This is a genomic window from Betaproteobacteria bacterium, assembly GCA_016720925.1.
Taxonomy (GTDB): domain Bacteria; phylum Pseudomonadota; class Gammaproteobacteria; order Burkholderiales; family Usitatibacteraceae; genus UKL13-2.
In genome coordinates this window covers 1-54,996 of the sequence record JADKJR010000011.1, presented here as the reverse complement: position 1 = coordinate 54,996, position 54,996 = coordinate 1, and the positions used below count along the sequence as shown (strand labels likewise).

Sequence of the window (54,996 nt, the reverse complement as noted above, 5' to 3'; positions counted from 1 at the left end):
ACGATTATCGCACCCGCGACATGCCATCACAAACCAAATCAGTCCCTCGTCATCCCTCAACGGGCCAGCAATTTGATACAAAAATGACCTGATTTGCCTGAAAATAGCGAGAGCTACCCACCCCTGCGCTCTGTGATCACGCAGACGCGACCTGACTTGACCACAAGGGGAGAGGCGTTTCGCGAGTTACTACTGTACCGTTCCGAAGAAAACCATTTGTACCTGATTCTGTCGCTGCTCGCTTCCGGGCGCGATTTTCGTTGCGGGCGCGCAGACACCGCCTGCGCCGAACGGCGTCCCCGGTCCTGCTGGTCCGGCTGGCCCGGCGTGACCAGCCGCCGCCTCGATGCGGCCGCCGCCCGAAACCTTTCGCCGAGATCATCAAGGACACCAAACAGATTCCGGGCTATTTCACGCTATACCGCAAGGATGACCGGGTCCGGATCGAGACTCGCCGGAACAGTTGGTCTGGCCATTCTTCTTCCAGATCAATTCGACGCGCGGCCTCGGTGAGGGCGGTTTTATCCGAACTGATGTTGCGCGGCCATATCGCCGGAGTTCAAGAAGCTGGGCAACAACATGCAGTTGATTGCCAAGAACCATCGGTTTGTGGCCAAGGCCGGAACCGCCATTGCGCGCCCGGTCAAAGAGAGCTTTACCGACAGTCTGATCAGCGTCACCACGGTGGCGAGCGCACCGCACCCGGAACGAAAATCGGTCCTGATTGATGCGAATGCACTGTTCCTCGCCGATATACCCGGCACCGCGACACAACTCGAAACCACCTTTCGGCTGCCGTACGCTTACGATGCGCGCAGTTCCGGCTTCGTTGATGTGCGTTCGACGGACGACCTGACTGCTTTCAATGTCACGGCCCACTACAACATCCCCAAGTTGCCTGCACCGCCGCTGACGCCTCCACCGACGCCGACACCGAAGCCGCCTTCCAATCTGGAAGACAACCGCAGCATGTTCTCGGTTATTACTACACACCGTCGAAAGCTGCCGGAAAAAAACCGATGGTCGCACGCGTCGTGGACAGCCGCGTCGGGCATTTCGTGGGCCAGCAATGGGACCACGGACGATCTCGCGCCGTTCCCGCGCCACTACATCATCAATCGCTGGAGACTGGAAAAGAAGGATCCGAACGCGGCGATGTCGGAGCCGGTACAGCCAATTACTTACTGGCTCGACAAGAATATTCCCACAAATATCGCGCCAAGGTGGCGGAGGGTGTCCTTTGAATGGAACAAGGCGTTCGAAAAGATCGGTTTCAAGAACGCCATCCAGACCAAAACAGCAGGAAGACAACGCCGAGTTCGACAACAACGATACGCGCCATGCGTCAGTACGCTGGTACGTTGATACAAGTGAAGGCGCGCTGGCCATCGGCCCGAGCCGCACCGATCGGCGTACGGGTGAAATTCTCGACGCCGACATTTCATTTTCCGACGGCTGGACGCGCCTGCCGCGCCGCCGTGCCGTAGAGCAATTGGCCAGCGTGGCCCAGGGCAATAACTACGATCACGTCAAGGCGCATCAACATTCCGACGCGGAGATCATGCAGTCGCTCGCCCGTGGCGAAATGCCGCAATTGTGTGAATACGAAAGTGCGGCGATGGAAGAGGCGAGTTTCGCCATCGATTTGCTGGCCGCGCGCGGTGACATCGATCCCGATAGCCCGGAAGCCGAAGCGATCGTGCTCGAACAACTGAAAGATGTGGTTACGCACGAAGTCGGCCACACGCTGGGGCTCACCCACAATTTCCGCGCGTCCACCATCTATACGCTGGACCAGATGGAAAATGCCGAGTTCACCAAGCTGAACGGCCTCTCGGGTTCGGTGATGGAATACAACGCGCTGAACATCGCCCCCAAGGGCAGGAAACAGGGCCAGTACGCCATGACCACGATTGGTCCGTATGACCATTGGGCGATCGAGTACGCGTACAAGCCGCTTAATCCGGCGACGGAAAAGGAAGAGCTGTTAAAGATCGCGTCGCGCTCGAAGGAGCCGCTGCTGGCGTTTGCCAACGATATCGATGCCGGTCTTGGCACGGTCGAAGGCATGGACCCGGAAGTCACGCGCCGCGATCTCGGCGCCGACCCGCTGGCATTCGCTGAACGTCGCATGCTGCTTTCGCGCGAACTGTGGGATCGTCTGCAGGAACGCAAGATCAAGCCGGGCGAACAGTTCGATGTCCTGCGCCGCAACTTCCTCAGTGCGAACACCCAGGTCGCGCTGGCGTCTAGCGTTGCCGCCAAGTATGTCGGTGGGGTCGTGCATCTGCGTGATCACGCCGACAGTGGCCGTGCTCCGCTAAGTCCGGTGTCGGCGGCGAAACAGCGCCTGGCCTTGAAGCTCATCACCGACGGCCTGTTCCGTGCCGAGAGTTTCAAATTCAAGCCGGAATTCGTGTCGCGCCTGGTGCCCGATCAGTTCGATCGCTGGTTTGGCGGCTTCGGCGGATCGAGCCTTGCGTCGGTCGTCAACCCGGATGTCAGCATCAGCGGCGCCGTGTTGGCATTGCAGCGCACGACGCTCGATCAGTTGATGGCCGATGGCGTGGCCGCGCGCATCATCGATGCGCCCAGCAAGATGGCCGATGCCAAACAGGCCTTCGCGCTCTCGGAACTCTATGACACGCTGCAAGGCGCCATCTGGAGCGAGCTGAAAACCGGCGGCGACATCAATCCGCTGCGTCGCAACCCGCAGCGCGAGCACCTGCGCCGCGTGGTGAACACGCTGATCAAGCCCGCCGCAACGACCCCGGCCGATGCGCGCAGCTTGCAGCGAGCCAATGCGCAGCAATTGCAGCAGCAGATTCGCGTGGCGATGGCCAAATCGGGCAACAAGGAAAGCAAGGCGCATTTGTCGGAGAGCCTGGATGTCCTGACCGAGGCGCTGAAGGCACCATTGCAGCGGGCGGTTTAATTTCGTTATCCGGAACGCGGGCGTCAGAGCCGCCCGCGTAGGTCCGCTCACACCCGCTGCACTTCCGGCGTGGCGCTTGAACCAAATGGTTTCGAGGGTCGCGCCGGTATCTTTTTGTGCGGTTCCACCAACTACTTGATGGATTGAATTGATTAACCTCCAGCACTGTGGCGGATTCCAAGCCACAAATGTCTCAAGAGCCGCGTCCGTGCTAGTGTTTCACCTCGTTGTGCTAGCGAAACAATTATTTGCTAGGTGTTTTGGCCGCTCTCGCGTATAGTTCGAATTGTGCGATGCAGCAACTGAAGTTGGCATCGCAAATGTTCATCGTCTCCTGCCCCCGCTTTTCTCCCCGGTCCTTGGCGTAACGCCTCCGAACCCACGAATCGCAAATAGGTTGGCGCCGATGTTGGTGCGTCACCGTTTGATCTGATTCGTTCCTTGTAGAACCTTCCGGTCTAAATTGCCGTCTCGATTCCGTTTTCGAGACGACGCCCCGTTTTTTGTCTTGTTGCTCTCGTTGCGCAGGCACCGGAATGTCCGCGCTTGGAAAACTGAAAAATGAATTTTGATACTCTGGGCTTAGCCGCCCCGATCCGCGAAGCGATTGCCCTCGCGGGTTACACCGACCCAACCCCCGTACAGGCGCGCGCCGTGCCCGAAGCCCTTGCCGGACGCGACCTGATGGTTTCGTCACAAACCGGTAGCGGCAAGACGGCGGCATTCATGCTGCCCGCATTGCAACTGTTGATGGAAGCGCATCCGGTCGCCGGTCGCGGCCCGCGCGTGCTGGTATTGACGCCGACGCGTGAACTGTCAATGCAGGTCACCAAGGCCGCCGAAACCTACGGTCGCAAGATGAAGAAAGTGAAAATGCTTTCGCTCGTCGGTGGCATGCCGTACCCGGTGCAGAATCGTTTGCTGAAGGCCGGTGTGGATATTCTGGTGGCGACACCGGGACGCCTGCTCGACCAGATGCAATCGGGCCGCGTCGATCTGACGCGCCTGCAATTGCTGGTGCTCGACGAAGCCGACCGCATGCTCGACATGGGTTTCAAGGATGACCTGGAAGCAATCGTCGCGCAGACGCCCGCGACCCGCCAGACCTTGTTGTTCTCGGCCACGCTCGAACAGAATATCGTGCGCCTCGCGACGTCCATGCTGAAAGATCCGGTGCGCATCTCCATCGACAGCCAGCAATCGCGTCACGAAAATATCGAACAGCGCCTGCATTTCGCCGACGACATGGGCCACAAGAATCGCCTGCTCGATCACCTGTTGCGCGATGAAGGCATGAACCAGGCCATCGTGTTCACGGCCACCAAGCGCGCGGCCGATGATCTGGCCAGCAACCTGAATGAAAAAGGTTTCTCGGTCGCCGCGCTGCATGGCGACATGAAGCAGGGCGCGCGCACGCGTACGCTGCAGAATTTGCGTCGCGGCAGTTTGCAAGTGCTGGTCGCCACCGACGTCGCGGCGCGCGGCATCGACGTGCAGGGGATTTCGCACGTCATCAATTACGACCTGCCGCGAGCGGCCGAAGACTATGTGCATCGCATCGGCCGTACTGGTCGCGCCGGCAAGAACGGCATCGCCATCAGCCTCGCCAATGTGCGTGAACATTTTCAGGTAAAGCTGATTGAACGTTTCACGTCGCAGGCGATTCCCGTCACCACCATCCCCGGTCTGGAGCCGAAGGCACGCGTATTTTCCAAGCCTTCACATCCGGGCTCGCGTCCCGGTGGACGTCCGGCGGGTAACTTCGGCGACAGCAAGAAATTCGGTGCGCGTTCGCCCAGTGCTGGCAAGCCGGCGGGATTCAGCGGCTTCGGCAAGAGCGGTTCGGGCAAGCCGGCGGGAAAAACGTTTAGCAAGCCTGCGGGCAAATCGCCTTGGCAGGGGAAGTAAACGATTTACGCTTTAGCTACATAAAAAAAGCCCGCGTTTAGCGGGCTTTTTTTGTCTCATCGGCCTGCACCTTACTTGCCAATTGAAAATCGAGAGCCGCAGGAGAATTTAGAAACCAAAAAGGTCGTGCGCAATTTTCATGGTTTTGAGGGGCTGCTTTCGACCGAGGCTGTGTGAAAACGACTCCGGAATATCGGAACAATTCAGGCGTGCCAAGGTCATAGCTACTCATTGATTTAGCGTAGCGAGGTCGCCCTGATGAAGCGCTTCATTCCTGCGGAAAGTCGAACGCAAACCACGTTGCTTCCTGAGTGTCTTGATGACTATATCAGCGACGACAACCCGGTTCGCGTCGTTGATGTATTCGTCGAAGAACTGAACTTGGTCAAGCTCGGTTTTGAAAGCGCCACGGCAAGTGCCACGGGCCGTCCCGCCTACCACCCCGCCACGCTGCTCAAGATTTACATCTACGGCTACCTCAATCGCCTGCAATCGAGCCGACGCCTGGAACGCGAGACGGAACGCAATCTTGAACTGATCTGGCTCACGGGCCGATTGAGACCTGACTTCAAGACCATCGCCGATTTTCGCAAGGACAACGGACCCGCTATACGCCGCATCTGTAGTCAGTTCATTGTGTTGTGCCGAACCTGAAGCTGTTCCCTGAAGCGATCGTGGCAATCGATGGCAGCAAGTTTAAAGCCGTCAACAACCGCGACAAGAACTTCACCGAACACAAGTTGAAGGCGCGCATGGCGCAAATTGAAGAAAGCGTCGGACGCTACCTAAGCGAACCTCGATCGTGCCGATCGTAACCCCGCGGCGGTAAGTGAAGGCCGCGTTTCTCGCCTGAAAGAGAAGGTCAGCCGACTCAAGGAGCAGATGCGGCGCTTGCAAGACATTGGTGAGCAACTTCAAGCCGCGCCTGACCATCAGGTGTCGCTAACCGACCCCGACGCACGCTCCATGGCTACCAGTGGACGCGGCACCGGCATGGTGGGCTACAACGTGCAAACCGTCGTTGATGCCCGGCATCATCTGATCGTCGCCCATCAGGTCACCAATGTGGGTCACGACCGGCAACAACTCTCGACAATGGCGCAGCAAGCCGTGCAGGCAACGGGCAATCAAGCGCTCACGGTGCTGGCTGACCGAGGCTATTTCAATGGCGAGCAGATCCGAGAATGCGAGCAACAGGGTATCAACACGCTTGTGCCCAAGCCGCTCACGTCCAACAACAAGGCCGCCGGGCGCTTTGACAAGCGTGATTTCACTTACCTCGCCGAGCGCAATGAATACCGATGCCCTGCGGGGCAAAGCGCGATTGGCGTCAGACGACAGTCGAAAAGGGCACGACCTTCATCGATACTGGTCCTCGGCATGCCCAAAGTGTCCGATGAAAGCGCAATGCACGACCGGCACGAATCGACGCGTGACGCGCTGGGAGCACGAGGACATTCTTGAGCGCATGCAAGACCGGCTTGAGCAGAACCCGGACGCCCCCGCCAGCGGCGCTCGACGGTTGAGCATCCTTATGGAACGCTCAAGGCATGGATGGGTGCCACGCATTTCTGACCAAGACACTGCCGCGCGTCAGTACCGAAATGAGCTTGCATGTGTTGGCGTATAACCTGAAGCGAATGATGAAAATTCAAGGCATCAAGGCGCTAATAGCGATGCTGAAAGGACAACAAGCGGTGGCTTGAACGCCAATTTGCTCAAGAAAAGAACGACCTACTCAAAAACGTTCCCGCGTAGACCGGGACGCGTCATTCTCAGCGACACAATATTTATGTTTTCACACAGCCTCGACCCACTCCAGCCGTTCAGTTTTCTCGGAAGCGGACCTTTAACGCCGACGTTAAGGGGCGCTGCGCTTGGTTTTACCGAAGCCATGCGATATATCCGGCGTCCCCTTGAATGATGGGGTTAGGCGTGACTGGGTGTGCGCGTATGAGTAGGCAGTAGGCACCGCACTACTCAGCTCAGTACTCTTCAAGTTGCGGCGTGCCGTCAGTGATTTCGTAGTAGGTCCCCTTGTCTTTAACGAAGGTGTGCTTGGCAATTTTGAGTTCGTTCCGTGTGTCGAGGCACCCCAAGGCAACGCCGGTCCACTGGTAGCCGTCAATGGTCGGATTCCAGAAAAGAACTGAGCCGCAAACCGAGCAGAAGCCGCGCTGTACTTTCTCTGAAGACTGGTACCACTTGACGCTCGCGGCCCCCAAGATCTTCAGTGCGGTTCGTCGCACGTTGATCGCCACCAAGAAGTTGCCAGTTTGCTTCCTGCACTGCGTACAGTGGCACGCCTCCGGCGCCTTCTCAAAAGGCTCTTCGATCTCAACGCGAACACTACCGCACAAGCAGCTACCGTTGATCATGGTGACCCTCCTGTACGGGGCATGGTACCTCCCGGATGCCGGTTGTGACGCCTAACGAGGCGGTAGAAAAAGTATGTTCAAGAGCGCATCGTGCAGGGTTTCAACTGGAAGCTCAAGCTGAAGGTCCGTTGTTGGCCGAAACGAGTCTATCAATTGTAGGCTCTACTTCGGCAAAGCATTTGAACCTACGATTCATTGTGTCTGCCACATACGCCAATTGATCATTCTCCTTTTTTGGGGAACGGAGCCCATATCGACGTGTTAGGCGGCGCTTGGCGCATGATGTACAACTTTACGAATGAAGTCCTCGGCGAAGGGCAACTGTTGTTCTGTGAAATAGGATACCCAGCACGACATAGTGGTGTTTTCTGCAGCAAGACTTCCTGCAAGGCGGAAAACTTCTCGCCCGCTGTCAATTTCCTTTAGCACCTCGGTCACGCCAACCCCTCCAGCGCCAACCGCATTAATTTTCCGATCAATACCAAGAAGTTTTTCCGGCGAAACAGGCGCCCCGGTTTCATCACCTGCAATTTCGATGATATGAACGTCAACTGCCCAATCCGAACCCCAACAAGACCACGATCCATCACTATTTCGTTGATGGTACGACGACGGAAGGCCAATGGTCCAACCCGCCCAAAGTTCAACGTCGCCTCCGTGTTCGAGCAATGTGGGCATTGGAGCTTTCAGACGCCAAACGATTAAGTTAAAGAGCGCCGCGCTTTCGCGCCGTCCCAGCGACCGAAGGGAGCGTTTCTGACCGCAACGTTAGGCCCCATATTTAGATGCGAGCAACGGATGAAGCGCGGGAAGATCTTCTTCAGACCACTCTTGCCCCGTCGGCATGGCAAGCTCGATAGAGAAATCGCGTTCCAGTTCGCCTCCGCCCTTGGCTTTGAATAACTTGAGTGCAACGTAGGCAAACGATTCAAGTTCAAAGTATTCTTGGCGTGGGAGGTCCGCCAGGCTATCTGGATTGGCGACCGCACGTTCAAACGTTTCTGGCCCTCCGAAATAAGCCAGTGGCAAAAGTAGCGAAACCCATCGTCTGAGCAGCCGCCATTCATGAGATACGCAGCACCCCAGAGTTCCCACCGATTAGCCTTGTGGATCATCTGATCATACTGAATTTGAAATCCTTGAATAGCTCCGAGGTCCAGCGGCGACAATTGTGTTTCCAAGGCATCCACTCGCGCTTCAACATCGTCTCCAGCGGTTTGACGCGCGTTTCCTATGATGGACCAGAACTCCTGTTCATCCATGAGGATGCTCCTTTGAGGGACTAACGACGGTGTAGGAAAAGTCGGGGCATGGCCACATCGTGCCGAGTTTCAAGTGGAGTCGCAAGCTGAAAGACTGGTTGTGGCCGAATCCTGCCTGTCGATCGTAAGCCCGCTCGAACGCGTGGTCAGAGTGCAGATAGTTCATATTTCGCCTGTGTCGCTCGCACAAGTACATTGCGCCCAACGAACTGCGGCCTATCCGGACAGGCTGCCACTACCGCGTGGCAATATTCAAGGTCGCGAAGGCCCAACTCCCAGTAGTCGAAGAAGGCCCTGAACCGCAGATCGAGCTGTGCATCGCTGGCTACTGAAATGGACAAGTCATACGAACGAAAGCTGTTTCCCTCCGACTCTGCAACCAACAAGTCCGCGTGCTCGTGCGGAATGACCTTCAACTCGGAGAGGACCGCACCATCTGCACGATATGACGGGGCGATTCTTAATTTTCCGGCGCCAACCGGAAAGAGCACCAAGTTTGAGAAGATCTCTACGCAGAGATCCTCGAACTCGTCTCGGATATCCCATTCACTGCGCGGGTCGTCAGGAAGATCAGCTTTCACCATGGGCAGGAATGCGTTATTCCACAGACCGCGGGCTACATCTCGATACTTCGACACCGACGCCGATACGTCCACAGCAGTCATCTGTAATCTAACGAGGCCGTAGAAAAAGTCTGGTCATGGATGCATCGTGCCGCGATTTATTTGGAAGGGCAAGTCGAGAGACCGGTTGTGGCCGAAACACGCCTGTGGATTGTAAGCTCCAATTTGGCAAAGCAATTGAAGCTGCGATTCATTGTGACTGAGACACCAATTGATCATTCTCTTGTTTTGGGAACGGAGTCCATATATGACGAGTTAGCGATGTAATCGGCCCGCAGCCGCAAATCGCGCCGAAGAAACACGGCGTGCCGTCGTTGTGGCAAGGTGACATGCGGCGCGGCGGAAGACCGATATGGCATTGGTGCAGTTTGCCCGAGTGTTAGCGTGGTCATGGGTCACGTCATCGACATTGGTGAATGGGTTTGGCGGTGTAATGCCATCGAACCGATATCCCGTTTAAGAGAGTGAGCAAGACGACGTACCCGATGCGGCGCCACATTTCATAACGAATGATGGAGCAATCGATGGCGCAACGCAAACGCAGCATCAACCTCAAGACAGTCAAATCGCGGGTCGCCCTGACGATCACGCACCCCAACACCGCCGGCATCGACATCGGCAGCGCGTCCCACTTTGTGGCCGTGCCGCCTGACCGGGACGATGAACCGGTGCGTGAGTTTCCCAGCTTCACGGTTGACCTCAACGCGCTGGCCGACTGGCTCGATGCCTGCCGGGTCGACACCGTCGCCATGGAATCCACCGGCGTGTATTGGATCCCACTGTTCGAGTTGCTGGAGTCGCGTGGTTTCAAGGTGCTGCTGGTCAATGCGCGTCACGTCAAGAACGTCTCGGGCCGCAAATCCGACGTGCTGGACTGCCAATGGCTGCAGCAATTGATGACCTACGGTCTGCTCAGTGGTGCGTTTCGTCCGGCCGAGCAAGTTTGTGTGCTGCGCGCGCTGTGGCGTCAGCGCGGAGCGCTGCTCAAGAGCCAGTCCCGTGATGTGCAGCATATGCAAAAGGCGCTCACGCAAATGAACGTCCAACTGGCCAATGTCATCTCCGACGTGGTGGGCGAGACGGGGCTGAAGATACTGCGCGCCATCGTGGCGGGCGAGCGTGATGGCCGGGTGCTGGGTGCCATGAAGAACGCACGCATCCACGCCAGCGTCGATGAGATCGCCAAGAGTCTGGAAGGCAACTGGCGGGCCGAACACTTGTTCGCACTCAAGCAGGCGCTGGACGCGTTCGACTTCATCGGCACGCAATTGGCCGAATGCGACCGAGCAATCGAAGCGCAGTTGCGACTTCTACAGACGCATGACGGCGAGCCAGCCAAAGGCAAGAAGCGCGGTCGGGCGCGCAATGCGCCAAAGTTCGATCTGCGCACACAGCTATTCAAGATGTGCGGCGTGGACTTGACGCGCATTGATGGCATCGATGTGACCACCGCGCTCGCGGTCATCAGCGAGACCGGCACGGACATGTCGCGTTTTCCCGCCGTCGGGAATTTCACCAGCTGGATGGGCTTGTGCCCGGGCACCAAGATCACCGGCGGAAAAGTGATGAGTGGCAAGACCAAGCGGTGCGCCAACCGCGCGGCCCAGGCCCTGCGCATGGCCGCCGCGTCGCTGCGAACCAGCCAGTCGGCACTGGGCGCGTACTTCCGACGCATGTGCGCGCGCATGGACAAACCCAAGGCCATCGCCGCGGCCGCCCACAAACTCGCGCGGTTGATCTACACGATGCTCACCAAAGGCGAGGAGTACACCGACAAAGGCCAGGCCTATTACGAGGAGCGCTACCGCGATCGCGTACTGCACCATCTGGCAAAGCGCGCCGAAAAAATGGGTATGCAACTCATCGCCGCCGAACAACCCACATGAAACCCGAATTACAAATCAATCACTTGGGAGGTGTTTCTTAAGAGGGGGCATGGAACTACCGCGACTTTGCTGACTGCGGCGCTTTAGCCAGCCAACACCTGCGACGAACAAGGCGATAAGCGCGAACGCAAGAATGATCAGTTCCCTGAGCCAAAACAGAATGAAACCCTTGAAGTCCAAGGATTGCCCACTTGGGCCCGTGAAATGAACAGACCAAACCATGAGCAGAACCAATGCAAATAGCATGAGCACCACCTTGCCAAGGTGGTGCTCGGAATCACTTTGGATCTTTTTCTCGCCTTCAAGAGGTTCGGTTTCCACAGCTTTGCACCCTAACGTTTGAGTTCAGCCGCCGGCGTAGCGGTCGGCTGGAACGATCGGTTAAGCGTCAGTAGAGGCATTGGGAAATAGCTCTTCGTATGTTGGATCCGCATGCTCCCATTCTAGCCCGCGATCAATTAGATGTTTTCGTATGAGAGTGAGATCAATATTCGGGGGAATATTGATGGACATGAGGCGGCTATAGGCACCTTCGAACGAACAGCCCAATTCGACAAGATCTTGCATTTCCCTGGCTGATTCGTTGCCTTCTTCGAACGGTGGATCGAGCCAGACGCGAACCGTTCGATGGCCAGACTTGCGAACGACCTTCTGATACGTGGGCAATCCATCGCTGCTTGGAAGTGCAAGCACTTCGTCTCGCCAAGAAACCGAGAAGGCGTAGAACGGCGAGTTGTCTAGGCGATACAAATCATTAGCAATTGGTTCGGCCCTTAGCGTTTCGACTTCGAGAGAGCCGTCCTCGTTCGGTACCTCAAAAGCGACCTTGACGTGTGCCATAGATTGAATTCTGACGTCTAGAGAGACAGTAGAAGAAATATATTCATCGACGCATCGTGCCGAAACTAAATTGGAAGCTCAGGTTGAAGGACCGGTTCTGGCCGAAACGAGCCGTTCACACACATGTATCTCCCAATTGGTTACCAGAGTATCGAAATGTGCGCGCCAAGCATGACATCAATTGGACGCCTCGAACACCCACGCCGCAATCGATTCAATCAATGCATCCACTTCCCCGATCGCCGGCAACACGCGAAACTCAATACCGGTGCGCTCGTGCGCCTCGCCGATCAGCCTCGGCAAATCCTTGCGCATATGCCCGCCGATGGCGAGAAGGATGGGTGCAACGGTAATTTGCCGGATGCCTCTTGCATGCAGTGAGGCGACTGCAGCCTCAAACAGGGGATTCGAGCGTTCCAGATACGCAAGTTCGACAACCTGTCCGGGGTCACGCTCGCGGATAACCGCTTGGAGCTTGACGAATGGTGCCGCCCATCCTGGATCGGAGGAGCCGTGGGCAATCAGGAGCAGGGCTTGCGTTTGGATGGGTTCGGTCATGTTGAAAAGCCGTTTACAGGGTCATCGCATGATAACAAGGTTGGCCGGCATGGTATGGCGATTGCTTAGGTAGTGCAGTGATGAATGCAGTCAAAGCCCCCAAACTGAAAGTGATGCTGGTAGACGAAGACCACGACATGGCGCTGCGATACGAAGACGCGAGGCGGGCCAGCTCGCGACGCATGCTCATTGACGCCGACATCCTGCGCGCGGTCCGATTGTGCGGCGAGCCCGGCGCCATCGAAAGCGGTGAATGGTTGCGCGAATGGCTGGTCGCGGAAAAGCCGGTGGCTGAGATTCGTCGGCTGTTGCTGTCGCCCGCCACCCATGCGCCGAGCGGATTTGTGTTGTCGGGCAAGGTCGTGTGCCAGTGCTTCAATGTCACCGAAGACACCATCACCTCGGCGCTGGGCGATATCGCCGGCGAGCCGAGAGCGCGCCACGCCGCACTGCAGGCGCAGCTCAATTGCGGGACTAACTGCGGGTCGTGCATGCCGGATTTGCGGCAACTGGTCGCACAGTTTCCGCCACGTGAAAAGCGTGAGGCGGCATGATCGTCGAAGGGTGGACACGCTGTGATTTGCTCACCCAACAGCAAATTAACAAAGTCAAGAACCGGTGCGGCGTTTAGAGCACAAATGCCTGTAAAGCCGCGCCAGTGCTAGAGGTTGAGCGGGGGTTTGATCCGCATGCGGATCACCCGCGAGACGGCTGTCCGGTTTATGGGACAGCGCGACCTGCAAAGTTAGGCAGCGCACGCCCGATCAGCGCATCAAACGTCGCCGATGGATGCAACGTCCCAAAATTGCGAGACAGATGTTCGCCCAGCCGCGCCGCGCAGAATTCTTCGCCGACATTTGATTCGGCCATCCGCAACAATTGCACCGCCTGCAATCCCACCGCCATCGCTTCCACCAGCGCGCGTGACCGCAGTTCGATGTTGTCTTTGATGTCGAGATCCGCGGCCAGGCGCGCCACATGCTGATCAAGCAGGCGGTTCGCGCCCTTCACCAATGCAAATTCGGCGAACAGCGCGTCACGCGTTTCCGGTTCGCGATTGAGGGCGCGCAGCACATCGAGGCATTGAATGTTGCCGCTGCCTTCCCAAATGGAATTGAGTGGCGCCTGGCGCAACAGCCGCGCCAAGATGGATTCCTCGACATACCCCGCGCCGCCGAGGCATTCCTGCGCTTCATTGACAAAGGGCGTGCAGCGTTTGCATACCCAGTATTTGCCGATGGCCGTGGCGATGCGCGCGAACGCGGCCTCACGTGCATCCCGCCCCGACGCGTCAACCGCGCGCGCGACTCGCATGGTCAGTGCCAGCGCGGCCTCCGACTCCAGCGCCAGATCGGCCAACACGTTCTTCATCAGCGGCTGGTCGATCAGCAATTTACCGAACGCCGCGCGATAGTGCGCGTGGTGGATCGCCTGCACTAGCGCCTGGCGCATGATCGCCGCCGAGCCGATCATGCAGTCCTGGCGCGTCAGGGCGACCATTTCGAGAATGGTGGCGACGCCGCGGCCTTCCTCGCCGACCAGCCAGCCAGTGGCGCCGTGGAATTCAACTTCCGAGCTCGCATTGCTCCAGTCGCCCAGCTTGTTCTTCAGCCGTTGGACGCGAATGCCGTTGCGCTTTCCATTGCCATCGTTGCCGCCATCCGGGGCAAAGCGCGGCAACAGGAAACACGACAGCCCGCGCTCGGCCTGCGCGAGCACCAGGAAGGCATCGCACATCGGGGCCGACAGGAAGAATTTATGCCCGACCAGTTCGTAAAGCGCGTTTGTGCCACCAGCCGAAAGGGGAAAGGCACGCGTGGTATTCAAACGCACGTCCGAGCCGCCCTGTTTCTCGGTCATGCCCATGCCGATGACGTTGCCGCGCTTTTTCCACGCCGGGAGCGAGCGGTTGTCGTAATCGATGGCGTTGATGCGCGGCAACCATTCCTTGGCGAGTACGGGTGCGTGGGCAAATACCGGCACCGAAGCATAGGTCATCGTCAGCGGGCAGCAGGTGCCCTGCTCGGCCTGGCCGTGCAAATACATCAAGCCCGCGCGCGCGACGTGGGCGCCGGCGGTGTCTGCGTGACGCCACGCGAAATTGGGCACGCCGTGGGCAATCCCCAGTTCCATCAGGCGGTGATACGCCGGGTGAAATTCGACATCATCGAGGCGGTTTCCATAACGATCAAACGGCTTGAATACCGGTTTGTTCTCGTTGGCGGCGAAGCCAAGTTCCATCAATTCGCCACCGGCAATCGGGCCGTAGGCCTGAACCGCCGGCAATGCCCACGCGGCGCCTTCGCGCACCAGCGCCTGTTGCAGCGGTACATCTGTCGCGTACGCATCGTACGGCGTCAGCGGCGGCGCCTGGTTGGTGACCTCGTGGGTGATGAAGCGATCGCGAGAAGACATTCTGGTTTCCCTGTTTCCCATCGTCGAATCTCTCGTGTGAAATAGAAGTTGTCCGGATAGTTTAACGCCCTCGCCCGCCGTTTCGTGGCGGCGCGCGAACCCGCGGGTAAAATGAGTCGGCATGACCACGACAAGGCCAACAGGATCGCTCGCAAAATTACAGGAAAATATTGCCATGAAATCCAGAATCGCTTTTATCGGTCTCGGCAACATGGGCGGCGCAATGGCGCGGCATCTGATTCGTGCCGGGTACCAGATCTCAGTGCATGCGCGCCGCGCGGAAACCATGCAGCCGTTCGTTGATCTCGGCGCACAAGCCTGCACGTCACCAGCCGACGCCGCGCGCGAAGCCGATTTCATTTGCACCAATGTAACGGCCACCGCCGATGTCGGGCAGGTGCTGCTCGGCGAACAGGGAGTCATCCACGGCGCGAAGGTCGGCGCGATCGTCTGCGATTTTTCCACCATCGACGTCCGCGAGACGCGGCGCTTCGCGCGCGAGCTCGAGGGCAAGGGCATCGAGTACCTCGATTGCCCCGTGTCCGGTGGTACAAAAGCGGCCGATGCGGCGACACTGACCATCATGGTCGGTGGGCGTGCGGACGTGCTGGCACGGGCAAAACCGCTGCTGGAAAAACTCGGCACGAATATTTTTCACATGGGTGACGTGGGTTGCGGCCAGGTAACCAAGGCCTGCAACCAGACGGTGCAGGTCATCAACATTCAGGGCATCGCCGAAGCCATGCTGTTCGCAAAGGAGAACGGTGTGGATTGCAACAAAGTCGTCGAAGCATTGATGTCCGGATTCGCCGGCTCAAAGATGCTGGGATTGATGGGGCCGAAGATGGCCAATCGCGATTTCGCGGCGGGCATTGAGGCGCGATTGCATCACAAGGACTTCGGCCTGATCACCGACATGGCCGATCAGCAGGATCTTCCGATGCCGGCCACCCATCTGGTCTATGAGCAGTTGAACAAACTGATGCAGCACGGTTGGGGGACGATGGATACCTGCAACCTGTTGCGTGTGCTTGAGGAGGAACAATGAATCTCCACCGGCTCCTGCAGCAGCGTGTCGCCGCCGGCAATCCGGTGCGCGTCGGTTTGATCGGCGCCGGCAAGTTCGGGTCGATGTATCTCTCGCAGATTCCGCGCACGCCGGGCATTCACCTGCTGGGCATTGCCGATCTCAATCCGGTGCGCGCGGCGGAGTCATTGCGGCGTGTCGGCTGGAAGGATGAACAATTCGCCGCGCAGAATTTCAGGCAGGCATTTGCCAGCGGCACCACGCACATCACTGATGATGCCCTGGCGCTGATCCGCAACCGGCATATCGAAGTCATCATCGACGCCACCGGCAGTCCATCCGCGGGCATCGCGCATGTGCTGGCGTGCTGCGAGCATAAGAAGCACATCGTGATGGTCAACGTCGAGGCTGACGCACTGGCCGGGCCGTTGCTGGCGCGGCGGGCGGCGGAAGCGGGCATCGTCTATTCGCTCGCTTACGGCGACCAGCCGGCGCTGATTTGCGAAATGGTCGACTGGGCGCGTGCGGCGGGCTTTGAAGTTGTCGCAGCCGGCAAGGGCACCAAGTATTTGCCGATGTATCATGCCTCGACGCCCGATACCGTCTGGGGCCACTACGGCTTTTCGGCGGAAACGGTGGCGGGCGGAGATTTCAATGCGCAGATGTTCAACTCCTTCCTCGACGGCACCAAGAGCGCCATTGAAATGGCGGCTGTCGCGAATGCGACCGGACTGACGCCATCGCCGCGTGGGCTGGAATTTCCGCCGTGCGGGGTGGATGACCTGGCGCGCGTGCTGCGACCGAAGGCGGATGGCGGGCACCTGCATCATCGCGGGCAAGTGGAAGTCATTACGTCGGTTGAGCGCGATGGCCGCCCGGTATTCCGCGATCTGCGCTGGGGCGTGTACGTGACCTTTGCCGCCGATACCGATTACGTCCGCCGATGCTTCAAGGAATACGGGCTCGTCACCGACGACACCGGCAACTATTCGTCGATGTATAAACCGTTTCACCTGATCGGGCTGGAACTGGGCATCAGTGTCGCCAGCGCGGCGGTGCGCGGCGAGGCGACGGGTGCACCGGATGGATGGCGCGGCGATTGCGTGGCGACCGCCAAACGAGATCTCAAGGCAGGCGAGATGCTCGACGGGGAGGGCGGTTATACGGTGTATGGGAAACTGATGCCAGCGGTTACTTCCAGTCGGATGGGCGGGTTGCCCATTGGGCTTGCGCATAAGGTAAAACTTTTGCGGGACGTTGCTGCGGGCAAGCCGGTGACATGGGAAGACGTGGCCATTGATTTGAAGAACCCCGCGGTGCGGTTTCGGCGCGAGATGGAGAAGACCTTCGCGCCGTGACGCGCAATTTGATTAGAACGAGATGAAAAAAGACACCAAACTCACGCAACTCGGCCGCAAACCGGTCAACGATCCGCTCACCGTCAACATCCCGCTGCATCGCGCGTCCACCGTGCTGTTCGAATCAATGGCGCAGCAGCGCGAAATCCAGCGGCGCTGGGAGGCGGATGAAGAAGTGCCGACGTATGGCATTGTCAACATGCCGCAGGCGCTGGCGCTTGAGAACGCGGTGGCGGAACTGGAAGGCGGTTATCGCGCCATGACCTATTCGAGCGGGCTTGCAGCCGTTGGCGGCGCATTGCTGGCCTGCGTGAAGACCGGCGATCACGTATTGATGCCGGACAGCAGCTACTATCCGGGCCGGCGTTTCGCGGAAAAATTCCTGACGCGCTTTGGTGTCGCGACCACATTTTACGATCCGTTGATCGGTGCCGGCATTCGTACGCTGCTACAGCCAAATACCACAGTGGTTTATACCGAGAGCCCGGGTTCGCATACGTTTGAAGTGCAGGATATTCCCGCCATCGCGAAGGTTGCGCATGAACACGGTGCCAGGGTCATCATGGATAACGCCTGGGCGACTGGATATTTCTTCGATGCGTTTGAACACGGTGTCGATCTGGTGGTGCAGCCCGCGACCAAATACTACGCGGCGCATTCTGACGTGCTGATCGGACTTGTCATTGCCAATGAAGCTTGCTGGCCGCTGTTGAAGGAAACCACGCTGCACCTTGGGCAGCGTGCCTCGCCCGACGATTGTTTCCTGACGCTGCGCGGCATGCGTACACTGGGCGTACGGCTCAAGCGGCATCAGGAGAGTGCATTGCACATCGCACGGTGGCTGCACGCACGCCCCGAAGTGAAGCGCGTGTTGTATCCCGCGCTGGAAAGCGATCCGGGCCACGCCTTGTGGAAGCGCGATTTCACTGGTGCGGCGGGCCTGTTCACGATTGAATTGAATCCGTGCACGGAAACACAACTCGCGGCGATGATGGATCACTATGAATTGTTCGGGCTCGGTTATTCGTGGGGCGGTTTCGAAAGCCTCGCCGTGACCGCGCACATCGCGCGTAGCGTGCGGCCGTTGCCAGACGGGCGATTGGTGCGTTACAACATCGGGCTGGACGATCCGGATGATTTGATTCGCGATCTTGAGGCGGGGTTTGAGCGGTTGCGGAGTGGATAAATTGAGAGCTGTCGCCCCGGACTTAGTCCGGGGCGACAGATTCATTTGCACTTGCAATCGCGCGATAAACGAGAAACGAGAAACGAGAAACGGGAGCACAAACCACATGACCCGCGCAGCCGCCATCCAGTCCGCTGAACAATATTTCGACAGCCGGCAGTTTCACGCCGACCTTGCGCGCCGCGTGGCGATTCCGACCGAGAGCCAGAATCCCGATCGCAAGAGTGAATTGCAAGTCTATCTGGCGGGCGAACTCACCACCTCGCTGCAAGCGCTCGGTTTCGATTGTCGCGTGTACGAAAGCCCTGCCGGCAAAACGCCTTTCCTGATCGCCACCCGCATGGAAGGCGACAAGCTGCCGACCGTCATGAGTTACGGCCACGGTGACGTGATTCGCGGCCTCGAGCCACAATGGCGCGCCGGCCTGAACCCCTGGCAAATGCAACAGGAAGGCGAGCGCATTTATGGACGCGGCACGGCCGACAACAAGGGCCAGCACACCATCAACCTGGGCGCGCTGAAAAGCGTGCTCGACACGCGCGGCAAGCTCGGCTTCAATGTGAAACTGCTGTTTGAAACCGGCGAAGAAATCGGCTCGCCGGGGCTGGACGCGTTCTGCAAGGCGCACAAGAATGAACTGAAGGCCGATGTCTTCATCGCCTCCGATGGGCCGCGCCTGAAACCGGATCGCCCGACCATTTTCCTGGGCTCGCGCGGCGTGATGAATTTCGATCTCACGGTCGACCTGCGGCCCGGCGCGCATCACTCCGGCAACTGGGGCGGATTGATCGCCGACCCCGGCATCATCCTGAGCCATGCCATCGCCAGCATTACCGACCGCAACGGCGCGATCCGCGTGCCGGAATGGCGGCCAGCCGATATTCCCGCGGCCGTGCGCGAGGCGCTGAAGGATTGTGAACCTTCTGGAGGTGACGATTCCCCGGAGATCGACATCGACTGGGGCGAGCCGGGGTTGTCTCCCGCCGAGCGCGTGTTTGGCTGGTCAAGTTTTTCCATACTCGCCATGAAAGTCGGTAATCCGGATTTTCCGGTGAATGCGATTGCTGGAAAAGCGTGGGCACGCGGCCATCTGCGGTTCGTGGTGGGGGTCGATCCCTACGATGTCGTGTCGGCGCTGCAGCGCCACCTGATCCGCGAAGGCTTTTCGCAAGTCAGCGTCACGCCCGCACGCGAAGAACCGATGCACGCCACCCGGCTCGACCCGGATTCCAGATGGGTGCGCTGGGCGGTTGCCAGCATCGCACGCACCACCGGAAACAAGCCCGCGATCCTGCCCAATCTCGGCGGCTCGCTTCCCAATGAAGTATTCGCCGATACGCTGGGCCTGCCGACGATATGGATTCCGCACTCCTATTCCGCGTGTTCGCAGCATGCACCGAATGAGCACATGCTTGCACCAATTGCGCGCGAAGGTCTCGCCATCATGGCCGGGATTTTCTGGGATCTTGGGGAAGCTTTACCGGAATAGAGAGGCGGCGACATGTTGGCCGCGCGGCGCAGGAATTGCTTGTGATGGAAATGGACCTTCTTGAACCTGCGCACATGAATCTCATCATCCGCCCCTCCCGCGACGAAGACGTGCCGGCCTGTTCGGCCATTTACGCCGACAGCGTCGCCGCCGAAACCGCCTCCTGGGAGTACGACGCCCCCAATGTCGATGAGTTCGATCGCCGGCGCGGCGACGTTCTTGCCAAAGGGTTTCCCTACTTCACTGCATTGCTGGACGGAAAGGTGGCCGGGTACAGCTACGCGAGTTCATTCCGGGCGCGCGTGGGTTACCGGTTCGTGGTTGAGGATTCGGTCTACGTGCTCGACGAGCCGCGGCATCGGCAGGCGGTTGTTGATGGCACTGATGGACGAATGCACCAGGCGCGGTTTCCGCCAGATGATCGCGGTAATCGGCGACAGCGCCAATCTGGGGTCGATCAAATTGCACCAAGGCTGTGGGTTCCGGCACGTGGCTGTGTTCAAGGGTATCGGCTACAAATTCGGGCGCTGGCTCGATAGTGTGCAGATGCAGCGGGAACTGGGCGAGGGGAGCAACGCGCCACCAAGGTGAAACTCTAGCACTGGCGCGCATTCCCGGACAAAAACGTCCGGAAAGCCGCGTCAGTGCTAGCGTTTATGCGGTCTTGCTGCCGATTCCTTCAGGAGCGTTTGGGCAAAGCACACGAATGGGCGAACATTCGACGATTGGCGTCGCGGACGTTGATCGATTGACAAAGTTGATGCGAATTGCTTGCTCTTATGTGGAAGTTTCTTCCAGCGTCCCGTTGGCCAAAGACGCAACCGAAGACAACGGCACGGGCTTTAATGGTGCGCGAATCCGGTACGCGCCAATCTCAGACGGTGGCTTGCAGAGTTCGCCCGCGAGTATTTGCGTAACACCAATGCCGCACACGCGCCCCTGGCACGGCCCCATGCCGCAGCGGCTGAAGAACTTGGCCTGGTTCGGGCCTTCGCAGCCCAGGCGCGCCATCTCACGGATGCGGCCGGCGGTGACCTCTTCACAGCGGCACACGATGGTATCGTCGGCAGGCGTGTTGATCCAATCGGGCGGCCGGTACAAAGCATCGAGGAACGGACGAATACGCAGTTGCTTCGCCAGCGCACGCCGTGCCAATGATGCGCGCTGGTCACGCTCGGCATCAGACAGACGCTGCATGGCGTGAGCCGCACCGATCGCGGCATTGGCGCCGCTGGCTTCGGCGGCCAGCGCGCCGGCAATCGACGTGCCGTCGCCAGCCATGCGAAACCCTGCCAGCGAGGTTTGTCCCCAGGTATCCACGCGCGGACGCCATGCAAGCTGCGCATTATCCCAGTCGTGCTCCACACCTAACAGGCGGCTCAATTGCGTATTCGGCACGACACCGTGATGCAGCAGCACGATACCCGCATCGATGCGATGTGCCCGGCCACCTGATGTGAATCGCAATGCCTCGGCTTGGTCACTACCTTCGACCGCGAGATCAGTCGCTTGTGTGAAATGTGGAATGCCCGCACTTCGGAGACGCCACATCATCTGCAGCCCTTTGAGCAAGTAGGCCGGAACAGTGAGTGCGGCAGGCAGATGTCGCAGTGCGGCGATTCGGTTGGCGGAAGGTGAAGTCTCGACGATGCCCGCAATGTCAGCGCCGGCGTCGATGAGCTGACAAGCCACCAGCAGGAGCAAGGGACCACCTCCGGCCAGCACCACCGGACCCGACGGAATGGATGCCGCACTCTTCAGGGCGATCTGCGCCGCACCCGCATTCAGCACGCCCGGCAATGTCCAGCCGGGAATCGGCGAGGCGCGTTCCATGGCGCCGGTGGCGGCGATCAATTGTGGCGCTCGCACCTGGAAAGATCGGCCATCCTGCAAAGCCGTCACCGTCAGGTCACGCGCCACATCCCACACGAGCGCGCCGTGCCGGACTTCCACTCCAGATTGTGCCAGCTGCCCAGCGAGTGACAGGCCGTGCGAGTATTCAGGCCCGAGCAAGGCGGCGACATTCGCATCTGCCCGGGAGACGTTTCGGTAGATTTGTCCACCCGCACTCGGCTGCTCATCGAGCAGCAGCGTCTTCAATCCAAGCGACGCGGCGGTGCATGCCGCGGCCATGCCCGCCGGACCGGCGCCGATGACAATGAGGTCGTGCGTCATGCGCCGCCCTCCGCCCGTCGTGCGCCAGTCGGCAATCGCACCTGCATCCCCGCCCGCGCCTCGACCATGCACGATTGCACATTCTGCCGGCCGTCGACTTCCACCAGGCAGTCGAAGCACACACCCATCAAACACAGCGGTCCGCGCGGCGCGCCGGATACGGGGGTTTGGCGAAATGCCACTACGCCTGCATTCATCAGCGCCATGGCAAGCGTGTCGCCGTCGCGCGCCGTGATGGCGTGCCCATCGACGTAAAGTTCGATTGCGGATCGTTTGGCGGCAGTGTTGATCGGCTTAAACATTGAAACGCTCCGCCTTGAAACCACGGATCTCAACCGGCTCAGCGCCACCGCGAATCCAGTCTGCAAGCGGTCCGGCATGCTGCGCGGCCAGTGTGATGCCGCTATGACAAGTGACGACGAAGGCGCCGGGGCACTCGCGCGACGCCTGGTAAATCGGAAAGCCGTCAGGACTCATGACCCGCAGCGCACCCCAGGTACGCACAATGTTCACGTTTGCCAGCAAAGGAAAGCAGCGTATCGCGCGGTCGGCGATGCGCGCCAACTGCGCGAGCGTGGTGCCGTCGTCGAAGCCCACATCCTCCTTTGAGTCGCCGATCTGCACGACGCCCTCGCCGGTTTGCCGCACATGCAGCGATGGGTGGCGCAAGAATGGTTGCACGCGCTCGCTGACCAGGATCTGCCCCCGATTGGGCTTCACCGGCGCCTGCAGGCCGACCAATGGCGCGAGCGCCCTATTGCCCAGCCCTGCGGCGAGTACAACCTTGTCCGCCACGTGATCGATGCCGGCGGCGCGCACATGGAACTGGCCTTGCCGTCGAGCGACATACTCGATGTGGACGCCGGCGCACAGCTCACCGCCCAGCGATTCAAAGCCCTGCACCAACGCCCGCAACAGCCGCAGCGGGTTGATATGACCATCCATCGGACAGAACACAGCTCCAACAACCGAAGGTCCGATGTGCGGCGACAGTGCGCGCACACCAGCGTGATCGAGTACCTCGAACGGATAATCGCCGCCGATTTCTGCTCTCACGGTGGCGAGATCGGCAGCGCGCGCGGCCAACTCGGCGTCGTTTACGCACATCGTCATGCCGCCTATCTGCGATAACTCGACATCGACGCCGGTGCGCTCGGCAAGTTCCCGCGCGAAATCGGGCCAGCGGCGCGCCGCGGCGATGCTCCATCGAGCATAAGCCGGATTACCGTGGCCCTTGCCCTGCACCCATACGAGGCCGAAATTTCCGCGCGCGGCTCGAAAGGCGTCGTCGCCTTCGTCGAGCAGTCGCACACGCTCACCGGCACGCGTGAGTCCATAGGCGATCGCCATGCCCACCACACCGCCGCCGATGACCAGCGTGTCGACTTCGACCGAGGCCATCACGATTTGCCCGACAGCACGCGATCGAGCCCATAGAAGCGGTCGAGCACGATCATCAGCACCAGTGTCAATGCGATCAACACGGTGGAAATGGAAGCCAGCAGCGGATCGATCGTGTGAGCGATGTGGTGATACATCTTTACCGGCAGCGTCTCGGTCGTGGCCGACGCAACGAAGATCGACATCGTCAGTTCGTCAAAGCTGTTGATGAATGCGATCAGCCAGCCGCCTGCGACGCCCGGCAGGATCAATGGCAATTCGATGCGGCGGAACACCGTCCAGCCCGATGCGCCCAGCGATTGGGCGGCCTGTGCAATGCTGCGATCAAACCCGGTGGCAGCCGCCACCACCAGCCGCAGCACGTAGGGCAACACGATCACCGTGTGCGCCGCCGTCAGGCCCCACAGCGTGCTCGAGCCACCGATCTGCGTGAGGAATCGCAGCAACGCGATGCCCAGTACCACATGCGGCACCATCAACGGCGACAGCAGCAGTCCCTGCAACGCATCCCGGCCCGGAAACCGGTGCCAGGCGATCGCCATGCCGGCCGGCACCGCGAGCAGCGTCGCCAGCGTAGCTGCCGCCGCCCCCAGCCCGAGGCTGCGCCAGAATGCGGTCACGAAATCGGATGCGTCGGCGATCGCGCGGTACCAGCGCCACGATGCCCCTTCGAACGGCATCGCGATGTAGCCCTTGTCGGTGAACGACACCAGCGCCACCATCACCAGCGGCGCCAGCATGAACGCCGTGAACATCAGGTGGAACGCGAGCAAGATGCGCGGCGTTTTGCTCACACAAACACCTGCTTGTATTTGCGCTCGATATAGCGGTTCACGCCCATCGACACGCCCAGCACGATCAGCACCAGCACCAGCGCCAGCGCCGCACCCAGCGGCCAGTTCAGGTTACCGAGAAATTCGTCATAGATGGTTGTTGCCACGACCTTCAGCCGCCGGCCGCCAATGATTGCCGGCGTGGCAAAGGCACTTGCCGCCAGCGCGAATACAATCAGCCCGCCCGAGAGTACGCCCGGGATCACCTGGGGGAACACGATGCGCCACATCACCGTGGGCAATCCGGCGCCCAGCGATTCAGCTGCCTGCTCGGTAGCCGCGTCCAGCTTCTGCAACGAGGCCCATACCGCCAGCACCATGAAAGGCACCAGCACATGCACCAGCGCGACGACCACGCCGGTGAAGGTGAACATCATTTTCACCGGCTCGGTCACCAGTCCCGCTGCCAGCAGAATCTTGTTGATTACGCCTTCGTTGCCCAACAATACGGCCCAGCCCAGCGTACGCACCACCACCGAAATCAGCAGTGGCCCGAGGACGACCACCATCGACACGGCGCGCCAGCGCGGCGACAGGTGCGACAGCACATAGGCCTCTGGCACGCCAATGACGATGCAGATCAGCGTGACCAGCGCGGCCATGCCAAAGGTGCGCGCGAAGATGACGTGAAAATACTCGTCACGCGCGATGTCGGCGTAGTTGGCAATGGTCAGGCCCTCGCCGACGCCGGTGGACGATGAAAATGGATACAAGCTTAGCGACAGCGTCAGCACCATCGGCAGCGCGACAAAAGCGATCATCGCCAGCACGCCCGGCGCCGTCAGCCAGTACGGTAGCAGGTTGCGCGGCTCGTTCACGATGCGGTTCCGCGCGGCACAATGCGCGCATGGCTCGCCGACCAGGTGAGGCCCACTTCGTCACCTTCGGCAGCCTGCGGCAAGCCGACGTTGGCCTGCGTCACCTGCAGCACGCCGAGTGGTGTATCGACCTGGAAGAGCCAATGGTTGCCTAGGAACACGCGCGCCGATATGCGGCCGCGCACCAGTGCGTTAGCCGCGGCGAATTCCAGCTTTTCCGGGCGGACAATGTAGTCGACCTCGCCTGTGGCGCTGCCTTCACCGCGCGGCAGGCGGTGGCCTTGGGCCTCAACCACTTCACTGGTCGCACCACCGGTCCGACCTTCAATGACGTTGGCCTTGCCCAGAAACGTGGAAGAGAAACGGCCGTTGGGGTTCTCGTACATTTCGAAGGGGCGTCCCACTTGTTCAATACGGCCCTTGTTCATCAGCACCACGCGGTCGGCGAGCGTCATCGCCTCGGCCTGGTCGTGCGTGACCATGATGGTGGTGATCCCGACGCGTCGCTGCAGCGCACGCAGCTCGATCTGCATTTCCTCGCGCAGCTTGGCATCGAGCGCACCCATCGGCTCATCAAGAAGCAACACCGGCGGCTGGATGACGAGGGCACGCGCCAGCGCTACCCGCTGACGCTGACCGCCGGACAGTTCGCGCGGAAAGCGTCCAGCCATCGGTGTGAGATGCACCAGTTCCAGCGTGTCGGCTACGCGTTGGCGGCGCTCGTTCACGGCAACGCTGCGCATCTCCAGTCCGAACGAAACATTGTCAGCCACGCTCATATGCGGAAACAAGGCATAACTCTGGAATACGATGCCCAGCCCTCGCTGACTGGGCTTGTCGTGGGTGATGTCGCGGCCATCGAGAACAATCTGTCCGCGCGTGGGCAGCGTGAAGCCAGCGACCATTTGCAGCGTGGTCGTCTTGCCACAGCCCGACGGCCCGAGCAGGCACACGAACTCCCCCTTCGTCACCGACAGGCTGAAGTCGGCGACGGCGGTAACGTCGTCGTAGCATTTGTCGAGGCCCTGGAGTTCGAGGAAGGCCATGTTGGACTCAGCGCCAGTTGCCGGCTTAACGAATCACTTCTCGACCGCGCGGTTCCAGCGATTGGTCCATTCGGCGCGCTTGGTGTTGATGATGTCGTAGTTTGGCGAGATCAGTGCATTGACCTTCTCGGGACCAAACACGACTTTCTTCGCCACATCCGGCGCAATCTTCGCCGTCTTGTTGACCGGTCCCCAGCCGAGCACGTTAGCCATATGCGTCTGCGTCTCCGCGGAGACCACATGCTGCAGGAATTGCTGCCCCAGCTTCGTTTGCGGCGCGCCTTCGACCACACAGCCGGCGACCATGATGACCACTGCGCCTTCCTTTGGGTAAACGAATTCGACCGGCGCGCCCTGGTCCACAACGGACTGCACCCGGCCATTGCCCCACACCACCAGCGCGCCTTCGCCGGTCTGCATCATCTGCGCCATCTTGCCGGGCGAGGGTTCCCAGGCAAGTACATTCGGAGCCACTTTCTTCGTCATGACGTCGAAGCCTGGCTCGATATTGGCCTCGCCACCGCCATTGAGTTTGGCCATCATCACCAATGTCAGCAGGCCGTAGCCGTTGGTGATTGGCGGAATCACCACCTTGCCCTTGTATTTAGGATCGGTGAGGTCGTTCCAGGAGGTCGGCGCCTTCCAGCCGTTCTTGGCGAAGATCTCCTTGTTGTAAGCGAGCCCGGTGGCGATGAAGGCGATACCAACGGATTTGTCGCCGACCATGCGCGCATTGGGATAGAGCTCCTTGATTGACCCGGCGTCCTCGACCTTTGTGCACAGGCCCTGGCCGATCGCCTGGTACATCGGGCCATCGTCGATCAAGGCGACGGAAATTTCCTGCTTGCCCTTTTGCGCCTGCAGCTTGGCGAGGATGTCGGTGGAATTGCCGGAGACATAAACAACCTTGGTGCCGGTCTTCGTTTCAAATGCCGGGATGATGGTTTCCTTGAACAGCTTTTCGGTCGAGCCGCCCGATCCGCCAACGTATATGGTCTCGGCGGCGTGGGCACTGAGGGATGCGGCCATGACGGCAGAACACATGAGGGTGAGAGTTTTGCGCATAACGATCTCCATTTTGGTTCAACAGGCAGGAAAGAGCCTTTTCCAATAGAGGAAGACCCTTTGACCTGGCAAGTGTATTCTTCGCAATATCGGTTGAACAGGTAAACTTTGTGGCCTGTATATGCCAAACTGTTATGTATGAAAGCGGAACTCAATCTGCGGCATATCGAGGCCTTTCGCGCCGTGATGTTGACGGGCAGCGTGGTTGGGGCGGCGCGGCTGATGAGCGTGACGCAGCCAGGTGTCAGCCGCACCATCAGCCTGATGGAGCTCCGGATCGGCTACGCGCTGTTTGAACGGCGCGGACGGCGTCTGGTGCCGACGCCAGAGGCCGATGCGTTATACCGCGAGATCGAACATCTCTACGGCAGCATCGAGCGCATCGGTCAGGTGGCACAGGACATCCGCTTCCAGCGTGCCGGCGCCTTGCGGATTGCCACGTTACCGGCGCTGGCGCAGTGGCTGTTACCGCGTGGCATCACCCGGTTCCTGTCTACGCGTCCCAATGTGACCGTCTTCGTCCAGAGCCTGCCTTCACGCCAGATCGCGGAACTGGTCTCGACGCGGCAATTCGACGTGGGTGTGGTCGAGTTGCCGGTTTCGCGACCGGCGATCGAGATCGAGCCATTCGACCCGGTGCAGTCGATGGCAGTAATGCCCGCCAGCCACCGCCTGGCTAAGAAAGCGAGGATTTCCCTGAAAGATCTTGATGGCGAACGCATGGTGCTGCTTTCGCAGCATAGTTACGTGCGCTATCAGATCGATGATGCTTTTTCCAAACTGGGTGTGGCGCCAAACGTGGTACTGGAAACACCAAGTTCGTCAATCGCCTGTGCGTTGGTCGCGGCGGGCGCGGGGATCACGCTCGTGTCGAGGTGGACAGCGGTTCCGTTTGCCGGCCCGGACCTGGTGGTGCGACCGGTCAAGGAAACCATCGAGTCGCGCTACGCGATTATCTTTCCGCAACTCGCGGTGCGCCAGACGCTGGCGGAGGCGTTTGCGCAAGACTTGCGGGAGGAGATTCGCCGGGCGGATCACGGGTGAGGTGCTTTTTCAAAATGCCAAAGTCAAGCGTGGACGAGGCTTCCAGGCCGAAAACGTCCGGAAAACCCCGCCAATGCTGGTGTTTTTTGCAAACCGTATCCAGCGCTGTAGCGAAGATCGGCCCCACGGCCGGGAGAATGCGTCACATCTGCTGGCTGTTTCCAAGTAAGCCTGAAAGTGTTTATTTCACCGCCTCAACAATCCTCTCGACGACCACCTTCCCTGCAGCTGTCCACGGCGCGATCAATTCGAAGTGGCCGGCATTGTCGAGCGTGACCAGCTCGATACTTTCGCCTTTCCCTTTTGCCTGCATCTGGTAACGCAGGCCAATGGCTGGCGGCACGATGCCGTCAAACACGCCGTGAATCAGGATCTGCTTCGCGCCCAGCGGCAACATCTCCGAGGGCGAGGTATCGCGGAAAGGTGCGCTTGCCGCGCCACCGGGAAGCGCGCGACCTGCCGTGTCGACCAATTGCGCGATCGTCGTATCTCCACACGCATGCGCGCCGGCGCGCGCGAAATGCGCAAGGTCCGGAATCGCCGCGATGCCGACGATCGCCTTGAAATTCACCGTCTGTTCGCGCTTGAGCAAGCTGCCCGCGGGAATCCGGTTCTGCGCGGCAACCCATAACGCGAGATGTCCGCCGGCGGAGTGTCCCGTGACGACCGCGCGGGACAAATCGAGATTGAACTTGCCCGCAAGCTCGCGCAGATGCGCGACACCATTCGCGATATCGTTGAACGAGCCGGGATAACCGCCACCATTGTGGCCGACGCGTCGATAAGTAAGGCTCCACACCGCGACACCGTGATTGCGCAAATCGTCCGCCAGAAAGGCAACGAGTTCCGGCCCCGGCAACTCCGCAAGCCAGCAGCCGCCGTGAATCAGCACGACCACCGGTAGCGGGCCCTTTGGCGCTGCGGACGGCAACCACAGTTCGCCAGATTGCAAAGCATCCTTGCCATAGGCGATCCTGTGATCCGGGCGTGTAGTGACCAGCCCAGGTCTATCAAGAATTTTCTGGAAGGTCAGCGATTGCGATTCCGCGGAGGCACTGGACATGGCGAGCAATATAGCAAGAAAGAATATCCGCATGGATGCCTTGGTTATCGGGTGATGACAGCGGGATCATCGCACGCGACAGCCAGCCTGTAACCAGTATGCGGCGATGCGCAGTCGGGGCCCGTTTCGATTTGTCGCGCAATGTACCCGTGCTCCTCATTTGCGCCAGTCTTCAATGTGGCTCGGCTTGCCGGTCGCCTCCGGGTACTCGACTTTCGCCATCTCCTCTTCAGGGCTAGAATTGCCACATGAGCCATATCAGCCACAAGCCGACCTCGCACATTCGATTTCGTTTCCTGCTGGCAATCTGCGTATTGCTGGCCGCGAGCAACTGTGTCCCTTCCGCCGCGGCGACCGAGCCTTCAGTGGATGAAATGGTCGATGCGCTGGTCGCGAAGCAAGCGCCGGGAACCGCCAGCGGCATTCGGATGCGAAGCCTCGGCAGCAAGCCAGCCGCGCCCGCCGCACCCGCGACGGGGCAGCTGAACTTATCCGTGCAGTTTGAATTTGCGTCGGCGAAAATCAGTGCGGAAAGCCGCGAGTTGTTGGCCAGGCTCGGTTCCGCGATGAACGCGCCCGCGCTCGCGGGACGGCGCTTTCGCATCGAGGGGCACACCGATGCGGTCGGTGATCCGCAGGTGAATCTGCGTTTGTCCGAGCAGCGCGCGCAGAATGTGAAGCAGTTTCTGGTGAGCAATGCCGGTGTGAACGTGGCGCGGCTAGCGGCGATTGGCAAAGGCAGCAGCGATCCGCGCGACAGTGCCAATCCGCATGCGATGGTGAATCGACGAGTTGTAGTGGTGGCACTGGATGATTCGGTATCGATTGGCAGCGCGTCACAGCCGTCGCAAGCAATTGACTCGCCAGCCGGGCCGAAAACCGGATCCGTGAAGGCCGGTGCCGTCCAGCGATTGCAAGGCGAAGTGTCGGTGACACGCGCCAACAAATCGATCGCGATTGGTTCAGGCGATGCATTGCGGGAGGGGGATACGATATCGACCGCTGCCGGTGCAACGGTGGTGGTGCAACTCGACGACGGCGCGAAGTTGCTGGTGCGACCCGGCACCAAAGTCATTTTGACGCGGGTCGAAAACGCGGGCGCATTCGACAAACTGAATCACTCCATCGAACTTGTGATCGGCGCGATCCGCTACGTGACCGGTTTGGTCGGCAAGTCCCGGCCGGACGCGGTGCGCTTCAAAACGCCTGTCGCCACCATTGGCATCCGCGGCACCGATTTCGATATCGTCCACGCGCCGGAGGCGAACAGCGCGCGGGAATTGGGCACCTATGTCCGCGTCAATACAGGCGGGATTGAACTCGCCGGTAGCGACGGGTCGAAGGTGTCGCTGGCCATGAATGAGCAGGCTTTCGCCGCGCCACAAGGGCCAAAACTGAGGGGCGGCGGTCGCGCGCCCGCGGCGATAAAACTGGAGGCGCCGGCTTCGGTGTTTGCCAGCGGCGAACTGGATTCACTGCTCGAGGCGCGATAACAGTTCCGCGGCAACGCAGAATGCTCCTTGCCCGTTTTTCCATTCAACGAAGAGCTGTCGCTTGGATCCTGCCAGATTGCGACGGGTCAATCGGCACGCGCAGCGTACAACGCCGCAGTCGCGTGAATCAGTTCCTGGATGCGGTCACGCAATCCGACGGGCGCCAGTACTTCAATATCCGCGCCGATACCGAGCAACTGGTGCGCCGCATGCTCGATCGATTCGATCGGCATATTGAGACGTGACCAGTTCTTTTTCCCGGCGTCGGCAGTGGCGAGGGCCGCGGCCTCGCTTACAGCCGCGCTGAGCGAGACGAGGCGTTTCATGCCGAGCGGGTTCACGCGAACCGTTGCGGTACCGCGGTAGATTTCCGCTTCGAACCGCTCGGTGGCGGCCTGCCAGAAGCTCGCCAAGTTGAATTTGCGGGGATAGCGAAACGTGCCGGGCTGCACATCCAGCTTTTGAATACTGGAGAGCCGGTAGGTGCGAGGCGGCTTGTTTGCATCGGCCAGCGCCGCCACATACCAGATACCCGCCTTGAGCACCAGGCCAAGCGGCTTGATGATGCGATCTTTCGTCCCGTTCCAGCTCTCGTAGCGAATCCGCAGCACGCGCTGATGCCAGACCGCGTTCGCCACCGCCTGCAAATGCACCGGCGGTGTGGCGGCACGATACCAATCGATGGGGTCGATGTGCAATCGCGCGCCGACGCGCAAGGCGTTCTCGCGCAGCGATATGGGAACCGCCGTTAGCATCTTGAGGCGCGCCGACGCCGAGGCGCTGCCCAATCCCAGTTCAGTGGCGGCGGCGGGAAGGCCTGCCAGAAACAGTGCCTGCGCTTCGGGTTGGGTGAGCCCGGTCAAATCGGTACTCCAACCCTCGCGTAGCTGAAAGCCGCCGTCTCGCCCGCGGTCTGACCACACCGGCACGCCCGCCGCCGAAAGCTGGTCGATATCGCGCAGGATAGTTCGCACCGACACCTCCAATTCGGCGGCAAGCACCGGCGCGCTCATGCGGCCGCGCGTCTGCAGCAACATCATGATCGACAGTAACCGGCTGGCACGCATTTTTCATCGTACCAGTAATACATGACATCCGGTGTCATGTATCGCGCTTTATGCTGCACGCTCACCAATCAAACGGGAGTCCGCATGCTGCATCCAAATGCAACCAACACATCTTTCTTTTCAATCCGCGCCGGCATCATTGCGGCCATTTTCATGGGAGCCGTTACCGTTATGTCCAGCCAATCTGCCGCAGCGAACAAAATTCCTGGTGCCTATCCTACCGAAGCGGAAGGATTTACCTTTCTCGACGGCAACTGGCGCGTGTCCAATCGAAAAATGAAAGAGCCGGGCAGCGGCCGCGAAGAATGGATCGAGTTTCAGACAAAGGCGAAATTCTTCACGCTGCTTGACGGGCTTGTCAGCGTGGAAGAGCTGCGAAACGACAAGGGCGAGCCATTCGGCAGTGCCATGCGGACCTTTGACCGCGAAAAACGCACCTGGTCCGACGCCTGGGTCTCGGCGGGCACGGGCGTGCTGCAACTGCCGGCACATGGCCGATTTGTCGACGGCGTCGGCACGTGGACTGCCTCGGAGGTCATCGACGGCAAGACCTTTCTTGCGCGCGGAGTATGGCGGCGTATCTCGAAAAACGAGGTGACGTGGGAGGCGCTCGACTCGCAAGATGGCGGGAAAACCTGGATGCTGACATGGAAGATGCGGTTCGAGCGCGTCGATGAAAATGGCAAGGCCGTCAAATGACGCCAACGACCCAATCAAGTGCCGGCGACTTCGATTTTTTCATCGGGCGCTGGCGCGTCGCGCACCGCAGGCTGAACTTGCGCCTCGTCGGTTGCAATGAGTGGATTGAATTCACGGGCACATCGGTCGTGCAGAAAATTCTGGGTGGCATCGGCAATCTCGACGACAACACGCTCGACCTGCCGGGCGGCGCTTACCGCGCGGTGACCCTGCGTTCGTTCAACGATGAAACCGGGCAATGGTCAATCTGGTGGCTCGATGGCCGGCATCCGGGCACACTCGACGCACCGGTTGTCGGGCATTTTGAAAAAGGCGTTGGCACGTTCTACGCGGACGACACGCTGGACGAACGGCCGATTCGGGTGCGTTTCCTGTGGACCATGCCTGAACCGGACAGGCCACGCTGGGAGCAGGCATTCTCTGTCGACGCTGGCGCAACATGGGAAACCAACTGGATCATGAATTTCGCGCGGGAACCGGATTGATCGGTTATGTGTAGAGTATCTGCATGGTTTTTCTGGAGAGAAATCGCATGGCTGGAACCGACTGGAAATTTTCGCTCGCGAGCGTGGAAGAGGCGATCGCCGCACGCACCGATGGCAAGCGCTTTGATTACCCTTTGCGCCATGGAAGCATGCGCGTGGGCCTGTACGCGCCGCGCGGCCAGGATGCGCAACAGCCGCATACGCAGGACGAGCTCTACATCATTGTCAGCGGATCCGGCGAATTTGTGAAGGGCGATGAGCGGCGCACATTCAAAGCCAATGATGTTCTGTTTGTCGAAGCGGGCGTCGTCCATCGTTTCGAAAACTTCACGGACGATTTTTCGACATGGGTTGTATTCTGGGGGCCGGAGGGCGGAGAAGCGACCGCATGAATTAGCCTCCGCCGGTACGCGATCCCGCCATGCTCTTCAATGCCGGGCAGCGACATCGAGGCTACGTGTGCGCCCCCATCATCCCGACGCCAGCACGATATCCCACAGCGCCACCAGTGCATTGCTTTCCTGCTGCCCCGACGGCTTGCCATATCGAGAAATGAGGGTCTTTCTGGATTCTGGCGAGCGGCGCTTCAACAGGCCGTCCGTGTCGTTTCTCGCGTCGCCCTCGAAATACATCTGCGTGATCAAGCGGGTATTTTTCCCCGTCACGTCGAAATGAATGTGCGCGGTGCGGCCTTCGTATGCGCCCGGCTTGATGGTTTTGAAACCATAGCTGCCATCGGCACCGGCGCGGATTTTGGCGTAGCCCTGAAAATTGGGATCGAGCGGTGCGCGGTTGTTGTCGCCAGGGTGCGCGTAGCGTCCGAAGGCATTGGCCTGCCAGAGTTCGATCACCGCATCGGCGACCGGCTCGCCACGCGTATTCAGCACGCGGCCACTCACATACAACAGTTGCCCCTGCGCGCGGCCGTCTCTTCCCGCCACAACGGTGAGATCAAAGTCCTGGTCGGCGGGAACGGTGAGGGGGTAGAACGGCCCGAGTGCATCTTCCGCGGTTTGGCGCAGCTCGGGCTTCTTGCCGAACGCAGGTGCGATGCCACCTGTGAGTGCTGCGCCGGCCCATGCCATTGATGCAGCGAGGACGCCGCGCCGCGTGATGCGGGATGCCTGCAGTCCGGCTGCCTGCGGCACGTGAAAAGCGTGCTGGTGTCCGGATTCTTCCTCCGTTGCAGCGGTCGGTGTCAGCATGGCGACTCCTCGGAATGGCGTGGCTCACGGTACGTCAAATGAAACTAGCACTTGGCGCAAAGATCAGCCCACATACTCGACTGGCAATGGTCGAGAGTCGTTACGCTGCTGTCAGCATAAATGATTTCTGGTCGAGCCGGTCGGGAAATTGACCTACATCAAAAATGCGCCCAAGATACGCAAGATATTTTTTTGATGGCGAATACGCAGGTGGCCGTTTATGAAGCAGTCAATGCGATTACCAAGCGCCATGCGCCATTCCGCACCAGCATTGAAGCGGCACCTGGCGCATCGGTGGACGCAGCCGTTGCAGCGGCGACGCGCGGAATTCTTTCCAAGTCCGTGCCGGCACAACTGGCCGCTACCGAGGCCGCATACCAGACCGCGCTGGCGCTGGTGCCCGAAAGCGCGGCCAAGACCGACGGCATTACCGTCGGTGAAAAAGCGGCCGCTGCCGTTCTTGCGCTGCGGGCGAGCGACGCCACTGCCTTTTCCATCCCCGATGCTTACCGGCCACACACCACCGCGGGTCACTATGTGCCAACCATCATTCCGGTTGCGCAAGCTGTGGCTTTGCGCAAGCCGTGGGTCATGACCAGCCCGCAGCAATTTCGGCCCGGTCCGCCGCCGGCGTTAAACAGTGAAACCTGGGCACGGGATTTCAACGAGGTCAAGGCAATGGGCGGGGCCAACAGTACCCAGCGCACCAAGGAGCAAACCGACATTGCGCGATTCTGGGAGGCGACCATGCCGGTGATCTATTGGCCCATTGTGCGCTCTGTTGCCGTAGCACCCGGTCACGACGTGACGCACAACGCGCGACTGCTGGCCGCCGCCGGCGTGGCAATGGATGATTCGATGATCGCCATATTCGACGCCAAGTACACCTACAACTTCTGGCGCCCGATTACCGCGATCCGCAATGCCGACATCGACGGTAACGACGCCACCACGCGCGACGCCGGCTGGACACCGTTCATCGATACGCCGATGCATCCGGAGTACCCTTGCGCGCACTGCATTGTCTGCGGCTCGCTTAGCGGCGTGCTTGAAGCGGAGATCGGTAACGGGCCCACGCCGCCAATCACCACCAGCAGCCCGACGGCGGCGGGCGCCACACGCACATGGACACGCCTCGGCGATCTTGTGATGGAAGTACAACTGGCGCGCATCTACGACGGCGTGCACTACCGGACTTCCGGACAAGTCGGCGCCGCGATGGGAAAGCAGATTGGCGAGTTGGCGGCGAAGGCATTTTTCAAATGAATGCTGGGCCCATGCGCTGTCGCAGGTGCCAGGAACAAGCGGAAAGGAAAATTACGTGCGCCTGTGTGAAGATTCAAGAAATATCGACCGCACGGTAGTGGTCGTCTACGCCCACGGTCATCTCAGGGGACGAAAGCATCCCGGGACAAGTCACTTCTTCATTCCATCGACCGCGCGGTTTCGGTCACGCAGCGTTCCTTGTGCCGATCTTTTCCGGCAGCCAGCATCAGTACCGATACGCGGACGCGTTTGACGAATCAGTTCACAATGTCGCCGCAGATATGGCGCACCGGGGGCAACCTGCTCTGCCAGAGTGGCAGTGCAAATCTCACTATTACGGTGCCAACACCAATCCCGACCGCGCCTTGACCGCGGAGATATCGGCAGGGTCTATCGTGCCCGACACATTGACATCCATCTTGAAGCTGGATGCGCTTGCAGCCAAGCCCAATCGTGATTTGATACCGCTGATGTCGCTCGCGTTGACCGCGCGCGAGCTGTTGATGTCGCCCACCAGGAATCCCATCGAAACCGGAATTGTCGACACGAGACTGCCCGCGGTATTGAGCGTAACGGTGCCGCGCTTATTGTCGGGAATGCCGGTGAGAGTGACGATGATTTCATTGTTGTTGCCGGGGTTCACGACGGTTGCCGCGTTACCGATGGGAAGCGCGTTCGAACCGACGACACTGGCGGTTCCCGGCAGGCCGAGAGGCCCGTTGAACTGGTATACGATCTGGTGTCCCGAACCAATGCTGCGTGGTTCTACCGTCAGACTGCCATTTATTGGCGCGGTGCGATCAACGAGAAGATCGCGGTCAATTCCGCCATGGCGTTTGCGTGATTGCACCGCGGCGAGGCGGATGGATTCGGTGGCGCCTGCGTCGCAGGTTGTTGCGCCGACCTGTCGGAGCACACCGCGCTGGTCGCGCGCGAGGGCGGCGCCAAGGTCATCCACGCACGATGCGAGCGGCACAAATGCCAATGCGGGCGACGTCGCGCCGGGCAGCAGAGTCTGTGTCGGGCCGCCGTTTGCGGCGAGCGGACCGAGCAGCGGGTTGGTACCGTTGGCTGCATCGGTCGGAGCGTACGGCGTGCCCGCAGAGCGATTGGTGACGATGTTGTAGCCGAGCGAAGCAATGGGCGCGGTGAGCGGCTGGAAAATGTCGATGTCGTCCGGCGTATAGCCGGCAGCCGCGATCACGCCGCCGGAGACAATTGAATTTCGTAGCGAGAGCGAGGTGCCGGCAATGCTCGCCTGATGAATATCGCCGCCGGCAATTCCGGCATTGTTACCCGCCACGGTACTATTGACGAGCTTCAACGCGCCGTTCGCAAAATAGACGCCGCCGCCGGTCATGCCCAGCGCGCCAGCGTTCGCGCTGTTGCCGGTGATGGTGGAATTCACAATGGTGACCGATGCCGCCGTGCCGACAAGGCTGGTGCTGAGAATCGCGCCACCGCCAATGCCCGCAAAATCGCTTATCGAATTACCGGAGAGCTGGCTGTTCCTGATCTTGAGTTGCCCCGTAGCGCCACTGACGCTCTCGTTGTAGATCGCGCCACCTCCGTCGTACGCAACATTCGCTTTCAATGCCACGCTGTCGAGCGTAAGCGAACCGGTGTTGCTGATGGCGCCGCCGCGCAACGCAACGCTGTTGGCCAGACCGTTTTGCAGCGTCATGCCGGAAATGGTGACGATCGAGGAAACATTGAAAATGCGCGTCGCGTTGTTGCCGGAAATGGTGAGCAAATTCGCGCCGGGACCGGTGATAGTGATTGGGACGGCAATGCTGATGGGGCTGGCCAACACGATGGTGCCAGTGGGTGTGAACACAATCGTATCGGTGGCCAAGGCGGCACCCACGGTGGCACGCAGCGAACCCGCGCCTGCGTCGTTGAGGTTGGTGACGGTGAGCGTGGTGGCAATTGCCGGACTGCCCATCACACCCATCACGCCCAGCGCGATCAAACCCAGGACGCCAAAAAAAGTATTGAATCCTATCGGGCTGCGTTGCGTCATGTTGGCTTCCGGCAAATGTTGTTCAGGTTTGCGTTTGCAACGCGCGATGCTGACGCGCACTCAATTGCGCGACGGGTAAATACCTTGCAGCGCGATACAGAAATTGATGGCCAGATACGGCTGCATATTGTTGTGCGGGAGACCCTGCCCGGTTGGTGTCACCGCTGCTGCGTTCATCAATGTCGCGGCACCGCTGCTGGCGTAGGCAGAATCAGCGGGCTTGGCCAGCACGTTTCCGGTCGCGTTGGCGCGATCTGCCGTTCCGTCGGCGGCTGCTGCCACGATGACGCCGTGGGAATGTGCGGGCAACTGATTCGCGAGCAGGGTGACCGTTGCCGATCCGCCCACCTCGCCCAATACGCGGGGTGTCCGGCCCGGCCCGGAACCTGGATGCATGACGGCGCGCCCCTGGAGATTCGGCAGCCCAAAATTTGTCGTCCCATTGCCGCCATAGGTCGTGCCGAGCAGCGAAAACAAAGCCGTGTTCTGCGCGATGGCCAATATTTGCCCGTTACAAAATGCATTGCCCTTCGGAGGGAAGTTACACCCGAACATCCTGATTTCAGCGACAAATGGAGAAGCCATCGTGATCCTAGTTTCGGGAAGGAAAGATGCCTTCCAACGCGATGATGAACGTCACCGTCGCATAAGGCATCATGTTGTCGTGTGGCTGTGGGCTAACGAAGCTGGTAATTCCCTGTTGCAGTGTTCCGGTGAGCGGCGCAACGCGATTGCTCGCGTATTGCTGCGGCCCGCCCGACGCAAACCAGGCGTCCGCGGGCGAAGTTGTTTTGGTACCGCCCGCACCGGCGCGCAGGTCATGGGGGTGTGGCGGAATCTGCGTGGCGGCCAAGGTGACATTTTCGCTACCGCCGGCGCTGCCGATATTGTTGGTACTATTTTGGTGAATCGGAATACGCCCGCGCATGTCCGGCAAGGCGAAAGTATTTTGCCCATCGCCACCGTAGGTTGTGCCGATCAGGTTGAACAACACACTATTTTCTGCGATCGAGAGCAGGGCTCCGTCACAGCGCGCAAATCCCCGTGGCGCGAAATCTCCGCCGAACATTCTGATTTCACCAACAAAAACACTCGCCATGGCATTTAGTCTTTCTCAATCGTGAAGCTGGGGCAAAGGTCGATGGTTAGTTGCGCGACGGAAAAATACCCGTCAAGGCAATACAAAAATTGACCACCAGATACGGTTGCAGGTTGGCGTGTGGCTGTCCGCCCCCGCGTTTTGCACGAGACCGGCTTTCATCGCGACCGGTTGTACCGCACCGCTTCGGTAAGGCTGATGCGCGCTTGTAGCCGGCAACGCGCCTTCCGGTCCGATTGCGGTAGCGGGCGCCGCGGCGGTTGTCGCCACAACGCTGTGGTTGTGCAATGGCAATTCTGCCAACGTGAGCGCGTGATTCGCCTCACCACCAATACTGCCCTGCGGAATGTTGCCGAAAACGCTGGCGCCGAAATGCAGTGGCGTGCGATCCCGAAGATTCGGCAGCCCGAAGGTCGTGATGCCATTGCCGCCGTAGGTCGTGCCCAGCAATGAGAACAAGGCTTGATTTTGATTTATTGGCAGAAGCTGGCCATTCGCAAAGGCCCAGCCTCGCGGTGCGAAGTTAAACGCAAACATCTTGATTTCGCCGATAAATGGTGTCGCCACGGTATTTCCTATTTGGCAGGAGTTTGATCCTGTACGATCACGCGATGCATCGAGACTGGTGAATAATACATTGCGTTATTCTGCTTTGGCAGAATAATTCAATTATCCTTCGATAGTATACTTTGAGCGGTATTTCAGGATTTAAAGCAATGCAATTTCGTCATGTCGTTCTTGTTTGTCACAAAGGGCTTCCAACATGAGTCACGCAAACGTACTCAAGCGTCGCCGCTTCCTGGCTGCCGCCACGTCGCTGGGTGCGGCGACGGCTGTGCCGAATTTCGCTCGTGCGGCGGCCATTGAAAACGCCGGATTGAAGGCGTCGGATTTTCGTGGCGCCCTGAATACGGAGTTTCGCGCGACCGCCTTGTCGCAACCAGATTTGCGTGTTTCCGTGCTGACGCTCACCGACGTAAGCGCGGCGAGGCATCCGCACCCGAGCCTCGATAAATCGACCGCACACGAATTCGCGTTCTCACTCAAGTTTGACGCAAAGGCAAAAGGGCTCTCTCAAGATACATATTTGCTGAGTCACCCGGCGCTGGGCGATTTTGCGGCGCTGCTGGTGCCGACGAGAGCCGGCAATTTCCTGCGCGCGGAGTTCCATCGCCTTTAGTCGCGCGAGGGCAGCCTGCGCATTTCCAGGTAAATGTCGCCTCTTTCCAGTTCGACAAAACCCAGTCGCTCATAAAGGCGCCGCGCGGGATTGTCCGCTTCAACGTGCAACCGCATTTCGCGCCCCTGCAAATCCGCCTGCCCGATGACGTCGGACAAGATCGTTGAACCAATGCCCTTGCGGCGATGTGATGCGGCAATCGTGATGTCCATCAGGATGAGCAGGCCATCGAAGGTTGAAAGATACATGCGCCCGATGACGACATCGTCCAGGCAGATCGCCCACGGTTCAAAATCGGCGTAATGGTTGCGATAGTGCTGGTCCTGCAGCGTGTACTGCGAATCGCAAAACGCCTGTTTTTCCGCGTCAGGCCAATGGGTACCGCGCAACTCCGGCGCCCGGACCTCTGCATACAGCCCGCGAAAAATGGGTTCGTCAGCAGTTTCCATCTGCCGCAAGAGAACGCCGTCCAAAGAGAACGCGGGCCGATAGAGCTTAGTCATGTCAACTGGCCTGCATGCACGCAAACTATCGATCGCGCGCTTAATCGTGCTCGGTGGACCGGGATACGCAGACTTCGTATTGGACACATTCACCGTTCTTGCCAACCGGCACGGTGAACAGGGGCAGCTCACCGAAATTTGCGTGCGCGAAAATGTAAGTCCCCTGCGGCAGCAATGCCGCGGCGGCACCCTGAAACAACAGGGAAAACTGCTCGAATCCCGGCGGCGCCGGACGATTCTTTACTTCCGTGAGCGTGAATGGCTGGCTGCTCTCAGGCTGACCAGCCATTGATACCGAGAACACGCTGTTGAGCGCGCCCTCGAAGCCACTTTTTTTCAGCTTTTCAGCGTCCAGTTCCACGCAACGTCTCCTGCATATTTGTTTTTGAGCGCAATCGAGTCTATCCGGTGCGAAGTCGTTCGAGCGCAAGGTAGTGCGGTGTTGCCCACTTGTCCACGAATGCACGCAAACGCGGCGTCGCTTCGCGCTGCTTGCTTTCTGCGTCGCTCACAAACTCGAAGTAGGGATTCTTCGCGTCCCACTTCGCGGCTTGCTGCATCGTTTGGCGGCTCGCTGGAACATCGTTCACCCCGAACAGAGTGGCGAGATCGCTCCACATCGACACGGGCAGCTGATTGTAATGCACCGCATGGCCATTGGCGTGCGTGAGCATTTGCACGGCCTGCGCGAGGATCTGGCCGAGCACGCGGGCGATGTATTCCTCCTCGCTCATTGCGGCTGCTTCGTTCGGGTCGATCAGGAATTGTGCCGGTCCGACGATGCCGGGCACCATGTACGAGCCGCGCTGACGGACTTGCGAGACGGCGATTTCAAGCGGATCGCGGTAGAGAAAAATCCACGGGGTATCCGGAAACGCCTGGCGAAGCACGGGCAACTCAAAAATGTCCCACGCATCGAGCTTGATCACGAATGCGTTCTCGCCCGCGCGCGGCTGCGCGAGCGCGATCACAAGCGCGCGCACGTACGCGACCTGCTGCGGCGCGGTAAGCCCGGCCATGAAGTAGTGCGCCCGCAGGAGCGAATCGAGCATGGGTGGCTCAGAGATGACGATGTGTGATGGCAGCGCCGCCAGCATTTGCGACATCAGCGTTGAGCCGCAACGTGACGCGTGAAAAATAAATGCTGTGGGCGCCACGCCGGGATGCGCCGCCGCCCACGACACCATTTCATCCGCGGATGTCTCGCGTCGGAACGCCTGGTTGAATGGCAGACGCATGGCGATGGCCACGCTATCGCGAAAAAACGGTTCGCGCAGCTTCTGTTCGCCGAAGTAGGCCCAGTCGATGAATATCTCACCGCCACGAAAGAATGAGCGCACGGGAATCCAGCCATGGAAATCGAGCCGATGCATCAAACCATCCATTGCGAAAGCCACGTTTGCCGGCCGCGCGACATTGCGGAGGCGACATCATCCCGGCTGAAGTGAAATCCGTTCAGTTCGCCGATCGTCACTGCGGTCTGTGTGAATACGTCCTTGTCCGTGCAACCGATGAGGCGCTGCTCCAGGCCGGGATCTGCCCACACGCGTTCGCGGAAGGCGAAAAATTGATCCTGGCCCGAAGGGGTGATGGCTTCGCGCACCGGTATGTCGCCGCGCGCGATTTGCTCGCGCAGCCAATCGTTGACTTCGCAATCGATCACCAGGTGAATGCGTGCGATCGGGCTGGCATTGCGCACGCGGTGGGGCCGCGAAAGATCGAGATACCAGCATTCACCCGCCTCCATCATCACGCGCTGGTCGTCAACATAAAACTCCACCAGCGGATGCGTCAGGAGTGGAACATGTAGTCGCGCTTCACCCTGTTCGAAGCGCAGATCATCGTCGCGGTGTTCGCGAATATGCGAGCCCGGGGCAAGGCGGAGCAGGCGCACGTCCCGCAGCGGACAGCAAAATTGGCGCAACGCCGCCTGGATCGCCGGGCACGTTTCCAGCAGCGGCGTATCGACGATCGTCGCGCGCCGGGTCGGATCGGAAAATAGCCGCGTCGCATCGCCATCGATCGCTCGCAACGCGACGCCCTGCCAGCCGCCGTCGTGGTAAGCGGTGTTGAAGTGGCGGGCCCATTGCGCAGGGGCGATGCTATTGGCTTCGCGCAATAGCAGCTCGCTTGGAAAATGTAAATCCAGGCGGGTAAATGCGGAGGAAGACATGTGGATTTGTGTAGAGGGGAAACCAGAGACGGATGCCAGATCGCGAGCGTAGCACGGGCATATACGGCAAACAATTCACCGCGAAATATCACGCAGAACGCCATTTGGTGAGGCTTGCAGAGACATTTAGGCCTGGGAGCCGCGCCAGCGCTGGGGTTTTGCCGGAATTTCGGTGCCATCACCAACCTGGAACTTGTTTTCGCCGCACCACGAGCGTGGGAAAGATCACGCTAACTCCCTCAACCTATAACTTGTCCGCAAATAAGGCGCGATGCCTGGCTTGCCCTTTTTGCCTCACTCTGCACTGCGTTTTCTTGCAATAGCTCGCTATTGCCGCGAAAAACACGCCTTGCTTGAGACAAAAATTGTTGCGTCATGCATTCGCGCTTATTTGCGGACAAGTTCTCATTGCGTCGCCCGTCGCAAGCGTCTCGACAATTGCCGTGGACTGGCTCACTCTGTCGGTCGAGCGGACTCGCTCAAACCCAAGGGAATGAATCGTGATCCATCCACCCCGTTTTCTTTTTCAGCCGGTTATTGTTTTCGCCAGCCTGCTGGCCGGTTGCGCGTACACACCTGAGGCACCATCCACTGCGCCGGCATTCTCGGACGTCGGCCCGCGCATGGAGGCAAGCTTGAAGCGGCACAACGCGGCAGCCGTCGGCATTGCGATCATCAGGGACGGCAGGATCACCTGGACCGGGACGTTCGGTGAACAGTCGCCCGGGGTACCGGCGACGGCGGCGACAATGTTCAACGTTGCTTCACTCGCCAAACCGGTCACCGCGGAAGTCACCATGCGACTGGTGTCGGCCGGAGTGATATCGCTCGACGAGCCGATGTCCGCACATTGGATTGATCCTGATATCGCCAACGACCCGCGCCAAAAGCTGCTCACGCCGCGCATTGCGCTCAGCCATCAGACCGGTTTTTCCAACTGGCGTTTTCAAAACAAGGACAAGAAACTTGCGTTCACCGCCGAACCCCGCAGTGGCTTCACCTATTCTGGCGAAGGCTATGAATATTTACGCCGCTATCTCGAAAAGAAGACCGGCAAGGGCTTTGAATCGCTGGTTGAAGAAACCGTATTCGCGCCCGCCGGCATGAAGAGTGCCGCATTCAGCGAACGGAGCTGGATGAAAGGCCGCACTGCGATGCCGATGGACCGCGACGGCGCGTTCAAGCCCGCGGATCTTGCCAGGGAGGGAAAACCGAACGCGGCGGACAACCTGTTCGTGACCACGGGCGACTACGCGACGTTCATCATCAGCGTCATCAACCAGGAAGGGCTGACGCCAGCCGTTGCAGCCGAGCGACTGCGCCGACAAGTCGACATCCCCGCACCGGCCGCCTGTAAACCGAATATCGATCAAGTAGCGATTGCGGGCTGCCCGGACGTCACCGAATTCGGTCTCGGGTGGATTACCTATCGATTCGGCGACCGCGCCATTCTCTCCAATACCGGCAACGACTGGGGAGAATTCGCGATCGTCTACATCGAGCCCGCCACCCGCGACGGCCTGGTGATTTTCGTGAACGGCGGAAACGGTGTGCCGGTCGCGATGGATGCGATGGCGATGGTGGATCCGCTGTCACTGGTGGCCGCTTTTGGCCGGGCGCAGAGGGGGAAGTGATGAAATCACGGTAACAAGAGGAAGCCGCGTTACTCGTTTTCAATACAATTGAAGCTGACCTCTTTCGATCAGGAGTACCACCACAATGCCGGCAACATCGCAAAACGAGTCTCCTCCGCGAAACTTGGTGCTTGTTTCGCGCATTTCGCTCATGACGCTGATCGTAACGTCGTGCGCCACGCTGGCTCCGCCCGCCGTCACGCCGTTTGCCCGGATTGATGCAATCGACACCACCGTGCAGGCGGCCATGTCTGCCACGGGCGCGCGTGGGCTGGCGGTGGCTGTGGTGGACAATGGAAAGGTGGTTTTTCGCAAGGCATACGGCGTTCGCAATGCCGTAAACGAGCCGCTGTTGAACGATACCGTGATGTATGGCGCATCTCTTACCAAATCCGCCTTCGCGTATCTGGTGATGCAACTGGTCGATGAAGGCCGGCTCGATCTGGATCGACCAATTGCGGACTATTTACCGCAGCCACTACCCAGCTACTCGAGTGCGGCCGACGCGCGCGCCTATGCGCCATGGGCGGGGCTGGAGGGCGATGAGCGCTGGCGCAAAATCACCGCGCGCATTTTGTTGACGCATAGCGCGGGCTTTGCCAATTTTGCCTTTCTTGAGCCCGATGGAAAACTGCGCATGCATTTTGACCCCGGCGCACGCTATGCGTATTCGGGCGCGGGAATACTGCTCCTGCAGTTTGTGCTGGAGCGCGGCCTGGGACTCGATGTCGGTGCCGAAATGAATCGCCGCATTTTCGCGCCCAACGGCATGACGCGCACCAGCCTGATATGGCGCGCCGACTTCCGGCCAAACCTCGCCGATGGCTTTGGCATCGATGGCAAAGTGGAGCCGCATGACGAGCGCAGCCGTGTGCGCACCGCCGGCTCGATGGACACGACGATCAACGACGTCGCGCAACTCGCGGCAAGCTATGTGCGCGGCGACCGTTTGAGCGCCGCCGCGCGCGCGGAAATGGTGCGCCCGCAATTGCCGATCACAACCCCCACCCAGTTTCCCAGCCTTCAGTCACAACCCGCCACCGCACACATCCCTGAACTGTCCGCCGCATTGGGCGTCATCGCCTTCAGCGGACCACAAGGCCCCGGATTTTTCAAAGGTGGGCACAACGACACCACCGCCAATACGTGGGTCTGCGTGGAAGCGGGAAAACGTTGCGTGGTGATCTTGTCGAACGACGTGCGCGCAGAGCCCGCCTTTCCGGCGATCGTTCGTTCGATCATTGGTGAAGCAGGCGTTCCGTGGACATGGGAATACGGCGCGATACCTTTCTGGGATGCGACGTCGATTCTGCCGACGCGCAAATAGCCAACAAAAGTGGGCAGCATTTTTTGTTTACAAAAAAATGACGCTGACGCGAATGGCACTACTTTTGTACTGTCGCCCCGGAGTGAGTCCGGGGCGACAGATTCCAAGTAGTGCCATGGTGTTACGCTCCCGTTGTTTACCTAAAGCCTCACCATGAAAAAATTCCTGCGCTTCCTTCGTATCAGCCTGCTGACCTTGCTCGGCCTAATCGCTCTGGCCGCCGCGCTGTTCGCATACTTCATCTACTCGCCCGACCCGGCGCCGCCGCCACTCTCCGGCACGCTGAGCAAGGGCGCCATCGAGGTCGGCGGGCTCAAGCGGACTTACCTCACCTACGTCCCGCGCGGGCTGCCGAAGGGCGCGCCGCTGGTGCTGGTGATGCACGGCTCGGGTGAACACGCGGCGGAAATTCGAATCGGGACGGGGCATGGCTTCGAGCGCCTGGCCGACGAACATGGTTTTGTTGTCGTCTATCCCAATGCATACACCTTCGATTGGAACGACTGCAGCAAAGTCGGTGATTTCCGCGTGAACGGGGCCGCGGTCGACGACGTCGGGTTCCTGAATGCGCTGGTCGACAAGCTCATCACCGAAATCGATGTCGACCGTCGCCGCGTGTTTGCGACAGGCGTATCAGCGGGCGGCTTCATGTCGATGCGTCTTGCGCTGGAAGCGCCCTCGCGATTCCGTGCGGTGGCAGCGGTCGCGGCTAACGTACCGGCGCCGGAAAATTTCAAATGCACACCGCAAGGCCAAGGCACGTCCGTCATGATCATGAACGGCACCCGCGACCCCCTGGTCCCGTTCGCGGGCGGAGAGGTTAATCTCCTCGGCTTGTTTTACAAAGGCGGCAATGTCCGCTCGTCGCGAGAGTCAGCTCAATATTTTGCAAACCGCAACCAACTCGCCGGCACGCCCGCAACGACTCAGACCACGGTGGCCGATGGTGTAAGCGTGGAGCAGGTTCTCTGGAAGAAAGACGCTAAAAACAAGGACAGCAAAGACAAGGACGCCAAAGACATCGACCCCATCGTGGAAGTGGAACTCGTTGCCATTCACGGCGGGGGACATGGCCTCCCGCAACCGTACTGGCGCCGTCCGCGACTATTGGGCCCGTCTCCCATGGCGCCGAACGGACCGGAAATGATCTGGGCGTTCTTTGCACGGCAGCGGCCATGAGCCATTCACCACGACGCTGCATTGCGATAAACGCCACCGACACGACACAGTTACTTGCAGTTCCATGGCCCTGGACTCAAACGCATGAAAGGTACTTCAAACCCGATATGGATGCCGAACGCCCGGCAGCTTGGCATCGAAGTCCTTACTGTTTCGCGTCACCAGCATTAAACCAGTTTCAAGTGACGTCGCGAGAATAATGGCATCCGGCAATTTCAGGTTACGTTCGCGGCCGTGACCCTTCGGCGATCGGCTCCCTGAGACGGAAGCTGAGAAACGCGCGCGTTGTATCACCCAGCCCGTCCCCCCCCCCCGGTGACGATGCTGATGGCGCGCGACTCGTAGAGGTCAAGCTCTTTCTTGGCCGCGGCAATGCCGTTCAAATAGTCGATAAGGATGTTGGTATCAAATAGCGCCTTCATGCGGGCGACTCATCCCCCCCAATTTTTCTGCCCGCAGACCCCGTTGCGCTGCCCCGGCCGCGAAACATGTTTGCGCTGTTCAAGCTCACGTAGTGCAGCAAGTTGTGACTCTGGCAAATCGATAATGGTGCGCATGTATTGACCCGCATAGCATGATGACTGATAACGTCATCTACCCTAGTGTCACGTTTGCGGGGCACCGCCCACCCCCCCCCCCGGCCGGCGCAACTTGTTTTGAACAAATATGAGTCCGGGCCCCTCAATCCCTCTTATCCCGATTGCCCTTGATTGGCGTGGCGGCATGCAGGTATTGACGCAGGCGAAACGCGTGCCCTTCTGGCAGACACCAGGGTGATCAACCCATCACGGATTGACCCGCCAGATAACCATTTCCGAGTTGTTCGCGGCGTTGCGGCTGTTTCCCGTCACCACTATCCGGCCGCTGGAATCGATTTTCAGGCTGCGCCCGGCGTCAGTGGCGCCCATACCACCGGCAGTACCTGCATACACCACGAATCCGGTGCCATTGAAGCTCGTGTCCAGCGAGCCGTTGGCTGTGAAGCGCCACAGCACCATGTCGTAGTCGCCGACCGCGTTCAAGCTAAGTCCGGTCGCATAAATCCGGCCTGTGCTGTCGATCACACCCGCGTAACCGTCGTCGTGGCCATTGCCGCCGGCCGCGCTGTGGTGTGTGACCATGCCCGTGCCATTGAAGCTGGTATCGAGCGACCCATTGCTGTTGAAGCGCCAAATTGCCAGATCGCCATCGAGGCTATTCGCGACCGGGACGTTCCGGCCGATGACGACAATACGGCCAGTCGAATCGACGGAAATGGTGCTGCCTACACTGTTCCTCTCGCTCGTCCCGCCGTTCGGACTGACGTAGGTGAAGTAGCCTGTGCCGTTGAACGTGGTATCCAGCGTGCCATCGGCGTTGTAGCGCCATACCGTCATGTCACTGGCGCCGTTCGCGTTGACGCTGCCACCCGTCAGGAGGATGCGGCCACTTCCGTCGATGGCGATGCCTTGTGCGACATCTTCGCCATTTCCGCCAGCGGCGCCACCATGGGTCGCGTAGCCGACTGCGTTGAAGGAGGTGTCCAGATCACCGCTGACAATATTTCGGCTAACTGCCAAGTCCCAACTGGTGCCATTCCAGGCGATTCCACCGATGACGATGCGGTCGCTGGCATCGATCGTGACACCGTAGCCGATGCTCTGCATCTGACCAAAAGGAAAGTTGGCGACACCGACACCGTTGAAAGTCGTGTCGCGGGTTCCGTCCGGGTTGTAGCGCCAGACGACTGTCGTCCACACCCCATTGTTGAGGTCGGTCAGAGTGTATGAGGCGACCACGATGCGGCCTAGCGAATCAATCGCGACACCCACACCCTCGTTTATCGCCGCACCGTTCCAGGAGATTCCCACTTCAGTGAGAACGCCCGTGCCGTTGAAGGTGGTGTCAAGCGTACCGTTGGCGTTGTAGCGCCACAGCGCGATGTTTGAACTTCCCGTGCTGTCGGTGCTGTATCCGCTCACCACCATGCGGCCACTCGCATCGATGGCAATGGACTGGCCCACGTCGGCACCATTGCCGCCCGCGGCATTGCCATGGACAATAAACCCGCCGTTGCCGAAGCTTGTATCAAGACTTCCGCTGGCACCCGCAATGCCGCAAATGACGTTCACATTGCTCACGTTCGCATTGCCAATTGTGCCGCTGCCATTGCTCATGAAGCACGCCTGCCCCGCTGGATGGGTCAGCACAATCACGCCATAGGCTGCGCCGTTGGCCAGCGCACTGGTAAAGGTGAATGCGCCGTTCGCGCTCAGCGTCAAATTGTTGCCGCCTCTACTACGCAGCACGACGGTTTTGCCTGCACCCAATCCGCTGAGCGTGCCGCCGACGGTATAGCCCGGCGTGTTGGAGGCTGCCGCAAAAACGGAATAGGCAGTCGCCGGATTGGTTCCGGCGGATAAGTTCGTGACAAGGCCATTTTTCCAGATTCTGGCAGCGTTCGAAAATGTCACACCGTTTTGCTCATAGCCGGCAACAAAGACGTCGGTTCCGAAGGCGAAAACAGAAGTCGCATCGAAGTGGTTTGTCCCGCTGGATAGCGCCGTGGCGACACCATTTTTCCACATCTTGGCAACACGCTTGCCGCCAATGATTTCAGAGCCCGCAACATAGACATCCGCACCGGCGACAAAAACAGAGGAGGCATTTCCATCACTGGCGGGTGTGGTCAGATTTGTCGCCACACCATTTTTCCAGACCTTGGCCTCAAAGGTGTTTCCGTTGTTCTCACTACCGGCAACATATACGTCAGCGCCGGAGACATAAACCGAACGGAGATCTATCTGTCTCGTCCCATTGCTGATAATTGTGGCGACACCGTTTTTCCAGATTTTGGCAACGTTGTAAGTCCCATTGAATTCATAGCCCGCAACATAAACATCGGCGCCTGAAACAAAAACGGAATAGGCGTTTGCGTCATTCGTTCCGCCCGACAAACTTGTGGCCACGGCGTTTTTCCAGACCTTGGCGACATTGTTCGTTGCGCTGCCTTCAAAGCCCGCAACATATACATCCGCGCCGGAGACAAAAATGGAAACAACCCTTGCATTGAATGTTCCATTGGTTAGCGGTGTCGCTACGCCATTTTTCCAAACCTTGGCCACGAATACGCTGCCATTGAATTCACGGCCGGCAACATATACGTCGGCACCGGATACATGCACAGCAGTGGCTTCTGCGTTATTGGTTCCATCTGTCAGCGCAGTGGCGATCCCGTTTTTCCAGACTTTGGCGACATCGCTTGTTCCATTGTTTTCAAAACCGGCAACATACACATCCGTCAACGTAATGGCCTGTGCCGATGCGAGCGAACGGCCATTGCGCGCCTTGACCGCCGCAATATCGGCGGCGTTGATGACGCCCGAGCCGTTGAGATCGAACCCGTAATTGTTGGCTGCGATACTGGCTGCCTGCCCTGACCGGGTTTTGACCGCACTGATATCGGCCGCGCTGACGTTATAGCTGTTGTTCGTGTCGCCGAGCAGGAAGCCGACCGACACTTGTGTATCGAGGGTGCCGTTCACGCCATTGAGCAGGATGGTGACGCGACCCGCGTCGGCGACATTGCTGAGGGCGACGATGACCGTGCTGCCGGATGCCTGCGCGGTGGCGCTACCGGCTGTGGCACCGAATGCGTCGATCACCGACGCACTGCCTGCCGTGGCAATCGTTTCGTCAAACTGAAACACGATGGCGTGACCGGAATTGATGGCGCGCGGTTCCACCGTGATTGCGCCGCTGATGGCGGCGTTGCGGTCGATTACGCGATCCGCGTTGCCGACGACGCCGGTGTGTGCTTTGCGCGACACCACGCCGGTCACTGTCAATGCGCTCGCATCGAGCGAGGCAAGCATCGCAACAAAACTGACACTTGAGATGACCGCGCAAATTATTGATTTTAGGCGCACGCTGCTTCTCCACAGTGTAATGAGCCGACTAACAAGGCAAACAATGTGCCAGCATCCCTTTAGCCGCTACGCGCGGCAATTTTCAGCAAAAACACGCGTCGAATTGTCGCCGCGCAACGACAGGCCTGCCGCAATTGATCAGGAAATATTCACCGGGGCAGCGGGCTGAAGTGGACTTTCGTGACAATTGGGCCTGTCGCCGATGGCGCCGAACGGACCAGCGATGAGCTTGGAATTTTTCGCGGAAATATTTGAAGCGCGTCGCATGATCAACCTTCGCACGTTGAAGTTGAATCCGCCACTAATTGATATTTCCGGTTGGCAAGGCAATACTGCCAAACGTCCACCGCCATTCAAAACGCTGAACGATCGCGGAGAGGGAAAGGAAAGGCTCAATGAAGTCCGTCTGTGTCAGGAGAGTCGGGCTGTGCCTGCTGCTACTGGGCACGCTTACCGGCGCCCAAGCGCTTACAGTCGATTTCAAATCGGTCACATTGAGCGCGGAGCAACGCGCATCCTTGAAACGCTTTCTGGCGGACTCGTCGCCTGCCCTGTCCTTTGACTGGAATTCCCTCGAGGCGCACTCCCATTCCATCGAACGCGAGCGCCATCCATTGTCGGTCTCGTTGAGCACCGTGCCGGCATTGACGGCGGCAGGACTCTGCCGAGGCGAACAACACCATTTCTATTTTGACGCCGCAGCGGGGAAAGGGAATGGAAAAGGGAATGGGACAGGGACAGGGGCGGCGAAAGGGAAGGGGCGCTGGCATGCGAACGACGACTTGACCAGCCTTCAGGCGTGGGCCCCACAAGGCGGTGCTTGCACTGTGGTCTCCTCGTCGATTGATGTCGGCAAGTCATTATCCGACGCGGAATTCCTGTTCATCGAACGAGAAAAGCACGCGCTGCGGAGCAGGGCCGCGCAAGTCATTGGGGGAGCGATTGCGCGCGCGTCCGGTACTGCGAGGTGACACTTCGTCGCATCAATCGAGTACGTGAGGAAAGTCCGTCCCGCATATCCCGAACCCTCACCAAGCTCACCTTTACGCCGCTGAAACCCGGCCCCGCGTGCCTGTATGTGATGGAGGTTTCGTTTGTCGGGCCGCTGAATGATCTGGTGCCGCTCGGCGCAAGTTGTCCGTTGCCATAGAGTTCGGAGCCAAAGCAGCGAGGGTCAATATTCCCGGGGCGACAGATATTGAGGTAAATAGAAGTTCCCAATGGCCATCACGCCGAGTCTTTTCCCGCGCAGGCAACGTGACCCGCGTCACGCTCGCCCGCCGTTGGCTATGTCGTCTCTGGACATGGGAAGCCTCAGTGTTTGATCCAATACTGTTCGCCTTGCCAAATTTGTACCCCTCGCCCTAATCCTTCGAGTGCCTCAGGACAGGGTACGCTTCGCGTATCGAAGGGCTTCCGGCGCGAATGCCCTTCGATCTCCGGGCGAACGGGAATACTGTGTGCCACTAATAATGGAAAGCACAACAATTCCCCCTCAACTCCGCCCGATTCAGACAAGCACAACCTGCGACCGCATGCTGTAGAGCACAAATAAAACCTCTTCCTGCTCCCGCTGACCGACATTGTTTTTCTTCAGCGCATCCAGGGCATTGTCCAGCGTTGCCATGAACTCCGTGGGGGAAATATTCATGCCTTTGTGCGCGGACAATATATCCTTGCCCTTTGTAAACATCGGGGCCGCCTGTTCCGGAAATCATGAAGGTGGCCGCCGCATTTTTAACCCGTGGAATATCGCTTTTGGCGAAGCGTGGGGATGTCGCTTTATTGGCCATTCGGGCCGTGGTCGGTTTCTTTTCATTTGCCGTGAGGAATATCGACCACGGCCCCTTTGATTGCCGTTTGATTGCTTTTCTCCGGGTACTGACGGACTTCATTGGGTCTCGCCTTTCCGACTTCTCGATCGTTCAACGTGTTGAATGGCGGTGGAAGTTGGGCCGAATTGCCTTCCAGCCGAAAACATCAAATTATCAATGCATCCGAATCATCAATTGGAGAAATAGAACGGACCCGGCTCACAGTATTCTGAAGGCATATCGCGCCTAGGACATGGATCTATTGCGCGGCCGACAATGACTCCCTTCGCGCAGAAAAAAATGGGCAAACTCTATAACCAACGCGCCTTCGCAGGCAGAAAAAGCCAGCAAGCCGCACCAGTGCTAGAGTTTGGCAATATGCGTTTACGCGTGCCGCTGGCGCTTAACCCTGCAGCGAGCGTGTGCTGACGGCGAACAATGCATCGAGGTCGACACGGCAAGCGCGGCATCTCGATTCGTCTCGGCGCTTCACGGCAACGACAACCCCGAGCGCGCCTTGACCGCCGAAATATCCGAGGCGTTGATACTTCCGCTCGCATTCAAGTCGAACTTGAAATTCAGCGAGGTTGTTGCTTGAGCTGATCGCGATTTGACCGAGCCAAGATCGCTCGAATTGACCGACCGCGTATTGTTGACATCGCCGACCAGAAAGCCGATGGCGGCAGGTGGCGGGTTCACCGAACCATTGACGTTGGCCAGCGTAACGACAACGCGCTGGTTATCGGCCACGCCAGTCAGTGTTACCAGCACCTCATTGCCCACCGCGGTGGCCGCCACCGCACCAACCGTGGTGCTCGCGGCCCCGCGTTCGCAACCGGGCCGTTGAACTGGAACACGATGGTGTGGCCGCTGCCAATGACACGCGGCTCGACCGTCACCAAGGGCGCGATGAGGGTTGTATTGATGGGCAGGTCAAATGGTCCCACGCCGGTGTGCGTTTTACGCGAATGCACCGCGGTAAAGGCCGGGTTGATGACCACATTCGCATTGGCCGACGCGCTTGGGTAGGTGAGGTCACCTGGTTGGGTGGCGGTGAGGGCACAGGTGCCGACGCCGACGAGGGTGAGTTGATTGCCTGAAACAGTGCAGATGCCGGCCGCGCTGCTGGTGGAAAAGATGAATGCGGTCAGGCCGCTGGATGCGGTGGCCGTCAGCGTCACCGGGCCGGCGCCCAACGACATCGGCGAGGCGGGGCTGAAGGTGACGGTCTGGCCCGGTTGATCGTCACCGCATAGGCGGTCGCACCGATGAAGCCGTTCGCGTCGGTGGCGGCAATGGTGAAGTTAAAGGTGCCGACTGCGGTGAGTATGCCGCTCAACTGCCCGCCGCTGGAAAGCGTCAGACCGCCAGGCAGCATACCGGCCGACAACGCAAAAGTGTAGGCAACCGTCCCGCCGCTGGCGGCGAGGGTTTGGCTGTAGGCAGCGCCGACAGCACCGCCCGGCAGCGTTGGAGGAGCGACGGCGATAACGGGAGGGGTGACAAATTGGCCACCGCTCAGGGTGCCGCTGCTCACGTCATTGTTGGCGTCGCCGCTGTAATCGGCGGTGATCACGCGCGTACCGAGAGTTGCGATTGTCGTCGTGCATTGCGCGAAGTTGACGCCGGGTCTTTGCACCGCAACCGCCGATGGGGTCCCGCCGCTCTTGAAGTTGCGGGTACTGGTGGGTGATGCACCGCTGACGACGGCAGGAAGGTGACGGCGCTAAAGGCTGTGACCGGATTGGCGCTGCTGCCGACGGCCGTGGTCGTGGAGATCTTGCTCGTAACGTGCGTGAAGGCTGGCGAGGTCGCACCCTACATTATCTGCATCGCCGCTATACACCGCAGTGATCGACAGGCCCCGGCCTGCAGCGTGCTGGTCGTGCAACAATGCGCTATTGCTGGTGACGGGCCTGCGCGCCGCAGCCGGTGGATGACGGTGGCGCCCGCCTGAAGTTCAAGCTTCCTGTTGTCGAGGAAACCACCGGTCAAGGTCGCCGTGAAGGTGACGCTGGTGCCGTTGTTGAAGCACCGTGCGGTGTGACGGCAACGGTGGGAGTTGCCCGATTGATAGTCAAGGAAAGTCCTTCGCCGTGCTGTCGAATGAATCGGTGACGGTCACCGTAAACGTCGACGTGCCTGGTGAAGGCGGGCCAGACAAAAGCCCGGCAGGCGACAGCGTCAATCCGCCCGGCAAGGTGCCGGCGGTGCGGGCAAGCGAAATTGTCCCGGCAGCACTCGTCACGGCGAGTTGCTGGCTGTAGGCGCTGCCGACAGTCCCGGCCGGCAGCGGTGAGCCGTGGTGATCACCGGGGATTGACCGCCATGAACGCAAAGGCGATCGGCGCGCCGATCATCGAGCTAGTACCGCCCATGCCGGCGCCTGACGTATTTATTGACGTGCCTTCCATCGCGTCAACGGCGAACAGTGAGACGATGTTTCTTACCTGGCTGCAGCCCGGTCAGGGTCGCGGCAAAGGGGCCTGTTCCGGTGGCTGCGGTATAGATGCCTTGTGCATCGTTTTGCCGGTGGTACACGGTGCGGACCGAAGGATCATTCGGCGCATAGGCGCCACTGACCGTCAGTGAAAGCGATGGCGCGGTCAGGGGGTGTAGTGACCGTCCCGC

The 54,996-nt window shown here is 59.6% G+C and carries 53 protein-coding genes and 5 pseudogenes; 25 read left to right on the top strand and 33 right to left on the bottom strand.

What is annotated here, in order from left to right; all coding sequences use genetic code 11:
• Positions 1 to 1,240: 1,240 nt before the first annotated feature.
• The 3 genes and pseudogenes from IPP88_15875 to IPP88_15865 all read left to right on the top strand — a co-directional run bounded on the left by IPP88_15875 (position 1,241) and on the right by IPP88_15865 (position 6,549).
• On the top strand, positions 1,241 to 2,935 hold the full coding sequence (locus tag IPP88_15875; GenBank protein ID MBL0124131.1) for a zinc-dependent metalloprotease: 1,695 nt from the start codon (positions 1,241 to 1,243) through the stop codon (positions 2,933 to 2,935).
• A 561-nt stretch (positions 2,936 to 3,496) separates the two neighbouring features.
• Positions 3,497 to 4,843, top strand: a complete 1,347-nt coding sequence (locus IPP88_15870; protein MBL0124130.1) for a DEAD/DEAH box helicase — start codon at positions 3,497 to 3,499, stop codon at positions 4,841 to 4,843.
• A gap of 258 nt (positions 4,844 to 5,101) precedes the next feature.
• Positions 5,102 to 6,549, top strand: a pseudogene (locus IPP88_15865) (IS1182 family transposase).
• Between the two features lie 279 nt (positions 6,550 to 6,828).
• Here IPP88_15865 and IPP88_15860 read toward each other — a convergent pair.
• From IPP88_15860 to IPP88_15845, 4 genes and pseudogenes are all read right to left on the bottom strand, one after another.
• Positions 6,829 to 7,221 (bottom strand): GFA family protein, encoded by a 393-nt coding sequence (locus IPP88_15860; protein MBL0124129.1) that lies wholly within the window; start codon positions 7,219 to 7,221, stop codon positions 6,829 to 6,831.
• A 261-nt stretch (positions 7,222 to 7,482) separates the two neighbouring features.
• The gene (locus IPP88_15855; GenBank protein MBL0124128.1) at positions 7,483 to 7,899 is read right to left on the bottom strand and encodes a hypothetical protein; all 417 of its coding nucleotides are present in this window, start codon (positions 7,897 to 7,899) and stop codon (positions 7,483 to 7,485) included.
• Positions 7,900 to 7,989: 90 nt separating this feature from the next.
• A pseudogene (locus IPP88_15850) lies at positions 7,990 to 8,336 on the bottom strand (DUF4240 domain-containing protein).
• 293 nt (positions 8,337 to 8,629) lie between these two features.
• Positions 8,630 to 9,067, bottom strand: a complete 438-nt coding sequence (locus IPP88_15845) for a hypothetical protein (GenBank protein MBL0124127.1) — start codon at positions 9,065 to 9,067, stop codon at positions 8,630 to 8,632.
• Positions 9,068 to 9,630: 563 nt separating this feature from the next.
• Between IPP88_15845 and IPP88_15840 the strand changes: the two genes are divergently transcribed.
• Positions 9,631 to 10,992, top strand: coding sequence for an IS110 family transposase (locus IPP88_15840; GenBank protein ID MBL0124126.1), 1,362 nt, complete (start codon positions 9,631 to 9,633; stop codon positions 10,990 to 10,992).
• A 15-nt stretch (positions 10,993 to 11,007) separates the two neighbouring features.
• On the opposite strand, the gene IPP88_15835 is transcribed toward IPP88_15840, so the two are convergent.
• The 3 genes from IPP88_15835 to IPP88_15825 all read right to left on the bottom strand — a co-directional run bounded on the left by IPP88_15835 (position 11,008) and on the right by IPP88_15825 (position 12,390).
• On the bottom strand, positions 11,008 to 11,313 hold the full coding sequence (locus IPP88_15835) for a hypothetical protein (protein MBL0124125.1): 306 nt from the start codon (positions 11,311 to 11,313) through the stop codon (positions 11,008 to 11,010).
• Between the two features lie 60 nt (positions 11,314 to 11,373).
• Positions 11,374 to 11,832 (bottom strand): DUF4265 domain-containing protein, encoded by a 459-nt coding sequence (locus IPP88_15830; GenBank protein MBL0124124.1) that lies wholly within the window; start codon positions 11,830 to 11,832, stop codon positions 11,374 to 11,376.
• A gap of 177 nt (positions 11,833 to 12,009) precedes the next feature.
• Positions 12,010 to 12,390 (bottom strand): CbiX/SirB N-terminal domain-containing protein, encoded by a 381-nt coding sequence (locus IPP88_15825; GenBank protein ID MBL0124123.1) that lies wholly within the window; start codon positions 12,388 to 12,390, stop codon positions 12,010 to 12,012.
• A gap of 80 nt (positions 12,391 to 12,470) precedes the next feature.
• On the opposite strand from IPP88_15825, the gene IPP88_15820 reads away from it, so the two are divergent.
• Positions 12,471 to 12,944: a (2Fe-2S)-binding protein gene (locus tag IPP88_15820; protein MBL0124122.1), complete on the top strand. Its 474-nt coding sequence runs from the start codon at positions 12,471 to 12,473 to the stop codon at positions 12,942 to 12,944.
• Between the two features lie 166 nt (positions 12,945 to 13,110).
• On the opposite strand, the gene IPP88_15815 is transcribed toward IPP88_15820, so the two are convergent.
• Complete coding sequence (locus IPP88_15815) at positions 13,111 to 14,805, bottom strand: isovaleryl-CoA dehydrogenase (protein MBL0124121.1); 1,695 nt, start codon at positions 14,803 to 14,805, stop codon at positions 13,111 to 13,113.
• Positions 14,806 to 14,980: 175 nt separating this feature from the next.
• On the opposite strand from IPP88_15815, the gene IPP88_15810 reads away from it, so the two are divergent.
• The 5 genes and pseudogenes from IPP88_15810 (at position 14,981) to IPP88_15790 (ending at position 20,456) form a co-directional block, all read left to right on the top strand.
• Complete coding sequence (locus tag IPP88_15810; GenBank protein MBL0124120.1) at positions 14,981 to 15,853, top strand: NAD(P)-dependent oxidoreductase; 873 nt, start codon at positions 14,981 to 14,983, stop codon at positions 15,851 to 15,853.
• A complete protein-coding gene (locus tag IPP88_15805) occupies positions 15,850 to 17,190 on the top strand; it encodes a flagellar biosynthesis protein FlgA (GenBank protein MBL0124119.1) in 1,341 nt (446 codons plus the stop codon). Before IPP88_15810 ends, IPP88_15805 begins: the two co-directional genes overlap by 4 nt.
• A gap of 22 nt (positions 17,191 to 17,212) precedes the next feature.
• Entirely contained in the window at positions 17,213 to 18,376 is a 1,164-nt protein-coding gene (gene metC / locus IPP88_15800; GenBank protein MBL0124118.1) for a cystathionine beta-lyase, read from the top strand.
• Between the two features lie 106 nt (positions 18,377 to 18,482).
• A complete protein-coding gene (locus IPP88_15795; protein ID MBL0124117.1) occupies positions 18,483 to 19,865 on the top strand; it encodes a M20 family metallopeptidase in 1,383 nt (460 codons plus the stop codon).
• Positions 19,866 to 19,939: 74 nt separating this feature from the next.
• Positions 19,940 to 20,456, top strand: a pseudogene (locus tag IPP88_15790) (N-acetyltransferase).
• A 186-nt stretch (positions 20,457 to 20,642) separates the two neighbouring features.
• On the opposite strand, the gene IPP88_15785 reads toward IPP88_15790, so the two are convergent.
• Genes IPP88_15785 through IPP88_15755 form a run of 7 tightly spaced genes read right to left on the bottom strand, consistent with a single transcriptional unit; the run spans position 20,643 to position 27,203 of the window.
• On the bottom strand, positions 20,643 to 22,040 hold the full coding sequence (locus IPP88_15785; protein ID MBL0124116.1) for an FAD-dependent oxidoreductase: 1,398 nt from the start codon (positions 22,038 to 22,040) through the stop codon (positions 20,643 to 20,645).
• Positions 22,037 to 22,342, bottom strand: a complete 306-nt coding sequence (locus tag IPP88_15780; protein MBL0124115.1) for a (2Fe-2S)-binding protein — start codon at positions 22,340 to 22,342, stop codon at positions 22,037 to 22,039. The genes IPP88_15785 and IPP88_15780 overlap by 4 nt, the downstream gene beginning before the upstream one ends.
• Positions 22,335 to 23,441 carry an FAD-binding oxidoreductase gene (locus IPP88_15775; GenBank protein MBL0124114.1) on the bottom strand — a complete coding sequence of 369 codons (1,107 nt, stop codon included), beginning with the start codon at positions 23,439 to 23,441 and terminating at the stop codon, positions 22,335 to 22,337. The genes IPP88_15780 and IPP88_15775 overlap by 8 nt, the downstream gene beginning before the upstream one ends.
• Positions 23,441 to 24,196 carry an ABC transporter permease gene (locus IPP88_15770; GenBank protein ID MBL0124113.1) on the bottom strand — a complete coding sequence of 252 codons (756 nt, stop codon included), beginning with the start codon at positions 24,194 to 24,196 and terminating at the stop codon, positions 23,441 to 23,443. Before IPP88_15770 ends, IPP88_15775 begins: the two co-directional genes overlap by 1 nt.
• A 35-nt stretch (positions 24,197 to 24,231) precedes the next feature.
• Positions 24,232 to 25,092 carry an ABC transporter permease gene (locus IPP88_15765; protein ID MBL0124112.1) on the bottom strand — a complete coding sequence of 287 codons (861 nt, stop codon included), beginning with the start codon at positions 25,090 to 25,092 and terminating at the stop codon, positions 24,232 to 24,234.
• The gene (locus IPP88_15760; GenBank protein ID MBL0124111.1) at positions 25,089 to 26,138 is read right to left on the bottom strand and encodes an ABC transporter ATP-binding protein; all 1,050 of its coding nucleotides are present in this window, start codon (positions 26,136 to 26,138) and stop codon (positions 25,089 to 25,091) included. Before IPP88_15760 ends, IPP88_15765 begins: the two co-directional genes overlap by 4 nt.
• Before the next feature lie 33 nt (positions 26,139 to 26,171).
• A complete protein-coding gene (locus tag IPP88_15755; GenBank protein ID MBL0124110.1) occupies positions 26,172 to 27,203 on the bottom strand; it encodes an ABC transporter substrate-binding protein in 1,032 nt (343 codons plus the stop codon).
• A gap of 138 nt (positions 27,204 to 27,341) precedes the next feature.
• Here IPP88_15755 and IPP88_15750 point away from each other — a divergent pair, with 138 nt between their 5' ends.
• Entirely contained in the window at positions 27,342 to 28,247 is a 906-nt protein-coding gene (locus tag IPP88_15750; GenBank protein ID MBL0124109.1) for a LysR family transcriptional regulator, read from the top strand.
• 181 nt (positions 28,248 to 28,428) lie between these two features.
• On the opposite strand, the gene IPP88_15745 is transcribed toward IPP88_15750, so the two are convergent.
• Positions 28,429 to 29,310, bottom strand: a complete 882-nt coding sequence (locus IPP88_15745; GenBank protein MBL0124108.1) for an alpha/beta hydrolase — start codon at positions 29,308 to 29,310, stop codon at positions 28,429 to 28,431.
• Between the two features lie 248 nt (positions 29,311 to 29,558).
• Between IPP88_15745 and IPP88_15740 the strand changes: the two genes are divergently transcribed.
• Complete coding sequence (locus IPP88_15740; protein ID MBL0124107.1) at positions 29,559 to 30,803, top strand: OmpA family protein; 1,245 nt, start codon at positions 29,559 to 29,561, stop codon at positions 30,801 to 30,803.
• An 86-nt stretch (positions 30,804 to 30,889) separates the two neighbouring features.
• Here the strand turns inward: IPP88_15740 and IPP88_15735 are convergent, their stop codons facing one another.
• Positions 30,890 to 31,870 (bottom strand): YafY family transcriptional regulator, encoded by a 981-nt coding sequence (locus IPP88_15735; protein ID MBL0124106.1) that lies wholly within the window; start codon positions 31,868 to 31,870, stop codon positions 30,890 to 30,892.
• A gap of 84 nt (positions 31,871 to 31,954) precedes the next feature.
• Here IPP88_15735 and IPP88_15730 point away from each other — a divergent pair, with 84 nt between their 5' ends.
• From IPP88_15730 to IPP88_15720, 3 genes are read left to right on the top strand one after another with little or no spacing between them, the layout of a single operon-like run.
• A complete protein-coding gene (locus IPP88_15730) occupies positions 31,955 to 32,569 on the top strand; it encodes a DUF1579 domain-containing protein (GenBank protein MBL0124105.1) in 615 nt (204 codons plus the stop codon).
• Positions 32,566 to 33,054: a DUF1579 domain-containing protein gene (locus IPP88_15725; protein MBL0124104.1), complete on the top strand. Its 489-nt coding sequence runs from the start codon at positions 32,566 to 32,568 to the stop codon at positions 33,052 to 33,054. The genes IPP88_15730 and IPP88_15725 overlap by 4 nt, the downstream gene beginning before the upstream one ends.
• Positions 33,055 to 33,101: 47 nt before the next feature.
• Complete coding sequence (locus IPP88_15720; GenBank protein ID MBL0124103.1) at positions 33,102 to 33,446, top strand: cupin domain-containing protein; 345 nt, start codon at positions 33,102 to 33,104, stop codon at positions 33,444 to 33,446.
• Between the two features lie 78 nt (positions 33,447 to 33,524).
• Here the strand turns inward: IPP88_15720 and IPP88_15715 are convergent, their stop codons facing one another.
• A complete protein-coding gene (locus IPP88_15715; GenBank protein MBL0124102.1) occupies positions 33,525 to 34,259 on the bottom strand; it encodes a protocatechuate 3,4-dioxygenase in 735 nt (244 codons plus the stop codon).
• Between the two features lie 195 nt (positions 34,260 to 34,454).
• Between IPP88_15715 and IPP88_15710 the strand changes: the two genes are divergently transcribed.
• Positions 34,455 to 35,525: a vanadium-dependent haloperoxidase gene (locus tag IPP88_15710; protein MBL0124101.1), complete on the top strand. Its 1,071-nt coding sequence runs from the start codon at positions 34,455 to 34,457 to the stop codon at positions 35,523 to 35,525.
• Between the two features lie 334 nt (positions 35,526 to 35,859).
• On the opposite strand, the gene IPP88_15705 is transcribed toward IPP88_15710, so the two are convergent.
• The 4 genes and pseudogenes from IPP88_15705 to IPP88_15690 all read right to left on the bottom strand — a co-directional run bounded on the left by IPP88_15705 (position 35,860) and on the right by IPP88_15690 (position 39,184).
• Positions 35,860 to 37,548 carry a hypothetical protein gene (locus IPP88_15705; GenBank protein ID MBL0124100.1) on the bottom strand — a complete coding sequence of 563 codons (1,689 nt, stop codon included), beginning with the start codon at positions 37,546 to 37,548 and terminating at the stop codon, positions 35,860 to 35,862.
• Positions 37,549 to 37,608: 60 nt separating this feature from the next.
• Complete coding sequence (locus IPP88_15700) at positions 37,609 to 38,133, bottom strand: phage tail protein (protein MBL0124099.1); 525 nt, start codon at positions 38,131 to 38,133, stop codon at positions 37,609 to 37,611.
• A 7-nt stretch (positions 38,134 to 38,140) separates the two neighbouring features.
• On the bottom strand, positions 38,141 to 38,647 hold the full coding sequence (locus tag IPP88_15695; protein MBL0124098.1) for a phage tail protein: 507 nt from the start codon (positions 38,645 to 38,647) through the stop codon (positions 38,141 to 38,143).
• A gap of 46 nt (positions 38,648 to 38,693) precedes the next feature.
• Positions 38,694 to 39,184, bottom strand: a pseudogene (locus IPP88_15690) (phage tail protein).
• A 226-nt stretch (positions 39,185 to 39,410) separates the two neighbouring features.
• Here IPP88_15690 and IPP88_15685 point away from each other — a divergent pair.
• Positions 39,411 to 39,827, top strand: coding sequence for a hypothetical protein (locus IPP88_15685; protein MBL0124097.1), 417 nt, complete (start codon positions 39,411 to 39,413; stop codon positions 39,825 to 39,827).
• Here IPP88_15685 and IPP88_15680 read toward each other — a convergent pair.
• Genes IPP88_15680 through IPP88_15665 form a run of 4 tightly spaced genes read right to left on the bottom strand, consistent with a single transcriptional unit; the run spans position 39,824 to position 42,503 of the window.
• Complete coding sequence (locus IPP88_15680; protein MBL0124096.1) at positions 39,824 to 40,330, bottom strand: GNAT family N-acetyltransferase; 507 nt, start codon at positions 40,328 to 40,330, stop codon at positions 39,824 to 39,826. The two genes, IPP88_15685 and IPP88_15680, sit on opposite strands and share 4 nt — an antisense overlap.
• 40 nt (positions 40,331 to 40,370) lie before the next feature.
• Positions 40,371 to 40,691 carry a hypothetical protein gene (locus IPP88_15675; GenBank protein MBL0124095.1) on the bottom strand — a complete coding sequence of 107 codons (321 nt, stop codon included), beginning with the start codon at positions 40,689 to 40,691 and terminating at the stop codon, positions 40,371 to 40,373.
• Between the two features lie 40 nt (positions 40,692 to 40,731).
• Positions 40,732 to 41,703: a sulfotransferase family protein gene (locus IPP88_15670; GenBank protein ID MBL0124094.1), complete on the bottom strand. Its 972-nt coding sequence runs from the start codon at positions 41,701 to 41,703 to the stop codon at positions 40,732 to 40,734.
• Positions 41,703 to 42,503: an aspartyl/asparaginyl beta-hydroxylase domain-containing protein gene (locus IPP88_15665; GenBank protein ID MBL0124093.1), complete on the bottom strand. Its 801-nt coding sequence runs from the start codon at positions 42,501 to 42,503 to the stop codon at positions 41,703 to 41,705. The genes IPP88_15670 and IPP88_15665 overlap by 1 nt, the downstream gene beginning before the upstream one ends.
• 500 nt (positions 42,504 to 43,003) lie before the next feature.
• Here IPP88_15665 and IPP88_15660 point away from each other — a divergent pair, with 500 nt between their 5' ends.
• The 3 genes from IPP88_15660 to IPP88_15650 all read left to right on the top strand — a co-directional run bounded on the left by IPP88_15660 (position 43,004) and on the right by IPP88_15650 (position 46,643).
• The gene (locus IPP88_15660; GenBank protein ID MBL0124092.1) at positions 43,004 to 44,137 is read left to right on the top strand and encodes a beta-lactamase family protein; all 1,134 of its coding nucleotides are present in this window, start codon (positions 43,004 to 43,006) and stop codon (positions 44,135 to 44,137) included.
• 151 nt (positions 44,138 to 44,288) lie between these two features.
• The gene (locus tag IPP88_15655; GenBank protein MBL0124091.1) at positions 44,289 to 45,464 is read left to right on the top strand and encodes a beta-lactamase family protein; all 1,176 of its coding nucleotides are present in this window, start codon (positions 44,289 to 44,291) and stop codon (positions 45,462 to 45,464) included.
• A 153-nt stretch (positions 45,465 to 45,617) separates the two neighbouring features.
• The gene (locus tag IPP88_15650; protein MBL0124090.1) at positions 45,618 to 46,643 is read left to right on the top strand and encodes an alpha/beta fold hydrolase; all 1,026 of its coding nucleotides are present in this window, start codon (positions 45,618 to 45,620) and stop codon (positions 46,641 to 46,643) included.
• A 96-nt stretch (positions 46,644 to 46,739) separates the two neighbouring features.
• Here IPP88_15650 and IPP88_15645 read toward each other — a convergent pair.
• Together IPP88_15645 and IPP88_15640 are read right to left on the bottom strand one after the other, a co-directional pair.
• Positions 46,740 to 47,065: pseudogene (locus IPP88_15645) on the bottom strand (VapC toxin family PIN domain ribonuclease).
• Between the two features lie 363 nt (positions 47,066 to 47,428).
• Positions 47,429 to 50,551, bottom strand: coding sequence for a hypothetical protein (locus tag IPP88_15640; GenBank protein MBL0124089.1), 3,123 nt, complete (start codon positions 50,549 to 50,551; stop codon positions 47,429 to 47,431).
• Positions 50,552 to 50,946: 395 nt separating this feature from the next.
• On the opposite strand from IPP88_15640, the gene IPP88_15635 reads away from it, so the two are divergent.
• Together IPP88_15635 and IPP88_15630 are read left to right on the top strand one after the other, a co-directional pair.
• A complete protein-coding gene (locus tag IPP88_15635; protein MBL0124088.1) occupies positions 50,947 to 51,522 on the top strand; it encodes a hypothetical protein in 576 nt (191 codons plus the stop codon).
• Positions 51,519 to 51,701, top strand: a complete 183-nt coding sequence (locus IPP88_15630; GenBank protein ID MBL0124087.1) for a hypothetical protein — start codon at positions 51,519 to 51,521, stop codon at positions 51,699 to 51,701. The genes IPP88_15635 and IPP88_15630 overlap by 4 nt, the downstream gene beginning before the upstream one ends.
• Positions 51,702 to 52,061: 360 nt before the next feature.
• Here IPP88_15630 and IPP88_15625 read toward each other — a convergent pair whose 3' ends face one another.
• Positions 52,062 to 52,244, bottom strand: a complete 183-nt coding sequence (locus tag IPP88_15625; GenBank protein ID MBL0124086.1) for a hypothetical protein — start codon at positions 52,242 to 52,244, stop codon at positions 52,062 to 52,064.
• A gap of 23 nt (positions 52,245 to 52,267) precedes the next feature.
• Between IPP88_15625 and IPP88_15620 the strand changes: the two genes are divergently transcribed.
• A complete protein-coding gene (locus IPP88_15620; protein MBL0124085.1) occupies positions 52,268 to 52,615 on the top strand; it encodes a hypothetical protein in 348 nt (115 codons plus the stop codon).
• 239 nt (positions 52,616 to 52,854) lie between these two features.
• Here IPP88_15620 and IPP88_15615 read toward each other — a convergent pair whose 3' ends face one another.
• The 3 genes from IPP88_15615 to IPP88_15605 are packed head-to-tail and all read right to left on the bottom strand — an operon-like array spanning position 52,855 to position 54,004.
• A complete protein-coding gene (locus IPP88_15615; protein ID MBL0124084.1) occupies positions 52,855 to 53,136 on the bottom strand; it encodes a hypothetical protein in 282 nt (93 codons plus the stop codon).
• Entirely contained in the window at positions 53,127 to 53,546 is a 420-nt protein-coding gene (locus IPP88_15610) for a hypothetical protein (GenBank protein ID MBL0124083.1), read from the bottom strand. The genes IPP88_15615 and IPP88_15610 overlap by 10 nt, the downstream gene beginning before the upstream one ends.
• A complete protein-coding gene (locus IPP88_15605; GenBank protein ID MBL0124082.1) occupies positions 53,543 to 54,004 on the bottom strand; it encodes a putative Ig domain-containing protein in 462 nt (153 codons plus the stop codon). The genes IPP88_15610 and IPP88_15605 overlap by 4 nt, the downstream gene beginning before the upstream one ends.
• A 78-nt stretch (positions 54,005 to 54,082) precedes the next feature.
• Between IPP88_15605 and IPP88_15600 the strand changes: the two genes are divergently transcribed.
• Positions 54,083 to 54,322, top strand: coding sequence for a hypothetical protein (locus IPP88_15600; GenBank protein ID MBL0124081.1), 240 nt, complete (start codon positions 54,083 to 54,085; stop codon positions 54,320 to 54,322).
• Positions 54,323 to 54,442: 120 nt separating this feature from the next.
• Here IPP88_15600 and IPP88_15595 read toward each other — a convergent pair whose 3' ends face one another.
• Positions 54,443 to 54,703: a hypothetical protein gene (locus tag IPP88_15595; GenBank protein ID MBL0124080.1), complete on the bottom strand. Its 261-nt coding sequence runs from the start codon at positions 54,701 to 54,703 to the stop codon at positions 54,443 to 54,445.
• Here IPP88_15595 and IPP88_15590 point away from each other — a divergent pair.
• Positions 54,694 to 54,957 (top strand): hypothetical protein, encoded by a 264-nt coding sequence (locus IPP88_15590; protein MBL0124079.1) that lies wholly within the window; start codon positions 54,694 to 54,696, stop codon positions 54,955 to 54,957. The genes IPP88_15595 and IPP88_15590 overlap by 10 nt on opposite strands.
• Positions 54,958 to 54,996 lie beyond the last annotated feature (39 nt).

Excerpts from the sequence above, each read along its gene's own strand:
- IPP88_15655 (MBL0124091.1), top strand. The coding sequence starts at position 44,289 with ATGACGCTGATCGTAACGTCGTGCGCCACGCTGGCTCCGCCCGCCGTC.
- IPP88_15620 (MBL0124085.1), top strand. The coding sequence starts at position 52,268 with ATGAAGGTGGCCGCCGCATTTTTAACCCGTGGAATATCGCTTTTGGCG.
- IPP88_15770 (MBL0124113.1), bottom strand. The coding sequence starts at position 24,196 with ATGTTCACGGCGTTCATGCTGGCGCCGCTGGTGATGGTGGCGCTGGTG.
- IPP88_15650 (MBL0124090.1), top strand. The coding sequence starts at position 45,618 with ATGAAAAAATTCCTGCGCTTCCTTCGTATCAGCCTGCTGACCTTGCTC.
- metC (MBL0124118.1), top strand. The coding sequence starts at position 17,213 with ATGAAAAAAGACACCAAACTCACGCAACTCGGCCGCAAACCGGTCAAC.
- IPP88_15870 (MBL0124130.1), top strand. The coding sequence starts at position 3,497 with ATGAATTTTGATACTCTGGGCTTAGCCGCCCCGATCCGCGAAGCGATT.
- IPP88_15720 (MBL0124103.1), top strand. The coding sequence starts at position 33,102 with ATGGCTGGAACCGACTGGAAATTTTCGCTCGCGAGCGTGGAAGAGGCG.
- IPP88_15695 (MBL0124098.1), bottom strand. The coding sequence starts at position 38,647 with ATGGCGAGTGTTTTTGTTGGTGAAATCAGAATGTTCGGCGGAGATTTC.
- IPP88_15665 (MBL0124093.1), bottom strand. The coding sequence starts at position 42,503 with ATGTCTTCCTCCGCATTTACCCGCCTGGATTTACATTTTCCAAGCGAG.
- IPP88_15705 (MBL0124100.1), bottom strand. The coding sequence starts at position 37,548 with ATGACGCAACGCAGCCCGATAGGATTCAATACTTTTTTTGGCGTCCTG.
- IPP88_15700 (MBL0124099.1), bottom strand. The coding sequence starts at position 38,133 with ATGGCTTCTCCATTTGTCGCTGAAATCAGGATGTTCGGGTGTAACTTC.
- IPP88_15840 (MBL0124126.1), top strand. The coding sequence starts at position 9,631 with ATGGCGCAACGCAAACGCAGCATCAACCTCAAGACAGTCAAATCGCGG.
- IPP88_15785 (MBL0124116.1), bottom strand. The coding sequence starts at position 22,040 with ATGACGCACGACCTCATTGTCATCGGCGCCGGTCCGGCGGGCATGGCC.
- IPP88_15805 (MBL0124119.1), top strand. The coding sequence starts at position 15,850 with ATGAATCTCCACCGGCTCCTGCAGCAGCGTGTCGCCGCCGGCAATCCG.
- IPP88_15735 (MBL0124106.1), bottom strand. The coding sequence starts at position 31,870 with ATGCGTGCCAGCCGGTTACTGTCGATCATGATGTTGCTGCAGACGCGC.
- IPP88_15855 (MBL0124128.1), bottom strand. The coding sequence starts at position 7,899 with ATGCCCACATTGCTCGAACACGGAGGCGACGTTGAACTTTGGGCGGGT.
- IPP88_15625 (MBL0124086.1), bottom strand. The coding sequence starts at position 52,244 with ATGTTTACAAAGGGCAAGGATATATTGTCCGCGCACAAAGGCATGAAT.
- IPP88_15820 (MBL0124122.1), top strand. The coding sequence starts at position 12,471 with ATGAATGCAGTCAAAGCCCCCAAACTGAAAGTGATGCTGGTAGACGAA.
- IPP88_15745 (MBL0124108.1), bottom strand. The coding sequence starts at position 29,310 with ATGTCCAGTGCCTCCGCGGAATCGCAATCGCTGACCTTCCAGAAAATT.
- IPP88_15590 (MBL0124079.1), top strand. The coding sequence starts at position 54,694 with ATGAACGCAAAGGCGATCGGCGCGCCGATCATCGAGCTAGTACCGCCC.
- IPP88_15810 (MBL0124120.1), top strand. The coding sequence starts at position 14,981 with ATGAAATCCAGAATCGCTTTTATCGGTCTCGGCAACATGGGCGGCGCA.
- IPP88_15670 (MBL0124094.1), bottom strand. The coding sequence starts at position 41,703 with ATGCATCGGCTCGATTTCCATGGCTGGATTCCCGTGCGCTCATTCTTT.
- IPP88_15845 (MBL0124127.1), bottom strand. The coding sequence starts at position 9,067 with ATGGTGAAAGCTGATCTTCCTGACGACCCGCGCAGTGAATGGGATATC.
- IPP88_15680 (MBL0124096.1), bottom strand. The coding sequence starts at position 40,330 with ATGACTAAGCTCTATCGGCCCGCGTTCTCTTTGGACGGCGTTCTCTTG.
- IPP88_15725 (MBL0124104.1), top strand. The coding sequence starts at position 32,566 with ATGACGCCAACGACCCAATCAAGTGCCGGCGACTTCGATTTTTTCATC.
- IPP88_15860 (MBL0124129.1), bottom strand. The coding sequence starts at position 7,221 with ATGATCAACGGTAGCTGCTTGTGCGGTAGTGTTCGCGTTGAGATCGAA.
- IPP88_15775 (MBL0124114.1), bottom strand. The coding sequence starts at position 23,441 with ATGGCCTCGGTCGAAGTCGACACGCTGGTCATCGGCGGCGGTGTGGTG.
- IPP88_15815 (MBL0124121.1), bottom strand. The coding sequence starts at position 14,805 with ATGTCTTCTCGCGATCGCTTCATCACCCACGAGGTCACCAACCAGGCG.
- IPP88_15780 (MBL0124115.1), bottom strand. The coding sequence starts at position 22,342 with ATGTTTAAGCCGATCAACACTGCCGCCAAACGATCCGCAATCGAACTT.
- IPP88_15685 (MBL0124097.1), top strand. The coding sequence starts at position 39,411 with ATGAGTCACGCAAACGTACTCAAGCGTCGCCGCTTCCTGGCTGCCGCC.
- IPP88_15730 (MBL0124105.1), top strand. The coding sequence starts at position 31,955 with ATGCTGCATCCAAATGCAACCAACACATCTTTCTTTTCAATCCGCGCC.
- IPP88_15750 (MBL0124109.1), top strand. The coding sequence starts at position 27,342 with ATGAAAGCGGAACTCAATCTGCGGCATATCGAGGCCTTTCGCGCCGTG.
- IPP88_15830 (MBL0124124.1), bottom strand. The coding sequence starts at position 11,832 with ATGGCACACGTCAAGGTCGCTTTTGAGGTACCGAACGAGGACGGCTCT.
- IPP88_15715 (MBL0124102.1), bottom strand. The coding sequence starts at position 34,259 with ATGCTGACACCGACCGCTGCAACGGAGGAAGAATCCGGACACCAGCAC.
- IPP88_15740 (MBL0124107.1), top strand. The coding sequence starts at position 29,559 with ATGAGCCATATCAGCCACAAGCCGACCTCGCACATTCGATTTCGTTTC.
- IPP88_15755 (MBL0124110.1), bottom strand. The coding sequence starts at position 27,203 with ATGCGCAAAACTCTCACCCTCATGTGTTCTGCCGTCATGGCCGCATCC.
- IPP88_15710 (MBL0124101.1), top strand. The coding sequence starts at position 34,455 with ATGGCGAATACGCAGGTGGCCGTTTATGAAGCAGTCAATGCGATTACC.
- IPP88_15825 (MBL0124123.1), bottom strand. The coding sequence starts at position 12,390 with ATGACCGAACCCATCCAAACGCAAGCCCTGCTCCTGATTGCCCACGGC.
- IPP88_15760 (MBL0124111.1), bottom strand. The coding sequence starts at position 26,138 with ATGGCCTTCCTCGAACTCCAGGGCCTCGACAAATGCTACGACGACGTT.
- IPP88_15635 (MBL0124088.1), top strand. The coding sequence starts at position 50,947 with ATGAAGTCCGTCTGTGTCAGGAGAGTCGGGCTGTGCCTGCTGCTACTG.
- IPP88_15795 (MBL0124117.1), top strand. The coding sequence starts at position 18,483 with ATGACCCGCGCAGCCGCCATCCAGTCCGCTGAACAATATTTCGACAGC.